At 30.3% G+C, this 57,671-nt stretch carries 57 protein-coding genes and 1 tRNA gene (2 of these 58 running past the window's edge); 22 read left to right on the top strand and 36 right to left on the bottom strand.

Annotation, left to right across the window (positions count from 1 at the left end; genetic code table 11):
• The 5 genes from LACAL_RS02140 to rlmB form a co-directional block, all read left to right on the top strand.
• A protein-coding gene (locus LACAL_RS02140; RefSeq protein ID WP_013869053.1) for a SusC/RagA family TonB-linked outer membrane protein crosses the window boundary here: on the top strand, positions 1-348 show its final stretch. It extends 2,661 nt beyond the left edge of the window; 348 of the gene's 3,009 nt are visible here — the last part of the coding sequence; its start codon lies off the left edge, out of view; it ends in the stop codon at positions 346-348.
• An 18-nt stretch (positions 349-366) separates the two neighbouring features.
• The gene (locus LACAL_RS02145; protein ID WP_013869054.1) at positions 367-1,869 is read left to right on the top strand and encodes a RagB/SusD family nutrient uptake outer membrane protein; all 1,503 of its coding nucleotides are present in this window, start codon (positions 367-369) and stop codon (positions 1,867-1,869) included.
• A gap of 26 nt (positions 1,870-1,895) precedes the next feature.
• Positions 1,896-2,714: a hypothetical protein gene (locus LACAL_RS02150; RefSeq protein ID WP_013869055.1), complete on the top strand. Its 819-nt coding sequence runs from the start codon at positions 1,896-1,898 to the stop codon at positions 2,712-2,714.
• 11 nt (positions 2,715-2,725) lie between these two features.
• A complete protein-coding gene (locus LACAL_RS02155) occupies positions 2,726-3,532 on the top strand; it encodes a hypothetical protein (protein WP_013869056.1) in 807 nt (268 codons plus the stop codon).
• Positions 3,533-3,620: 88 nt separating this feature from the next.
• Positions 3,621-4,355 carry a 23S rRNA (guanosine(2251)-2'-O)-methyltransferase RlmB gene (gene rlmB / locus LACAL_RS02160; protein ID WP_013869057.1) on the top strand — a complete coding sequence of 245 codons (735 nt, stop codon included), beginning with the start codon at positions 3,621-3,623 and terminating at the stop codon, positions 4,353-4,355.
• Here the strand turns inward: rlmB and LACAL_RS02165 are convergent.
• The gene (locus LACAL_RS02165) at positions 4,350-5,114 is read right to left on the bottom strand and encodes a rhomboid family intramembrane serine protease (protein ID WP_013869058.1); all 765 of its coding nucleotides are present in this window, start codon (positions 5,112-5,114) and stop codon (positions 4,350-4,352) included. The genes rlmB and LACAL_RS02165 overlap by 6 nt on opposite strands.
• A gap of 111 nt (positions 5,115-5,225) precedes the next feature.
• On the opposite strand from LACAL_RS02165, the gene LACAL_RS02170 reads away from it, so the two are divergent.
• The gene (locus LACAL_RS02170) at positions 5,226-6,503 is read left to right on the top strand and encodes a replication-associated recombination protein A (RefSeq protein ID WP_013869059.1); all 1,278 of its coding nucleotides are present in this window, start codon (positions 5,226-5,228) and stop codon (positions 6,501-6,503) included.
• Between the two features lie 50 nt (positions 6,504-6,553).
• Here the strand turns inward: LACAL_RS02170 and LACAL_RS14940 are convergent, their stop codons facing one another.
• The 5 genes from LACAL_RS14940 to radC all read right to left on the bottom strand — a co-directional run bounded on the left by LACAL_RS14940 (position 6,554) and on the right by radC (position 12,152).
• A complete protein-coding gene (locus tag LACAL_RS14940; RefSeq protein WP_013869060.1) occupies positions 6,554-8,530 on the bottom strand; it encodes a M43 family zinc metalloprotease in 1,977 nt (658 codons plus the stop codon).
• A 52-nt stretch (positions 8,531-8,582) separates the two neighbouring features.
• Positions 8,583-9,404: a hypothetical protein gene (locus LACAL_RS14945; RefSeq protein ID WP_013869061.1), complete on the bottom strand. Its 822-nt coding sequence runs from the start codon at positions 9,402-9,404 to the stop codon at positions 8,583-8,585.
• A complete protein-coding gene (locus LACAL_RS02185) occupies positions 9,401-10,087 on the bottom strand; it encodes a YjjG family noncanonical pyrimidine nucleotidase (RefSeq protein ID WP_013869062.1) in 687 nt (228 codons plus the stop codon). The genes LACAL_RS14945 and LACAL_RS02185 overlap by 4 nt, the downstream gene beginning before the upstream one ends.
• Entirely contained in the window at positions 10,077-11,378 is a 1,302-nt protein-coding gene (locus tag LACAL_RS02190; RefSeq protein WP_013869063.1) for a polysaccharide deacetylase family protein, read from the bottom strand. Before LACAL_RS02190 ends, LACAL_RS02185 begins: the two co-directional genes overlap by 11 nt.
• Positions 11,379-11,453: 75 nt before the next feature.
• A complete protein-coding gene (radC, locus tag LACAL_RS02195) occupies positions 11,454-12,152 on the bottom strand; it encodes a DNA repair protein RadC (protein ID WP_013869064.1) in 699 nt (232 codons plus the stop codon).
• Positions 12,153-12,266: 114 nt separating this feature from the next.
• Between radC and LACAL_RS02200 the strand changes: the two genes are divergently transcribed.
• Complete coding sequence (locus LACAL_RS02200) at positions 12,267-12,710, top strand: DUF1569 domain-containing protein (protein WP_013869065.1); 444 nt, start codon at positions 12,267-12,269, stop codon at positions 12,708-12,710.
• Positions 12,711-12,728: 18 nt separating this feature from the next.
• Positions 12,729-13,325, top strand: a complete 597-nt coding sequence (locus LACAL_RS02205; protein WP_013869066.1) for an FMN-binding negative transcriptional regulator — start codon at positions 12,729-12,731, stop codon at positions 13,323-13,325.
• Here the strand turns inward: LACAL_RS02205 and gldC are convergent, their stop codons facing one another.
• Together gldC and gldB are read right to left on the bottom strand one after the other, a co-directional pair.
• A complete protein-coding gene (gldC, locus tag LACAL_RS02210; protein ID WP_013869067.1) occupies positions 13,326-13,661 on the bottom strand; it encodes a gliding motility protein GldC in 336 nt (111 codons plus the stop codon).
• A complete protein-coding gene (gldB, locus tag LACAL_RS02215) occupies positions 13,661-14,623 on the bottom strand; it encodes a gliding motility lipoprotein GldB (protein ID WP_013869068.1) in 963 nt (320 codons plus the stop codon). The genes gldC and gldB overlap by 1 nt, the downstream gene beginning before the upstream one ends.
• A 91-nt stretch (positions 14,624-14,714) precedes the next feature.
• Between gldB and nadE the strand changes: the two genes are divergently transcribed.
• The gene (nadE, locus tag LACAL_RS02220) at positions 14,715-15,503 is read left to right on the top strand and encodes an NAD(+) synthase (RefSeq protein WP_013869069.1); all 789 of its coding nucleotides are present in this window, start codon (positions 14,715-14,717) and stop codon (positions 15,501-15,503) included.
• Positions 15,504-15,625: 122 nt separating this feature from the next.
• On the top strand, positions 15,626-16,252 hold the full coding sequence (locus LACAL_RS02225; RefSeq protein ID WP_013869070.1) for a response regulator transcription factor: 627 nt from the start codon (positions 15,626-15,628) through the stop codon (positions 16,250-16,252).
• On the opposite strand, the gene dnaG is transcribed toward LACAL_RS02225, so the two are convergent.
• Positions 16,247-18,205, bottom strand: coding sequence for a DNA primase (gene dnaG, locus LACAL_RS02230; protein ID WP_013869071.1), 1,959 nt, complete (start codon positions 18,203-18,205; stop codon positions 16,247-16,249). The two genes, LACAL_RS02225 and dnaG, sit on opposite strands and share 6 nt — an antisense overlap.
• 193 nt (positions 18,206-18,398) lie before the next feature.
• Here dnaG and LACAL_RS02235 point away from each other — a divergent pair, with 193 nt between their 5' ends.
• From LACAL_RS02235 to LACAL_RS02250, 4 genes are all read left to right on the top strand, one after another.
• Positions 18,399-19,031 (top strand): hypothetical protein, encoded by a 633-nt coding sequence (locus LACAL_RS02235; protein ID WP_013869072.1) that lies wholly within the window; start codon positions 18,399-18,401, stop codon positions 19,029-19,031.
• 650 nt (positions 19,032-19,681) lie between these two features.
• A complete protein-coding gene (locus LACAL_RS02240) occupies positions 19,682-20,245 on the top strand; it encodes a hypothetical protein (RefSeq protein ID WP_013869073.1) in 564 nt (187 codons plus the stop codon).
• 100 nt (positions 20,246-20,345) lie between these two features.
• Positions 20,346-20,669, top strand: coding sequence for a hypothetical protein (locus tag LACAL_RS02245; protein ID WP_013869074.1), 324 nt, complete (start codon positions 20,346-20,348; stop codon positions 20,667-20,669).
• A 113-nt stretch (positions 20,670-20,782) separates the two neighbouring features.
• Positions 20,783-21,430 carry a peroxiredoxin-like family protein gene (locus LACAL_RS02250; RefSeq protein WP_013869075.1) on the top strand — a complete coding sequence of 216 codons (648 nt, stop codon included), beginning with the start codon at positions 20,783-20,785 and terminating at the stop codon, positions 21,428-21,430.
• A 63-nt stretch (positions 21,431-21,493) separates the two neighbouring features.
• On the opposite strand, the gene LACAL_RS02255 is transcribed toward LACAL_RS02250, so the two are convergent.
• The 4 genes from LACAL_RS02255 to LACAL_RS02270 form a co-directional block, all read right to left on the bottom strand.
• Positions 21,494-22,570 carry a hypothetical protein gene (locus LACAL_RS02255; protein WP_013869076.1) on the bottom strand — a complete coding sequence of 359 codons (1,077 nt, stop codon included), beginning with the start codon at positions 22,568-22,570 and terminating at the stop codon, positions 21,494-21,496.
• 36 nt (positions 22,571-22,606) lie between these two features.
• Positions 22,607-23,386, bottom strand: a complete 780-nt coding sequence (locus tag LACAL_RS02260) for a hypothetical protein (RefSeq protein WP_013869077.1) — start codon at positions 23,384-23,386, stop codon at positions 22,607-22,609.
• Positions 23,373-23,936, bottom strand: coding sequence for an RNA polymerase sigma factor (locus LACAL_RS02265; RefSeq protein WP_013869078.1), 564 nt, complete (start codon positions 23,934-23,936; stop codon positions 23,373-23,375). The genes LACAL_RS02260 and LACAL_RS02265 overlap by 14 nt, the downstream gene beginning before the upstream one ends.
• Positions 23,937-24,065: 129 nt before the next feature.
• On the bottom strand, positions 24,066-25,043 hold the full coding sequence (locus LACAL_RS02270; RefSeq protein WP_013869079.1) for a polyprenyl synthetase family protein: 978 nt from the start codon (positions 25,041-25,043) through the stop codon (positions 24,066-24,068).
• Positions 25,044-25,226: 183 nt separating this feature from the next.
• Between LACAL_RS02270 and LACAL_RS02275 the strand changes: the two genes are divergently transcribed.
• Complete coding sequence (locus LACAL_RS02275) at positions 25,227-26,168, top strand: T9SS type A sorting domain-containing protein (protein ID WP_013869080.1); 942 nt, start codon at positions 25,227-25,229, stop codon at positions 26,166-26,168.
• A 44-nt stretch (positions 26,169-26,212) separates the two neighbouring features.
• On the opposite strand, the gene rlmN is transcribed toward LACAL_RS02275, so the two are convergent.
• From rlmN to LACAL_RS02325, 10 genes are all read right to left on the bottom strand, one after another.
• Positions 26,213-27,253: a 23S rRNA (adenine(2503)-C(2))-methyltransferase RlmN gene (rlmN, locus tag LACAL_RS02280; protein ID WP_013869081.1), complete on the bottom strand. Its 1,041-nt coding sequence runs from the start codon at positions 27,251-27,253 to the stop codon at positions 26,213-26,215.
• Between the two features lie 116 nt (positions 27,254-27,369).
• Complete coding sequence (gene queA / locus LACAL_RS02285) at positions 27,370-28,419, bottom strand: tRNA preQ1(34) S-adenosylmethionine ribosyltransferase-isomerase QueA (RefSeq protein WP_041301670.1); 1,050 nt, start codon at positions 28,417-28,419, stop codon at positions 27,370-27,372.
• 124 nt (positions 28,420-28,543) lie between these two features.
• Positions 28,544-29,776 carry a 3-phosphoshikimate 1-carboxyvinyltransferase gene (gene aroA, locus LACAL_RS02290; RefSeq protein ID WP_013869083.1) on the bottom strand — a complete coding sequence of 411 codons (1,233 nt, stop codon included), beginning with the start codon at positions 29,774-29,776 and terminating at the stop codon, positions 28,544-28,546.
• A 44-nt stretch (positions 29,777-29,820) separates the two neighbouring features.
• Complete coding sequence (locus LACAL_RS02295) at positions 29,821-30,147, bottom strand: nucleotide pyrophosphohydrolase (RefSeq protein ID WP_013869084.1); 327 nt, start codon at positions 30,145-30,147, stop codon at positions 29,821-29,823.
• A gap of 1 nt (position 30,148) precedes the next feature.
• Positions 30,149-30,601 (bottom strand): D-aminoacyl-tRNA deacylase, encoded by a 453-nt coding sequence (gene dtd / locus LACAL_RS02300; RefSeq protein WP_013869085.1) that lies wholly within the window; start codon positions 30,599-30,601, stop codon positions 30,149-30,151.
• Positions 30,602-30,627: 26 nt separating this feature from the next.
• Positions 30,628-31,578 carry a ribosome small subunit-dependent GTPase A gene (gene rsgA / locus LACAL_RS02305; protein ID WP_041301260.1) on the bottom strand — a complete coding sequence of 317 codons (951 nt, stop codon included), beginning with the start codon at positions 31,576-31,578 and terminating at the stop codon, positions 30,628-30,630.
• Positions 31,579-31,659: 81 nt separating this feature from the next.
• Entirely contained in the window at positions 31,660-32,742 is a 1,083-nt protein-coding gene (locus tag LACAL_RS02310) for a bifunctional 3-deoxy-7-phosphoheptulonate synthase/chorismate mutase type II (protein ID WP_013869087.1), read from the bottom strand.
• 58 nt (positions 32,743-32,800) lie between these two features.
• Positions 32,801-33,655 (bottom strand): prephenate dehydrogenase, encoded by an 855-nt coding sequence (locus LACAL_RS02315; RefSeq protein ID WP_013869088.1) that lies wholly within the window; start codon positions 33,653-33,655, stop codon positions 32,801-32,803.
• Positions 33,652-34,791: a pyridoxal phosphate-dependent aminotransferase gene (locus LACAL_RS02320; RefSeq protein ID WP_013869089.1), complete on the bottom strand. Its 1,140-nt coding sequence runs from the start codon at positions 34,789-34,791 to the stop codon at positions 33,652-33,654. The genes LACAL_RS02315 and LACAL_RS02320 overlap by 4 nt, the downstream gene beginning before the upstream one ends.
• Positions 34,791-35,615, bottom strand: a complete 825-nt coding sequence (locus tag LACAL_RS02325; RefSeq protein WP_013869090.1) for a prephenate dehydratase — start codon at positions 35,613-35,615, stop codon at positions 34,791-34,793. The genes LACAL_RS02320 and LACAL_RS02325 overlap by 1 nt, the downstream gene beginning before the upstream one ends.
• Positions 35,616-35,948: 333 nt before the next feature.
• Between LACAL_RS02325 and gldA the strand changes: the two genes are divergently transcribed.
• Positions 35,949-36,842, top strand: a complete 894-nt coding sequence (gene gldA / locus LACAL_RS02330; RefSeq protein ID WP_013869091.1) for a gliding motility-associated ABC transporter ATP-binding subunit GldA — start codon at positions 35,949-35,951, stop codon at positions 36,840-36,842.
• Between the two features lie 6 nt (positions 36,843-36,848).
• Here gldA and LACAL_RS02335 read toward each other — a convergent pair whose 3' ends face one another.
• The 7 genes from LACAL_RS02335 to LACAL_RS02365 form a co-directional block, all read right to left on the bottom strand.
• Positions 36,849-37,595, bottom strand: coding sequence for a head GIN domain-containing protein (locus tag LACAL_RS02335; RefSeq protein ID WP_013869092.1), 747 nt, complete (start codon positions 37,593-37,595; stop codon positions 36,849-36,851).
• Between the two features lie 31 nt (positions 37,596-37,626).
• The gene (locus LACAL_RS02340; RefSeq protein ID WP_013869093.1) at positions 37,627-38,721 is read right to left on the bottom strand and encodes an acyloxyacyl hydrolase; all 1,095 of its coding nucleotides are present in this window, start codon (positions 38,719-38,721) and stop codon (positions 37,627-37,629) included.
• 53 nt (positions 38,722-38,774) lie between these two features.
• Complete coding sequence (locus LACAL_RS02345; RefSeq protein ID WP_013869094.1) at positions 38,775-40,022, bottom strand: sulfate adenylyltransferase subunit 1; 1,248 nt, start codon at positions 40,020-40,022, stop codon at positions 38,775-38,777.
• Positions 40,023-40,099: 77 nt separating this feature from the next.
• On the bottom strand, positions 40,100-40,990 hold the full coding sequence (gene cysD / locus LACAL_RS02350; RefSeq protein ID WP_013869095.1) for a sulfate adenylyltransferase subunit CysD: 891 nt from the start codon (positions 40,988-40,990) through the stop codon (positions 40,100-40,102).
• 19 nt (positions 40,991-41,009) lie between these two features.
• Positions 41,010-41,633, bottom strand: coding sequence for a phosphoadenosine phosphosulfate reductase family protein (locus LACAL_RS02355; protein ID WP_013869096.1), 624 nt, complete (start codon positions 41,631-41,633; stop codon positions 41,010-41,012).
• Positions 41,621-41,875 carry a DUF2061 domain-containing protein gene (locus LACAL_RS02360; RefSeq protein ID WP_013869097.1) on the bottom strand — a complete coding sequence of 85 codons (255 nt, stop codon included), beginning with the start codon at positions 41,873-41,875 and terminating at the stop codon, positions 41,621-41,623. The genes LACAL_RS02355 and LACAL_RS02360 overlap by 13 nt, the downstream gene beginning before the upstream one ends.
• An 89-nt stretch (positions 41,876-41,964) precedes the next feature.
• Entirely contained in the window at positions 41,965-42,372 is a 408-nt protein-coding gene (locus tag LACAL_RS02365; protein WP_013869098.1) for an Rrf2 family transcriptional regulator, read from the bottom strand.
• Positions 42,373-42,672: 300 nt separating this feature from the next.
• Here LACAL_RS02365 and metK point away from each other — a divergent pair, with 300 nt between their 5' ends.
• Together metK and LACAL_RS02375 are read left to right on the top strand one after the other, a co-directional pair.
• On the top strand, positions 42,673-43,932 hold the full coding sequence (gene metK / locus LACAL_RS02370; RefSeq protein WP_013869099.1) for a methionine adenosyltransferase: 1,260 nt from the start codon (positions 42,673-42,675) through the stop codon (positions 43,930-43,932).
• Positions 43,933-43,992: 60 nt separating this feature from the next.
• Positions 43,993-44,074 (top strand) — tRNA-Tyr (locus LACAL_RS02375).
• Between the two features lie 96 nt (positions 44,075-44,170).
• Here the strand turns inward: LACAL_RS02375 and LACAL_RS02380 are convergent.
• The 5 genes from LACAL_RS02380 to LACAL_RS02400 all read right to left on the bottom strand — a co-directional run bounded on the left by LACAL_RS02380 (position 44,171) and on the right by LACAL_RS02400 (position 50,067).
• Positions 44,171-44,998: a hypothetical protein gene (locus LACAL_RS02380; RefSeq protein WP_013869100.1), complete on the bottom strand. Its 828-nt coding sequence runs from the start codon at positions 44,996-44,998 to the stop codon at positions 44,171-44,173.
• An 18-nt stretch (positions 44,999-45,016) separates the two neighbouring features.
• Complete coding sequence (locus LACAL_RS02385; protein ID WP_013869101.1) at positions 45,017-47,722, bottom strand: TonB-dependent receptor; 2,706 nt, start codon at positions 47,720-47,722, stop codon at positions 45,017-45,019.
• A 39-nt stretch (positions 47,723-47,761) separates the two neighbouring features.
• Entirely contained in the window at positions 47,762-48,757 is a 996-nt protein-coding gene (locus tag LACAL_RS02390) for a GLPGLI family protein (protein ID WP_013869102.1), read from the bottom strand.
• Positions 48,758-48,866: 109 nt separating this feature from the next.
• A complete protein-coding gene (locus LACAL_RS02395) occupies positions 48,867-49,676 on the bottom strand; it encodes a GLPGLI family protein (RefSeq protein ID WP_013869103.1) in 810 nt (269 codons plus the stop codon).
• Between the two features lie 16 nt (positions 49,677-49,692).
• Positions 49,693-50,067: a hypothetical protein gene (locus LACAL_RS02400; RefSeq protein WP_013869104.1), complete on the bottom strand. Its 375-nt coding sequence runs from the start codon at positions 50,065-50,067 to the stop codon at positions 49,693-49,695.
• Positions 50,068-50,187: 120 nt separating this feature from the next.
• Here LACAL_RS02400 and LACAL_RS02405 point away from each other — a divergent pair, with 120 nt between their 5' ends.
• From LACAL_RS02405 to LACAL_RS02420, 4 genes are all read left to right on the top strand, one after another.
• Entirely contained in the window at positions 50,188-51,732 is a 1,545-nt protein-coding gene (locus LACAL_RS02405) for a sensor histidine kinase KdpD (RefSeq protein ID WP_013869105.1), read from the top strand.
• Positions 51,722-52,405 (top strand): response regulator transcription factor, encoded by a 684-nt coding sequence (locus LACAL_RS02410; protein WP_013869106.1) that lies wholly within the window; start codon positions 51,722-51,724, stop codon positions 52,403-52,405. Before LACAL_RS02405 ends, LACAL_RS02410 begins: the two co-directional genes overlap by 11 nt.
• A 99-nt stretch (positions 52,406-52,504) precedes the next feature.
• Entirely contained in the window at positions 52,505-53,911 is a 1,407-nt protein-coding gene (locus LACAL_RS02415; protein WP_013869107.1) for a sensor histidine kinase KdpD, read from the top strand.
• A complete protein-coding gene (locus LACAL_RS02420; RefSeq protein ID WP_013869108.1) occupies positions 53,880-54,587 on the top strand; it encodes a response regulator transcription factor in 708 nt (235 codons plus the stop codon). Before LACAL_RS02415 ends, LACAL_RS02420 begins: the two co-directional genes overlap by 32 nt.
• A 51-nt stretch (positions 54,588-54,638) precedes the next feature.
• Here LACAL_RS02420 and LACAL_RS02425 read toward each other — a convergent pair whose 3' ends face one another.
• Positions 54,639-57,671 carry the 3' portion of a T9SS-dependent choice-of-anchor J family protein gene (locus tag LACAL_RS02425; RefSeq protein WP_013869109.1) on the bottom strand. Its footprint extends 183 nt past the window's final position, so only the last 3,033 of its 3,216 coding nucleotides appear in the window; its start codon lies off the right edge, out of view; it ends in the stop codon at positions 54,639-54,641.

The raw sequence follows: 57,671 nt of genomic DNA on the forward strand, positions 1-57,671 counted from the left end.
ACTAGTATAGGTAATTTCAGATCATCTAGAGATATTTTAAGAGCTTGGACTCCAGATAATAGAGTTACAGATATTCCATCATTAAATGCATCTAATTTAGATGTTGATAGTGATAGATTCATACAAAGCGCAGATTATTTAAGGTTAAGATTTGTTAGTTTTGGTTATAACTTCTCTAGAGAGACTTTAGAATCTCTTAAAATTAGTAAGTTACGTTTGTTTGCAAATGCAGAAAACATGGTAACATTTACTGGATGGAGAGGTAATGATGCTGAAGGTTTTGGTTCAACACAAAACAACTACCCAACACCAAGAATTGTTTCTGTTGGATTAGAATTAGGACTTTAATTAAAAAATAAAAATAAAATGAAAAAAATAAATAATATAGTTGCGATTTTATTGATGGCATTTGCAATCTCATCATGTAATGACGCAATAGACATAGAACAGCCAGGTTTACTATTAGCTGAAAATGCTTTTCAAAGTGTGGATGATGTAGAAGCTGGACTATATGGAGCTTACAATAGCTTTGATATAACAGACGAAATTAGATTTAACGCTAATTATACAGATGAATGGACACCTGGATTAGTAAATGGAGGTCAAAATAGAGCAGAATATTCACTTATTTTAACTCCAGCCAGTAATGGAGATCGTCCAGCATCTTTAATTATATGGCAAAAGTATTACTTAGCACTTGCTAACGTAAATAACTTAATTTCAGCAGCCAACACAATTACACCAGATCCTGATGTAGATAATGAAGTAGAAAATTATAATGATTTTGTTGGTCAAGCTTATGCTTTAAGAGCTTATGCTCATTTCCAGTTACAAACATATTACACTACAGATTATACAGATGATTCTGCTTTAGGTGCAATTGCTTTAGATTATGTTCCTGCAGTTGGAGAACAATTACCAAGAAATACTAATGGAGAAGTGTTTACTCTAATAGAAAATGATTTAACATTAGCTAACTCATTATTATCAGACTCTAACTCTAATCCAACATTAATTAACAAAGATTTTGTTAAAGCATTAAGAGCTAGAATGGCTGCTTATAGAGGTGATTATGCTACTGCTGGTCCATTAGCTAATCAATTATTAGCAGATTATCCAATTGCTTCTCAAGCAGATTTTTTCAATATTTGGGAAGATACTTCTAATGCAGAAATTATCTTTAAATTAGAACGTACTCAAAACGATAATTATGAAGCGCAAGCAACAGCTGGAGGAGGAACTGCAGGTAGTTTATTCGCATTTGGTAATAGTACAATAGACGGTACACCTTTCATGGAAATGGATAGAGAATTATTTAACTCTTTTGATGATGCTGATATTAGAAAAGAAAGATATATCGATCCTACTTCTATTATTTCACCAGATTATCAAAATGAAGCAAATTACAAAGAAGGTGATGTTTTAGTAGTTAGAAAATATCCTGGCTCTGAAACTGTTAACTTAATGAATGATTTAAAAGTATTTAGATCTGCTGAGATGTTATTTATTGCTGCTGAAGCAGCTGCTGACAATAATGATTTTGGTACAGTAGCACAATTAATTAAGCAATTAAGAGAAGCACGTTTAGGTTCTACACAACCTACTCCTTCTTACACATCTCAAACTGAAGCTTTCGGAGCAATTTTAGATGAAAGAAGATTAGAGTTAGCCTATGAAGGTCACCGTTGGGTAGATATTAAAAGATTAGGTGCAAAAGGAAACAGAACTTTAGATCGTGAGCCTTTAGACTGTGCTACAGCTAATGCAACTGCATGTACAATGCCAAATACAGATACTAGATTTACTATGCCTATTCCTTTAGATGAAATTGATGTTAATCCAGCATTATCTCAAAATCCAGGATACTAATAAAAAAATTGTAAAAAATTAAAATTATGAAAAAAATATTAACATTAATGATTGCAGTTATTGCAATTAGTTTCACTTCATGTGAAGAAAATGAAAATGAAGTTTTCGATAATGTAAATGGTCAAACATTGGCGTTCTTTGGAAACTCAGCATCTAGCTTACAAGTTGTTGTTGACGGAACTGGTACATTAGATGTACAAATTGGTGTAACAACAGTATCATCTTCAGAAAGAACTGTCGTTGTTTCTTTAGATGAAGAAGCATCAACAGCTAACACAGAAAATTATACAATATCTAATTATAATGTTACAATTCCAGCAAACGAATACTTTGGAACTCTAACTATTGAAGGTGTAGATAACAGTGTAGAAATAGCTGCAGAAACTATTGTTTTAAATTTAGAATCTGTAAGCGGAGGTATTGTTGATGAAGCTCAACATGTTGTAAGTGTATTTCAAATTTGTCCTGTTGAAGAAACTTTATTCACAGGTTCTTATTTAATTACTCAAACAACTCCTTTTGTTGACGGTCCTAGTTTATCTGATGGTACAGTTGTAGAATTAACTGCAGATGGTTTAAACAGAACATTTGATACATTTAATTATCCAAATTATTGTTCAACAACAAATTCTTTTACTTTTACTTTAGTATGTAATGAGATATTTGTGCCTACTCAAGATTCTAACTGTGTTTGTAATAGTGGTGCTGGATGGTTTTCTGCTGCAGCAACTCCAGGAACTTATGATATTTCAGATGATACTTCATTTGAGTTAACATTTACAGATGATACAGAAAGTGATTGTTCGTCTCCTGCACAAACGACTTATTTATTTACTAAACAATAAACTAATTAATTATGAAGAAAATAAATTTAATTTTAACGTCATTATTACTAAGCTTATTTTTAGTAGGATGTGACAGTAATGAGAATGGCTTAAACGGAGGAAATTCAGATTCTGGATGGATTCAGTTTGATGCTAGTGCGTCTAATGCTTTTTCAACAGATGCTAATGTAGCAATTCCGTTTTCTTTACCATACGGAACTAATGCTCAAGGACAAACAATAACATATTCAATTGATGCTGTATCTGGAAATGTTCCTAGTGATCAATTAGGGACTTTTACTACTATATTAGAAGCTACTGATCAAGATGGTACTATTAATTTTACACCTATAGCTACAGGTGAAAATTATACATTAAGATTTACGTTATTATCGACATCTAATACTGATTATCAAATTGGTTTATCTGATGGCAGTAAGCAAATCACTTATGACTTAACTGTATGTAATTTTGCAGTTTCAGCTTCATACACTGGAGATGCTTATTCAAATGATTTAGATATTGCACCTGGTACTTTTGGACCATACACATCTACATTTACACCTGTAGATGGAGAAGACAACACATGGACATTAGATACCACTTGGGGACCTGATTTTGTTTTTAATTTAACAGGTGGAGGAGTTCCTCAAGGATCTTTTCCTTACGAATCTACTGTTGTATTAAATAGTGACAACACGGTAACTGTAACTGCCGAAGCTCCTTACTCAGGAGGAACAGGAAGTTATGATCCATGTACAGATACCTTTACTTTAAATCTTGGTCAAGCTTTATTTACAGGTACTTTTACTGTAGATGTAGTGCTTACAGGAAACTAGTATAGTAAAATATATTATATTTTTAGAGTCTGAATAATAGTATTATTCAGACTCTTTTTTTATACCATTATTTTTATAACTTTGACACATGGAAAATAACACACAAGTATTTGGACTTAGAGCAATAATTGAAGCAATAAGTTCAAATAAATCTATTGATAAAGTTTTTTTACAAAAAGAACTCAAAGGCGAATTATTTAATGAACTAGTGCAGCTTATTAAAAAAAACAGCATAAATTCATCTTATGTTCCAGTAGAGAAACTTAATAGGTTAACTAAAGGAAATCACCAAGGCGCTGTTGCGCAAATATCACCTATAGCTTTTCATGATTTTGAAACACTAGTAGATAATACTATTGCTAGTGGTGTTACTCCCCTATTTTTATTACTTGACCAATTAAGTGATGTAAGAAATTTTGGTGCTATTATTAGAACTGCAGAATGTACAGGTGTACATGGTATAGTAATACAAAAAAAAGGAGGAGCTCCTGTTAATGGAGATACTATTAAAACTAGTGCTGGTGCTGTATTTAAGGTTCCTATTTGCAAAGTTGACCATATAAAAGATGCAATGTTTCATTTACAAGCTTCAGGAGTAAAGGTTATAGCCGCAACAGAAAAAACTAATGATACTGTTTTTGATGTTTCTTTTAAACAACCATGTGCAATTGTAATGGGTAGTGAAGGTCGAGGTATAAATCCATCTGTACTAAAATTAGCAGATGCAAGAGCAAAACTACCGTTATTAGGAGATATAGAATCTTTAAATGTATCTGTTGCTTGTGGTGCTTTTTTATATGAAGCTATAAGGCAAAGATTATAAATCGGTTTTACTTTTATAAATATAGTTCACTTCTTGTGGAGCATTAGATTCATCATTGTTATTAATAGAGTGTTCATCTATTGTATCTTCCTCTAAATTTTCAATAAAGTTTCCATTTTCGTCAAAATGACGTAAAAATTCATCATCCTCCTCATTATACGAAGGTTCTTCCCAAACATATTTTTTAGGTTTAGCTATATGTTTTCTAAACAATAAAGCAAATAGAAACCCTGTTAATAAACCAGCTGTATGTCCTTCCCATGAAATTTTCTCATCTATAGGAAAAGCATACATAAACATGCTACCATATATAAAAATAACAACAAGAGATAGAGCTATAAGTCTATAGTGTTTTGCAAAAATACCCTTAAAAAAATTAAAACTAAAAAGCACATATATTAAACCACTGGCACCAATATGATAGGATGGCCTCCCAATTAACCAAGTTATAAAACCAGACAATAAAATACCATAAAATATAATTTTAAAAGCTATTGGCCTATAAAAATAAAAAAGTGCTGATGACAAAATAAATAAAGGAATGGTATTTGAGTATAAATGCGAAATACCCGAATGTATAAACGGGCTAAAAATTATACCTTTTAAACCACTTAATTTTAGTGGGAAAATACCAAACTTATTAAACCTATACCCAAACCTGATTTCTATAGCAAATACTAACCATATTAGTAAAACAAATAATACAGGATAAAGTATAACATCTATTGAAAATTTGAACGAATCTGATGTGTCTTTCATTTTATAAGTATAACAAATAACTTTCCAAATAGTTATATTAGAAAGAATGTCAGTAAAAAAAATAAAAATTTTTCAACTGTAGTTTGAAATAAATTTAATTAATTTTATAATATGAATACACCTTTAGCTGAAAGATTAAGACCCAAAACACTTGAAGATTACGTTAGTCAATCGCAATTAGTAGGTAAACAAGGTGCACTTACAAAACAAATACAGCAAGGTCTTATTCCTTCTATAATACTTTGGGGACCACCAGGAATTGGTAAAACTACATTAGCCAATATTATTGCTAATGAATCTAAGCGACCTTTTTATACTTTAAGTGCAATTAGCTCTGGAGTAAAAGATGTTAGAGAAGTAATAGAAAAAGCAAAACAAAGCGGTGGACTATTTACTACTAAAAACCCTATTCTTTTTATAGACGAAATACATAGATTTAGCAAATCTCAACAGGATTCACTTTTGCAAGCAGTAGAAAAAGGTTGGGTAACTTTAATTGGTGCTACTACTGAAAATCCAAGCTTTGAAGTAATACCGGCATTATTGTCACGATGTCAGGTATATATACTAAATGCATTTGAAAAAAAAGATTTAGAGTTGCTTTTACAGCGTGCTATAGAAAAAGATGAGTATTTAGTCAACAAAAAAATAAACATTAAAGAAACTGAGGCTTTAATTAGAATTTCTGGCGGTGATGCCAGAAAGTTACTTAATATTTTTGAATTAGTTATTAATGCTCAAAACAGTGATAATATAACTATTACAAATAAAGATGTTCTAGACAAGGTTCAAAATAATACTGTTAGGTATGATAAAACTGGAGAACAGCATTATGATATAGTTTCGGCTTTTATAAAATCTATAAGAGGAAGTGATCCCAATGCTGCTGTTTATTATTTAGCAAGAATGGTTGAAGGTGGTGAAGATGTAAAATTTATTGCTCGTAGAATGCTTATTTTAGCTAGTGAAGATATTGGTAATGCAAATCCAACAGCCTTAGTTATGGCTAATACAACTTTTCAAGCAGTTTCTACTATTGGCTATCCAGAATCTCGTATAATATTAAGTCAATGTGCCACTTATTTAGCATGTTCTCCTAAAAGTAATGCAGCGTATATGGCTATTGGTAATGCTCAACAACTGGTTAAGCAAACAGGAGATTTATCTATACCATTAGCTATTAGAAATGCACCAACAAAACTAATGAAAGAGATTGGTTATGGTGAAGATTATAAATATTCTCACAATTATGAAAATAACTTTATTGCTCAAGAGTTTTTACCAAAAGAAATAAGTAATACTACATTATATAATCCTGGTAAAAACAGTAGAGAGCAAGCTCAACGTGATTTTTTAAAGGCACGATGGAAAGAAAAATATGGTTATTAAAAAAAGCCTAGATTTTAAAATCTAGGCTTTTTTTATTTATAGACGCTCTATTATTTTTTTATAAAAGATAATACTTTTACAGCATCGTCTTTGTAAATTTTTATAAAATGAACACCAGTACTAAACGCGCTTGTATTTATACGTAAATCAAAATCATTGTTTATATCTCTTTTTAATAAGTTTTGGCCAAGTACATTATAAATAATAAATGAATCTGGTAAATTGCTTGAATCTGAAACTGATATATTAAGCTCATTTTCAGTAGGATTAGGGTAAAGACTAAGTGAATTATTTAAAAAGAAATCTTTAGTAGATAATGTATTCTCTAATAAAATACTTGTTTTTTCTTGAGCACCATAACTAGCACCTTCTTTTATTGTTGTTCCTCCTGATGTTTCCAAAGTATAATATCCATTTCCAAAATCACAGCATATACCATCAGAATTACTATCAAAAATAGTAAATGAATAACAGCCACTGTTAGTTACATCAAATGTTTCTGTTATTATTGCTGCATTATTATCTGTATATGGACCTCCAGAGTATAATATATTATCATCCTCATCTTTAAATTCCCAAGTAATTTGACTTCCAAAACCATCTGGTTTTAAAGTAAACTCGATTGTCTCTTCATCATATGAATCTATATTAAAAATTTTAAATTCATTATCATTTCCTGTCTCTTCATCAATTCCCATATTTGGAGATTGTACTTCTACATTTATTGAATGAAAACCTCCTGATAATACTTCTTGAGGAATTAGTATTATTTCAGATTCATTAGTTAATAAATTTCCAGTCCAATTTATAGTTTCAACAGATGAAAAATCAATACTATATTCAATAGTAGCCTGACTTAAAGTAGATGTTCCTAAATTTGTCAACCTCAATATTGGTTCTACAGTTGTAGTACATTCTATCACATTAACATCTACTAACTCTAAACCTGCATCTAGATTATAAACTGGTGCTAAATTACATACATCTGAATTAACGACTAAAGACATTCTTCTTGGAGAAGAGTCTAAAACTGTATTCATTCTACTAGACTGATCTGCTGTAAATGTATCTTTGCAAGAATCAGATGTATAGTCCATGTAATTCTCTATCATATCCGGAGACCCACAAGAAAATACTCCTGCTGCAGGACAACCAAAATTTGAACTTTCGGATTCTGGAGTATCTGCACAAAAATCATCTGTTCCACAAGGTCCATCTCCCCAAGTATGCCTTAACCCTAAGTAGTGTCCAATCTCATGAGTTAAAGTTAATCCTGACCCATAAGTTCCGCTTGCTGGGTTTGGATTTGCTTTAGATCCAACAGTAAATGAAGTTATTACAACTCCATCTGTTGTTGCTCCTCCATTTCCAGTACCAATCCCATTTAAAGTTGGTGCTTCTGGAAATTGTGCATAACCAAGTAATGATCCTGATAAAGGCCCAACCCATATATTTAAATATTTTTCTGGATCCCATTGTGTTACTGGTTTAATAGAATTTTGAAATTCCGTCCTACCAAAAGGACCATCTCCATAATCTGAAATTCTATTTATACCATATTCAGCTAAATTTTGACCTATTGGACTTTGTCTTGCTGCACAAAATTGAATTTCTGTATCTGAAGCAACAGCAATTGAACTTCCTGATAAATTTGCAAAATCAAGATTTAACTGATCTATTTGAGCATTTACTAAAGCTTGACTAACATTATCTACACCTATTCCATCACTTAAAATATGGAATACTACAGGTATTGTTCTAACAACTTTAGATTGTTTATTGTCTTTTGATGCTTGTTTCTTTTTTTGAATTTCTTTTCCAATCCAATTTTCAAAATCTTCTTTAGTACCACGATCGGGAAATTTTATATTTAATTGCTCTTCCATCTCTGTAGTATAACATCTAATTACACCATCATATTCAATTGATTCTTTGTTAGCATCACTAAGGTTATTAGTTATCTCTTGAGAAAAACTAATATTTAAGGCGAAACCTAATAATACTATGCTTAGTAGTTTTTTTTTCATTACATCTTTTTTTCAAATATAGTAAAAAATGATATTAGAATTATTTTTTGATTTAAAACTTAATATTAATAACTTTTACTTGTGTTTTATTATTAATAAATTCAGCTAATACCCAATTTCCTTCTAATTTATAAATTATAGCATCATGGTTTTTTACTATATAGATATCTTCTTTTCCTGAATAGTAAATAGTATATACTAAATTAGGTGTGCTATCTACTAATTGAAACCCATTATTAATTGATTGAGCATATAAAGTATTGATTGCGGGTTTTGGACTAAGATCTTCATTTACATGTTCTGAAATATTGTCTTGAATTATAGATTTATCTTTTTTTAAATCTTTTATTTCTTTTTTTAGTTTTTCTATTTCTTTTTCTTTTTTGCTATTCTCCTGTACACTTAACTCAGTTAAAGTATTTGTTTCATTATATCTATAATTAATTTTATTTAATTCGCTAAGAGCATTACGTAGAGCTTCACTATAAGATGATTTATACTCTTTTCTTCTAGACTCTCCTTCTTGAGTGGTATAAACTACTTGTCCGTTACAATTAATTAGTTGTACTTTTAGTTTTGTTTTAAACATAGTTTTATTTTCAACAGTATTTACCATTAATGCCAAGCATCTATTTTCTAATAAATCTTCAGGTAATTCTTTATCTTCTAAAAATGCTGTAAACTTATATTTATTGAAGAGAAACTCTGTTAGTGAATTTAATTGATATTTATCTGCTTCTTCAAAAAATTCATATTGTAATGGGACCAAAATGTACTTGTAATTATTTAGTTTATTTTGAGCAAAACTTTGTGCTGTAAAACAAACTACTAGTATTACAATTATTTTTTTTAACATAATTCTATTTATTTTCATAAAAAGTTTTTTAATTCTAATAAGTGATTAACGTGCTTTATACTACTATCTAAAGCTTCTTTATGATAATTAAAACATATAGCATCTAAGCCTATATTTAAAGCTCCTAAAATATCTGCATCATAATTATCTCCTATCATAATTCCATTTTCAACTCTAACTTTTGCTTGCTTTAAAGCATAGTCAAATATTTTTCTGTTTGGTTTTTTTACTCCAACCATTTCAGAGTTTGTTACAGTTTCAAAGTAATGTGATATTTTAGACTTATTTAATTTATGTTGCTGCACTTCTTCAAAACCATTAGTTATAATGTGCAATTTATATTTTGTTTTTAAATAGTCTAAAATTTCTATTGTACCATCAAAAATATAATTATAGGTAGTAAGATACAAAATGTAATCGTTAGAAAGTGATTCTATCACACTGTCTTCCACTTTAACTTGTAATGCATCAAATGTATCTTTCAACCTTCCGTATCTTAATTTGTTTTTATCGACTTTTTCCTGCGTGTATAATTTCCAATAATTTAAATTAATTGGTAAATAATATTTTAAAAAATCATCTAAATCTACACTTAAATTATTTTTTTTAAATATTAAGGCAAATGTTAGTGCAGAATTTTTATCAAAATCCCAAAGTGTGTGATCTAAATCAAAAAAAATATCTGTTATTTTATTTTTCATTATCGATATTTAATATAGTATTAAAAAGTTCTTTATAATGTTTCCAGGTGCTTATTTTACTAAAAGTATAATTATGAAAAACTGGTACAAAAGTACCGTTAACCTTTTTTACTTCGGCAGTAATTTGTTGTAACATCATTTTTTTATCTAGTAGTGATTGGTGTTTTAATAGCGCATGATCTAATACATGATAACTATTAATTTTTAATGGTGTTTGTATTTCGTAATCTAAATCGTAGAAAAAAAATGGTGTACAGGTTCCTGCTCTAAATCCTATTTCGTTTATATAACCCATTGTATAGTCTTCTAATATTTCTAACTCTACTAGGTTTCTGTAAGATTCTGGTAAATTTAATTTGGAAAACGAATGTCTTGAAGCTAATAAAGAGGTATTAATTATACTTTCCATTCTATGCTTTTCTGTTTTTAAGATTTTATTATTCTCTAAAGCAAAGTATGATGTTTTTAACCCTATATCGCAATAGTCACTCACTCGTTTTATTAAAGATATAAAGGGTTGTTTTTGAAAATTTATATTCTTATCGTAAGTAGATAAATCTCCTACTAAAAAGAAAAATATAAACTTAAATTTTCGGTTTTTCTGTCTGTTTATTATGTATTTAAATGTATCGTATGGATCTTTTTTGAGCCCGAATATTACCGAGTATCTAACGTATAACTGTTTTAGTTTTAAACTAAATAAGTCTTTAAAAGTACCACCTACTGTTCGCATTAACCCTTTATATTTAAATAAATAGGCGCTTGGTACATCTATTATAGGTTTTACGCTGTATTTACGTTCATTAAAATTAAAGTCTGGATAGTGAGACACTAATAATCTTTTAAATTTATATGCCCAAATATCTACTACCGGTTGTTTTAAAAATTTATTTTTATAGGCTATACTTTCGGCAGCTGTAAATCGTCCAAAATCATCTTTTACATGTGGTAAGTATTCTTCATAACGACTTAATAAGTAAAAAGTAGCTGCAAAAATATCAAACGGTAATGCACTTTGTTCTCCATTTGCAAAAAAGCATTTGGTATCTTCCCAATCTGTTACATTTATATCTAGATCATTTATACCTTGTTCAAACAAAAGTTCTTGAGACCTAATAAATAACTCGTTACTAAGCGGTTGTCTTGTATAAGATATTTTTAAACTATCATGCGCAATAAAATCTTCTACTTTAGTTGTAAAATCTACAGGCACACCAATAATTCTCGTACAAATTTGTTTAAATGTATAACGTAGTCTTGGTGTGATTTTATGTGTGTAAACAAGTAACATATATTGTTGCAAAATACAAACTTTAAAAATAGAAATTACTATTGTAATAATAGTAAAGGCATAAAGTTTTCTTCTTTAAAGTATACTTTCATCTGCAAAACTAAAATAGGCTTTCTCTGTTATAATTAAATGGTCTAAAACTTTTATATCTAGACTTTGAGCTGCAGTTTTGAGTTTTTGTGTTAAATTTTTATCTGCAAGACTTGGGTTTAAAGTTCCCGATGGATGATTATGAGCTAGAATTATACCTACTGCTCCAACTTCTAATGCTATTTTTAATGCCAACCGTACATCTACCAATGTACCAGTAATTCCACCTTTACTTAATTGATTTTTTTGTATAACTTTATTAGAGTTATTTAAATAAATAATCCAAAATTCCTCGTGTGGCAACTCTCCTATTTCTGGTTGCATTAACTCAAAAACAGATTTACTTGAAGTAATTTTTTTACGTTCTAAAGCTTCACTTCCGCGACGCCTTCTACCTAGCTCTAGTGCAGCAATAATAGAAATTGCTTTAGCTTCACCAATACCTTTAAATGCTGTAAGTTGTTTTATTGTTAATTTACCTAATTCGCTTAAGTTATTATCTGTACTTGCTAAAATTCGTTTACATAATGCAACTGCGCTTTCCTCTCTGTTTCCAGAACCTATAAGTATGGCTACTAACTCTGCATCACTTAAAGCTGCTTTACCTTTATATAATAGTTTTTCTCTTGGCTGGTCGTCTTGCGACCAGTTTTTAATTGAAAAAGAAGTGGGTTTATTACTCATGTTATAAATCTACATCTTTTTTTTTGTTTCTACTTTTTTATACCAAAAGTCTCACATAAATCACACTTTAACTGTTAGAAAAATTGTAACTTTAAATTCAATTTTTTAACAACTATGGAATCTATTTTTAATACTCAAACTGTAAATTCAATTTTTGATAGAATTGAAAAATTAGACAAAAACACACCTGCTATTTGGGGTAAAATGGATGCAGCGCAAATGCTTAATCACTGTCAAGCTCCAATAAACGTCATGCTTCAAAAAAAAGATTATGGCCTTAAATCTAATTGGTTTATGAAGCTTTTAATAAAAAAATCACTGTATAGCGATAAACCATACCGAAAAAACCTACCAACGGTTCCTGCTTTTAAAGTTCAAACATCTAAAAGTTTTAAAACCGAAAAAAAAGAACTTATTGAGTTAATACAAGAACTTTACAGCCAAAAATCTAAAAACACATGGCAACCTCATCCCGTTTTTGGGCATTATACTAACGAGCAATGGGCAATGTTACAATACAAACATCTTGACCACCATTTAAAACAATTTGGAGTTTAAAAAAGAAGAAATAATTAAATGAATTATCCTCCACAAAAACATCAAGATAATAATATAAATAACCTAATTACGGTTATAAAAACCTATCCGTTAGCAACAGTAATTTCGGTTAAAGATAATACACCTTTAATTTCTCATTTACCATTAATTTATAATAGTAATGGTAAACTAGTTGGGCATATAGACATATACAATCCTCAAATAAATTTACTAAAAGACAATAACGAGGTTACTATTATTTTTTCTGGGCCAGAATGTTATATCTCACCAAGTATTTATACCACTACCCAATTACCAACCTGGAACTATATAAAAGTACATGTAAAAGGAAAAGTAAAAGCAATAGAGAGTAAAGCCCAGTTAAAAAACTCATTAATAGAAATGACTGCTTTTTTAGAGCAACCAGACCATAAATATGTTTTAGAGCCAGATAATCCTAGATTAGATAAAAACCTGGATTATATTAAAATGTTCGAAATTGAAATAACCAATTGGGAAGGAAAATTTAAGCTCTCGCAAGACAAAAAACCAAAAGATATTGCCAATGCAAGAGCTCAACTTATACAAGCTAACCAAGAAAGTATTAAAGTTTTTCTTGACAAGGTCTTTGCTTAATTATTTTTTATTTAACTCTAATTTTTCAGCAAAATAATCACAAAAATCCTTCATTGTAGCTGTCATTTTTTCGTCTTGAGTTGCACGGTTAAACGTATTACTCATTGCTACTAATGTTTGGTGAAAAAACACTTTCATTTCATCTACAGGCATATCTTTAGTCCATAAATCTATACGTAAAGATTCTTGTGCAGCGCTATCCCATACAGACAACATCATAGCTTTAGCTTCTGCATTTGTAATACCTCCATCTTGAGCCGTCCAGTTTAATTTTTCTGGTACACGGTTTTCATCTAATTCTACATTTAATTGTATTTGCGATTTTATATTAGCCATTATCTACGTGGTTTAAATTTTGCGTTATCAAATATTTCTTTTGTGCTTTTAGTAAGCATTTGTTTAAAGGTTACATTGTTATTTTCCATGTAAGCTCTTACAATTTGCCAACCTATATACTGCCCTATTCTTCCAGGCGATTCGTTATCTATTTCTTCTAAATAAAATTTAGAAAATGGCGCATCGTTAATAAAGCGTGATGGTAGTTTAGAATTGGTGCTAAATAGTAATTCTTTATCTACAAAATAGCGCCATATATTTTCTTCATTTGCTTTTGCCCAATCTATTTGTTCTTGAGAATAACCTATTTTTTCTGCATCTGTTTTAAAAGGAATAACCATATCTTTAAAATACAATTGCTTACCTGCATAAATAAGTTCGTCTAAAAGTGTTTTACGTTGCTGCTGGAACATAAAACCTTTAGCATAGCTTTCGGCGAGATCTACAACCATTTGCTCTGCTTTTAGGTTTTTTCTAATATAATCCTGTATGCCTTGATAAAAGTAATGCGTATCACCTAAATAATTAGCTAAAGGCAAAACCACAATAGTATCTGTAACTACAACTTTATTTCTATAATCCACATTAGATGCAACAGTTACTACTCTTGGTGTATTAAATTCTGGAAAATAATATTTTAAGTGTTTAAAGAGAGAAACAATGTCTTGAGTTTCATTTGTAAAACTTTTAAAAGCTTTTTGTGTTTCGGTTTGAATTTCCTGTTGTAAAGTATCTTGCATTTGTGCTACCCAAAAATCGTCTTCATATTTAGATGAAAACATAAACGGAAACGCTTGCTTTAATTTTGGTAAATCTTGCGGTGATGCATTAGCAAAAGCCAAATCAAAACGTTCTATAGAGACATCTAACGGCAGTTTTGCTATTTCAGATTCTACTTTATCATCATTTCCGCAGGAAAGCACAGTAAAAATTAACAAAAGGACAAAAAAACATTTATTCATATAATCTAAAGGCGTTTTATTTTTATTTAGAATACGTTTGGGTTATTTTTGTTTGCAAAGGTACTATTCTTTGACTTAAATCTCTTTAAAAATGCAAACAGAAAAAGTAGCAAAACATATAATTAATTGGTTAAAAGACTATGCTGTTAACGCAAAAGTTAATGGTTTTGTTGTAGGCATATCTGGCGGAATTGACTCTGCCGTTACGTCAACCTTATGTGCAGAAACAGGTTTAGATGTGCTTTGTATAGAAATGCCTATACATCAAGCTGCTAGTCATGTTTCTAGAGCTCAAGAGCATATTAAGCAATTAAAGGAAAGATATCCTAATGTAAAAGATACAAGAACAGATTTAACTCCTGTTTTTGAAGAATTTAAAACCGAAGTCTCTCTTGATGGCGAACAAGCCACTGTAGATATGGCTTTAGCTAACACGCGTGCACGTTTACGCATGACTACTTTATATTACCATGCCGGCCTTTTGGGCCTTTTAGTTGCTGGAACAGGAAATAAGGTTGAAGATTTTGGTGTTGGCTTTTATACTAAATATGGCGATGGTGGCGTTGACTTAAGTCCTATAGCAGATTTGCTTAAAAGCGAAGTATACAAAATAGGAGAATATTTAAAAGTTCCTGCATCTATTATGGCGGCAGCTCCTAGTGATGGATTATTTGGAGATAGCAGAAGTGATGAAGACCAAATTGGAGCCTCTTATCCAGAATTAGAATGGGCGATGGAAAAAAGTGAGAATGGTATGACAGAAAAAGACTTCAGCGGAAGAGAAAAAGAAGTTTTCAAAATCTACAAACGTTTCAATAACTCCAACAAACACAAGATGGTAGCAATACCAATTTGTGAAATTCCTAATAATTTAAAGTAATAGCTACTACTATTTTAAAAATTCTTACCTTTGTACTGCTATATAATTTTTCAAAAAAGATACTGCTAACTCGTTATAGGGAAACACGTTAGCTATATTTTAAAACAAACAAACAAAAAACAATGGTCAAGCTATTAGTAGTTGACCCATATCCTATTGTTAGTAAAGGTCTCGAACTTGTTTTTGAAACAACAAGAGATGTCTCCTTTATTGGTACACTTAGTGATGGTGAGGCAATTTTCGATTTTCTTAAGCACAACAAAGTAGACGTTATACTTTGTGAAATAGACCTGCCAAAACTTAATGGTATTACTGCACTTAGAAAAATTAGAAAAGAATATCCCGACGTTAGAGTTATTATTTTTAGTACACAACCTGAAGAAGTTTATGCATTAAATGCCATTAAGCTTGGTGCTGCAGGTTACCTTTCTAAAACCACAGATATTATTACCATAAAAGATGCTATTATAAAAGCATACATGGGAAATACATATTTAAGTGAAGCCATGACTAAGCGTTTAATGCAAAGTAAAAAAAGTAGCGAAGGACAATCGTTTTTTAAAAAATTATCAAATCGTGAAATTGAGGTTTTAAAACTATTAACCTCTGGTAAACGTAATAAAGAAATTGCGCAAGAGCTTGATATTAATGAGAAAACAGTAAGTACTTATAGAGCGCGATTAATGAAAAAACTAAACGTTACAAATCTTGTAGACTTAGTTAACCAAGCTAAGCAACTCGCTTTATAAAACACGGTTTAGCTTTCTGGATAAAAGCATTTTTAGTCCAGAATAATCTTTTACTTCTTCTAAAACAGAAATATTTACCTCGTTTATATTAGCCATGGTTTGCTGTTGAAACCCAATAACCTTTTGGTCTATTAAATGACATCTTAAACTTAAAATAGTTTCACTTACCAATTGCGATACACTATCTGTTTTATGCTTTGGAAAAATATTATTACGTTCCCAATCAGATAATTCGTAACGCTCATCTTCCATTAAAATAGTTGTAATCTGGTTACCTATTTCGGCATCTACAGTATTTATCATGTGCTCTGTAGCCACATCTGGATTTTGGTTTAAAGTTTCTATAATACGGTAGTATAAATCTTTAAACTGTGGGTTTGAAAACTCCATTTCATCTTCCTGCAAATCTAAAAACACCTTTTCAAAAACTTTAGATTGCTGTACTACTGGCTCTAAAACCAGCTCGCCTTCTTCGTTTTCTTTAAGTACTAAATCTTCAAAATCTTCGGTTCTATTACCATAAAGCAATAGTACTTCAATAATTTTTCGCTCTAAAACATACTGTACATCAACTTTTTTAACTGGTTGCTGGTGTTTTATAACATCAAACGCTTTTGGTGCGCTTGGTGCTTGTTTTGTAGCATTTTGATTGTCTTTTTTATCTATTTGTGCCAAAGTACTAAAAAGCACTTCTTCACTAATATCCATAATACGTGCACATTCTTGTATGTACACTTCCTTTTTAATACGGTCTGGAATTTTAGCAATACTATTCATTATATCTCTAATAGTATCGGCTTTTTTTATTGGGTCGTTTTTAGAGTCTTCGTATAAAACCGAAGCTTTAAACTGTATAAAATCTTTAGCATTTTCGTTTAAATAATGCTTTAACTCATCTAAAGTATTGGTTTTAGCAAAACTGTCTGGATCTTCACCTTCTGGAAAAGTACAAACCCTAACATTCATACCTTGCTCAAGTATTAAATCTATACCACGAAGCGAGGCACGCATACCAGCTGCATCACCATCAAAAAGTACCGTTATGTTTTTAGTTAAACGGTTTATAAGTCTAATTTGTTCGCTTGTTAAAGCCGTACCAGAAGACGATACAACATTTGTAACTCCCGTTTGGTGTAGTTGTATAACATCTGTATAACCTTCTACTAAATAACAGTTATCTTCTTTTGCTATACTTTGTTTTGCATGGTAAATACCGTAAAGCACTTTACTTTTATGGTAAATATCACTCTCTGGAGAGTTTAAATATTTTGCTGCTTTTTTATCGCTAGTTAAAATACGACCACCAAAACCCAAAACACGACCACTCATACTTTGTATAGGGAACATAACACGACCTTTAAACCTATCAAACTGTTTATCGCCTTTGTCTATAGTTAATCCCGTTTCTGCTAAAAACTCTAGCTTATAGCCTTTTTTAATGGCATGGTCTGTAAATGCGCTCCACTCGTCTGGCGAATACCCTAAATTAAAGTTTTTAATAGTTTCTTCTGTAAAACCACGTTCTTTAAAATAGCTTAAACCAATGGCTTTACCTTGGTTGGTTTTATGCAGGATATCTTGAAAATAATTATTTGCAAACTCACTTACCAAGTATAAACTTTCACGTTTGTTTTGCGCTTCTTTTTGTTCGTTAGATTGCTCTGTTTCTTCAATTTCTATATTGTATTTTTTAGCCAAATACTTTATAGCTTCTGGATAGGTAAAATGCTCATGCTCCATTAAAAAAGCGACCACATTACCACCTTTACCACTAGAAAAATCTTTCCAGATTTGTTTAACTGGAGATACCATAAAACTTGGCGAACGCTCGTCGCTAAATGGGCTTAAACCTTTAAAGCTACTACCAGATTTTTTTAATTGCACAAAATCGCCAATAACTTCTTCTAGTCTGGCGGTTTCGTATACTTGGTCTATGGTAGATTTAGATATCAATTATTAATAAGATTTTAGTGTAAAAATATGAGTTTGTAAAGGTACTATATTTACAAGCCTTTTAAAAACATCTATACTTACAAACTTGATTTTGTGAAATAAAAACGCTTACTTCGTTAGGCGTTTGATATAAAATATACCAATGTTAATATTAGAATGCATTGTACCCAATTAAAACCGAACTCAAATCTGAATGTATAGTGTCGAGGAAATAAGAGAAAACTACAAAAGATTTTCCGATTCACAAATCGAGAATATTTCCCGAAACGAATCAAAAGGTTTAAGAAAAGAAATACTCGGAATTTTAAAAGCGGAAATTGAAAAACGCAATTTGGACGAAAGACTCATTACTTGGGTCGATGCAGAAACCAATACTCTGACGGATTTTGAAAAGCAATCTCTGATAAGGAAAATCGAAAATCTGAATTGTCCAAACTGTGGACAAAAAAGGAGTAAGCTAATCGGACAAGAGTTCAATACGATTATTTCTGTAATTCTTTGGTGTAACGACATAACTGAAAACAGAATTCTCTGCTATTATTGTGGGAGAAATAAAAAATTCAAATCTTATCTGATTACTGGCTTTGCTGGCTGGTGGTCGAGACGTGGAATATTATTGACACCTTACACATTGATAAAAGACATAATTAACATCTTTTTCCAAAAGAAAATAAATGACAGAATAATCACAGAATTCATTGAACAAAATAATGGAATGTTTAGATTACACGGAACAGACGATAAAAACTTATATAATTTAATTTCGTGGCATAATAATGATTACGAAATTCAGGAAACGGATGAAGAATCAGAAACTGAAAAATAACTAGGTACAACAACCTATAAAATTAATTGCTTGGTACGAGCCTACTCACAAAAATCCAAACAGAATTTATTGTAAGCTTCTGTTGGTTATTTTAATTTAAAAATACTTATATAGCTTAATGTTTAATTAAAACCTCACTAACATTTAATGTTAAACAGATTGTAAACATTATGAAGCACCGGCTATTTAAATTATTTTATATTTTTTCTATTGTAGTGTCTTTAATAATTTTGATTTTTCCATCAAATTATAAAACAGCTGTTTATACACCAAATGTACTAGGATATATTTGGCTTCTATTTTTTCCGGTTATTATAACTTCTTATATTTATTTGATGATTAAGGATAAAAAAAGCCGAATGAAAAATAGCATAATTATATTGCTGTTTATACTTACAACTATATCTATCTGGCTCTATAAAAGTTATGCTAATGGAAACCTTTAATTGTAAACTATAATAAAAACTGCCTACAACACCGCATAAAATTAATTACTAGTAAAAGTCTACTCACAAAAATCTAAACAGAATTTATTTTAAGCTTCTGTTGGTTATTTTAATTTAAAAATACTTATTTAGCTTAATGTTTAATTAAAACCTCACTAACCTTTAATATCAATACGCATTAAAACCAAATCACTTCTAAAATTAATGGACAATATTCTATTCTTTAAATTAATTACTACAATTATCCCTCTAATTTTTATTATTGGTGGAATATATTTAGCAATAACTGAATGGAAAAATAAAATTTATGTAATAATATGTTGTATTGTAATTTTAATTGGTGGAATTAATTTAAAGGATTCTCTTTTTGATTCGCCTAACTTAACTGAATCTAAAATATATCATAATAAATTTAAAGAATTAATTGCTTCAGATATTGAAAAGATAATTGTGAAAAGTGAATTTATTTCTAGAGAATATGAAATAAAATCTAAAGAGATAACTGATAAAAATCATATTAAAAAAATATTGGAATTTATGAAGTTTAATCAATCAAAAACTTTTGAGTTTAAAGATTGGAGTCCTGAAAGTTGTTATAATTTGGAATGTATTACTTATAAAAATGAAATATTTAAATTTCATATTTGTGAATCTGAAGATAATAGAAGTTATATAGATATTCTTTATTCTAAAAATGAAAATTTTATAAAAATCGGACAATACAGAAATGACTTTATTAAGGAATTAAAAATATTGGATTTTAAATAACATGTTACAACACCGTTAAACAAACCTACCAATTCCTTATTCAATTTTTAATGAGGATTTTAATTTTATTAATACATTTAAATCACATTTATAATAACATATGGAAAACACATTTCAAGTAATCATTGTTTTTTTAGTCATTGCAACATTTGTTTTTTTCTTATGGGTTTTACCTATTTGGTTGGGTTTAAAATGGGCAAAAATTAAAAACGTCTCTAAATTATGGATGCTTTTTGGTTTTCATCCTGTTGCTGGTTGGATTACTTTTTTAATTATTAGGTATGGTATAGACCCTAAAAAGCAATGCGAACAATGCAAAGAGCATATTAAACTTGAAGCTAGAATTTGTCGTTATTGTGGTAACCAAATAAGCGAGCAAGACCTAAAATTAGCCATTACTGCTTACCAAAACAGAAAAAATTAAAGCAAACTTTAAGCTTAGCAATATTCTACTTTAAAATCATAAAAAAAAGCTAAAACACACAGGTTATAAACTAAAACCTTTATCTTAAATTCTTTAAAATATTAAAATATAGAATGGGAAAATTAAAAGATAAAACAGACGCTAAAATTGCAGCAGGTCGCGCGGCAAAACCTGAATTTATGCAAGGTGTTGATACAATTATAAATAAAGCAAAAGCTTTTGAAGAAGGTAAAAACGCTATTAAAGTTGGAGAAAAAGCACCAGATTTTGAGTTACCTAATGCTAATAATAATATAACATCTTTGGCTACTTTTTTAGAAAAAGGTCCTGTAGTTGTTACATTTTACAGAGGCAGTTGGTGCCCATATTGTAACTTACAACTTAGAGCTTTACAAGATAAACTAGAGGTTATAAATAATTTAGGCGCTACACTAATTGCCATAAGCCCAGAAGTTCCTGATGGATCTTTATCTAAAAATGAAATTAACGACATGGATTTTATTGTACTAAGCGATCAAGATGCTAAAGTAGCTTCGCAATATGGTGTTGCATGGCAAGTACCAGAATTTTTAATGGAACACATGAAAGTTGATAGAGGTCTAGATTTAAAGAAAATAAATAATGGTAATGCTAATGTATTACCAATTCCTGGCACATTTATTATAGGTAGTGATGGCATTGTAAAATGGAACTACGTTAATGTAGATTACAGAACACGATCTGAGCCCGACGAAATTATTGAGGTTTTAAAAAATATTTAAAACTAAAAAATCCTCTTCTTGAAACAGAAGAGGATTTTTTTAACTAATTCACTTAAAATTATTTTAATCTAAATCTACTCTTAATCCCAAAGAGATATTGTTTTGTTTTAAAGCATCGTTTTTAAAAGTTTCAGATAAATCGTACTTAGCATACAAACTTAAATCGCCAAAACCTACATACGCTCCAACACCATAAATAAATGGGTTAACATCAAAGTTTCCGTTTTGTTTTACTTTTACATTATCATCATCTTCTTCGTATTTTATTTTTTGTCTTGAGCCAATATTTACACCTGCATAACCACCAATTCCTATTTTAAATTTATCCCAAGTATGAAATCTCACGCGGTCTTTTTTCTCTACTTTAGTATATGGACCAAATTCAAAATAAATTGGCACTACTAGATTTGTTGTTCTAAATTTTATTTTTTTAGCATCTATACCAAAAGTATCTATTATTGTATTGCTACCTTCTTGTGTAAAGTACTGGTTGTCTTTTAAATTATATTTATTAAACTGAAAAGAGAAACCGTATTTAAGTCTTGCAAAATTAGAGTTTTTTGCTAATCGTGTTTTCCAGTTCCAGCCTAGCTCTACAAAGCCAGAACCTCCCAATTTGTATGGCGAATCGCTTAAGGATACTCCATCAATAATTGCATTATTAAACCCAATAGCAAATACCATATCGTTAGATGTGCGAATATCGTATTTTACTGGTTTACTCTCTGAATCTGAAATTTTTAATCCTGCAAGATTAGCATCGTTATCTCCAAAAGAGATGGAAACTTTGCGTTGATCTTTTACACGTTTACTATAAGGAAATGGTAAATTATTACGTTTATTAAAAGCGATACGCTTTTCTAGAATATCTATACGGTTTTCTATATTTAAAGCTCTTTTTTTAGCAACTTCCTGTTTTAAATTTTCGCCTTGCTCGTAAGTAATATCTTTACTACTAACGCGTTTGTTAATAGATTCTACTTCAATTTTAAGCGCTTCTTTCTCGTAAGCTCTAATGTTTTCTCTTAATGCTTCAATTTCTTCTGGAGTTGCTTCAAGCTCGTCGTTTTCTTGTGCAACTGCATTAGTTAAATACAAACTAAAGAGTAAAAAAATTGTAATTTTTGTAATTGTGTTCATGCTGTTCGTTTTTTAATTTGATTTTAATTGATGTTATTATTGTTCTTGTGTATTTGTTATGCGTTCTGCCATGACATCTTTTGCACTATAAAAGCCGTCTTTTACTACGGTAAGAAGTTTATCTCTAAAAGTACGTTCTAAATCGTCTTCTACTTCGTTTAAAATGCTATTATGGTCTAACACTACTGTTGTTTGTGTTGCTGTTTTAGAGACTTTGCTTTGTGCTGCTTTTAGCAATTGTTCTATTTCATCATCTAAAACTACTGGCTTTTCAACGGTTTGCGTTTGCGCTACAGTTTCTATATTTATTGTTGCTTTGTTAACCTTTAAACCAGAACCTGCAATACTTGTTACAGTTTTAATTTTATTGGTTTTTGTTTCAGTTTTAACTAATGTTGTATTGTATTTTTTAGCCTTTTCTTTACTGTTATTGTTTTGTGTTTGTACACTTTTTAATTGCTTTCCTGTTGTTACAGTTTGATTTTGTGTATTAACCTGGGCTGCACGTGGTTCAACTTTTGTAGCTTTTTCAATAGTATTATTAGCATTATTAATTTCTTTTAAATACTCTGTATTTATTTCTACAACATTTTGGTTTGGTATTGTTTGACTAGTGTTATTAAACATGATATTATAAACTAATAACATACCAATAAAACTTGCTGCAATTGTTAACCACCAAAATTTATTTTTAGATTGGGTTTGTGGTGTGTTCTCTAAATTTTTAGACAAGGTTTCCCAAGCATTAGCTGAAGGATTTATTGTTCTATTTTCGAGCTTTTCTTTTATGTTTTCTTCAAATTTAATTGGTGCCATAACTCGATGTATTAATGGTTTTTATTTGCTCTTGTAATAATTGTCTCGCTTTAAATAATTGCGATTTTGATGTGCCTTCGTTTATGCCTAACATATTTGCAATTTCTTTGTGCTTGTATCCTTCTATTGCATACATTACAAATACTATTTTATAACCTTCTGGCAATGCATCTATAAGTTTTTGAATGTGCTCTACATCTAAATCTGTTTGACTGGAATCGTAAGTTGTATTATGAGATTCTATAGTATCTGAACTAAATTCAATTTGCTTTTTTTTCCTTAAAAAAGAAATAGATTCTCTTACCATAATACGCCTAATCCAACCTTCAAAACTACCTTGAGATTTAAAGCTTTTTAAATTAGAAAATACTTTCAAAAAACCATTTAACATTGCTTCTTCAGCATGTTGCATATCTTTTATATAATAACGACATACACTTAGCATTTTTGGCGCATGCAACTCATACAACACACGTTGTGCTTCACGATTATTATCGATTGCCTTTTTTATAAGCTTTGCTTCGTTTTTGTAGAGTTGAATGACTTTCAAAAAACTGTTAGTTTAGTGGTTCTATTTATAAAGACGCAAATGGTTTACAAATGGTTGCCTCTTATTAAAAAATATTTTAATATTAATTTATAAAGCTAACAATTACAAGGCTTTATAGATTATAAAAAATTATTTTTTTCGTTCTATAACGTAATTTACCATGAGTTCTAATGATGCTCGATACTCAGATTCAGGAAAGTTTTTTAATATATCGAGTGCTTCATTTTGAAAAGCTTTCATTTTTTTTACAGCATAATCAAGTCCACCATTATCTTTAACAAAGGTAATAACTTGATCAACTCGCTTTTTATCTTTATTGTGGTTTTTAATTGAATTAATTAACCAGCGTTTATCTTGTTTTGAACTGTTGTTTAATACATATATTAAAGGTAAAGTCATTTTTTGTTCTTTAATATCTATACCTACAGGTTTACCAATACTTTTAGAACCATAATCAAACAAATCATCTTTAATTTGAAAAGCCATACCTATTAACTCACCAAACTTCCTCATAGTTTCAACCTCTAGAGTATTTGGTTTTACAGATGCCGCACCTAAACTACAACATGCTGCAATTAGTGTCGCTGTTTTTTGCCTAATAATTTCGTAATAAATAGTTTCTGTGATATCAAGTTTTCGGGCTTTTTCTATTTGAAGTAATTCGCCTTCACTCATTTCTCTAACTGCAACAGAAATTATTTTAAGCAAATCGAAATCTTCATTATCTATAGATAAAAGTAAACCTTTAGAAAGTAAATAATCACCTATAAGTACAGCGATTTTATTTTTCCAAAGTGCATTTATAGAAAAGAAACCACGACGTTTATTACTATCATCTACAACATCATCATGAACCAAAGTTGCTGTGTGAATAAGCTCTATAACTGATGCACCACGATATGTGCGCTCTTTAACCTCACCATTACTTACCATTTTTGCGACTAAAAACACAAACATTGGTCGCATTTGCTTTCCTTTTCTATTTACAATATAATGTGTAATACGGTTTAAAAGTGCCACTTTTGAAGACATCGCCAAACGGAACTTTTTTTCAAAAAGATCCATTTCGAAAGCTATAGGCTGTTTTATTTGTTCTGTTATCTTCAAGTCTAAAAATAATGGTTTGCTAAATTAATAATAAAGTTATTGTCTAGCTACTAATCTTAGCACATTCATTTAATTAACATTAAACATTTCGCTTTAACGGTAAAAAACGCATTTAGTCTATTAGAATTTGAATTTCCCTAAGAATTTTCTACTTTTATTAGTCAACTATTTAAATCTTTTTTTATGAAAAAAATTACTCTTTTATTTTTATTACTGCTAACGATTACGTTTAGTAACGCTCAAGAAACAATTTCGTTTGAAGCACCAACCTATTCTCTTGGAGATATATACGGCCAAAACGGCTGGGTCACTACTGGCGATGGTGCTGGTGGATTTATTACTAACCAAGTTGTTAGTGACGAGCAAGCATCAGACGGATCATACTCTGTTAAAATTGTACCTGAAGCTGCTTTTGGAGGTCAACAAAATCCAATTGTAGGTGCTTTTTATGATTATGCCACTCCGGTATCTTATGTTGATGCTGTTTTTTCTGCAGATTTATATTTAGATACATTTGATTCTTCTACAACTTCAGATTTTATTTTTGGATTTGTAAATTTAACTGATGGTGCATTTGTTACTTATGTAAGGTTTACTTACACTGGAGATATAAGTATTTTAGCAGATGATGGTACTGGTACAAGTACTATAATTCTAGACGATACTTTAGTAGATTGGACACCATTAACTTGGTTTAATTTACGTGTAGAATTCACTACTGGTGGAGGTATTGAAGTATTTATTGATGACACTTCAATATATACAGGATTGGTTGCTACACCAAATACAGATATTGAACAATTTAGATTTTCTCATGATAACTATGGTGGTTTTGCACACATGGATAATTTTAGAACTAATGATGAAGCACTATCGGTTGATGAATTTGCATTAAATTCTTTTTCTCATTTTTACGATAATGATACTAAAGAATTAAAATTAAATTCGCCACAAAACAACTTAAACAACTTAGAGATTTATGATGTTTTAGGAAAGCTTGTTGTAAACAATAAAATTAGTGGAAACGAAAACACTACAGAATTATCGACGTTAAATGATGGTGTATACTTAGCTAAAGTAATTACCGAAAAAGGTACTAAAACTTTTAAATTTATAAAAAGTTAAAAATTACCGATTATAAAAAAAAGCGACCAATTGGTCGCTTTTTTTTATGATTTATTTGCTAATTGCCCGCAAGCTGCATCGATATCTTTACCGCGACTGCGTCTAACATTAACTACAATATTATTACTTTCTAAAGCTTGTATATAGTTATCTATTGCTTTACTTGACGCTTGTTGAAATTGTCCATCGTCTATAGGGTTATATTCTATAATGTTTATTTTACATGGCACATACTTACAGAATTTCACCAAGGCATTAATATCTTCTCTTCTATCGTTTATACCATCCCAAACAACATATTCGTAAGTAATTTTACGTTGTGTTTTCTCATACCAATATTCTAACGCTTCTTTTAAATCGTTAAGCGGAAAGGTTTTATTGAAAGGCATAATTTCTGTTCTCACCTCATCTATTGCAGAATGTAATGATACTGCAAGATTAAATTTAACAGCATCATCTGCCATTTTTTTTATCATTTTTGGCACTCCAGATGTTGATACTACAATACGCTTTGGAGACATACCTAATCCTTCTGGAGAAGTAATTTTATCTATAGCTTTAATAACATTATTATAATTCATGAGTGGTTCTCCCATACCCATAAACACAATATTACTTAAAGGTCTATTAAAATATAATTTACTTTCTTTATCTATAGCAACTACTTGGTCGTATATTTCATCTGGATTTAAATTACGCATACGTTTTAAGCGTGATGTTGCACAAAACTTACAATCTAAACTACACCCAACTTGGCTAGATACGCATGCTGTGGTTCTAGTTTCGGTTGGTATTAATACCGACTCTACAATTAAACCATCGTGTAATTTTACAGCATTTTTTACTGTACCATCACTACTACGTTGCATGGTATCTACACTTATGTGGTTTATTACAAAGTTATCCTGAAGCATTTGGCGCGTTTCTTTAGAGATATTTGTCATATCTTCAAAAGTATGAGCGCCTTTTCCCCAAAGCCACTCGTACACTTGATTGCCTCTAAAGGCTTTATCTCCTTCTTTTACAAAAAATTCGCGCAGTTGCTCTTTTGATAATGCTCTTATGTCCTTTTTTTTATCTGCCATTATGTTACAAAAGTAGTGAAAGCATTGAGTATTTTCACTTTAAGTAATTATAAATAATATAAAAGGCCTTATCAAGATGTTCTTAATAAGGCCTAGGTTTGTTTAGTTTGGAAATGTTATATAATTAACATTGCATCTCCATAACTATAAAATTTGTATTTTTCTTTTACAGCCTCTTCGTATGCTCTTTTAATAAAATCATGACCTGCAAATGCAGAAGCCATCATTAACAACGTAGATTTTGGTGTATGAAAGTTAGTAATCATACAGTTTGCTATACTAAAATCGTATGGAGGGAAAATAAATTTATTTGTCCATCCATCAATTTCATTTAATGTATTGCTAGAAGATACTGCACTTTCTACTGCACGCATTGCTGTAGTTCCTACTGCACAAATACGCTTTTTATCTTTTAAAGCTCTATTAATACGCTCTACAGTTTTAGGTCCAATTGTTACCTCTTCACTATCCATTTTGTGCTTAGATAAATCTTCTACCTCAACTGGATTAAATGTACCTAAACCAACATGTAAGGTTACCTCTGCGAAATCAATACCTTTAATTTCTAAACGCTTTAATAAATGTTTAGAAAAGTGCATACCTGCTGTTGGTGCTGCTACTGCTCCTTCATTTTTAGCGAAAATTGTTTGGTAACGGTCTTCGTCTTCTGGCTCTACATCTCTTTTAATGTATTTTGGTAAAGGTGTTTCACCTAATTCTTTAAGTTTATTTCTAAACTCTTTATAAGAACCATCATATAAAAAACGTAATGTTCTACCTCTAGAGGTTGTATTATCTATAACTTCTGCTACTAAAGACTCATCGTCTCCAAAGTATAATTTATTTCCTATTCTAATTTTTCTTGCTGGATCTACTAATACATCCCAAAGACGTTGCTCCTCGTTTAATTCACGTAATAAAAACACTTCGATTCTTGCTCCTGTTTTTTCTTTGTTTCCAAATAAACGTGCAGGAAAAACCTTAGTATTGTTTAAGATCATTACATCTTCTTCATCAAAATAATCAATAAGATCTTTAAACTGCTTGTGTTCTATTGTTTGTTCTTTTCTGTTAAGTACCATTAAACGAGACTCGTCTCTGTTTTCTGATGGGTATTCAGCTAAAAGCTCTTCAGGTAAATCGAAGTTGAAGTGTGATAATTTCATTTTTACGTCAATCATATTTATTTTTTAGAATGTTGCAAATATACAATCTCAACATAGGCGTTGTCAAGTAAATAGCCAATTATTATTTAGTATTGGCAATAATCTTTTAACCTATTGATTGTTTTTATGCTTTATTTTGAAAACCTAAGCTTTTTAAGTCTTCCCAAAACGTAGGATAAGATTTAGAAACTACCATATAGTCTTCTATTTCTATTGGTACTTTTAATGCCAAAGGTGCAAATGCCATTGCCATTCTATGGTCGTTATATGTACTAATAGAAATGTCGTTTTTTATGCTTGTTGCAGCTGTAAGATGTAAACTATTGTTTGTAACATTTACTGTACCTCCAAGTTTTTCTATTTCTGTTTTTAATGCTTCTAACCTATCTGTTTCTTTAATTTTTAATGTGTGTAATCCTGTTAAATCACATTTTAAACCTAATGCAAAAGCTGAAACTGCAATGGTTTGAGCTATATCTGGTGCATTTGCTAAATCGAAATTTATTATGGCATTTTTTGATATAACTTTGGTTTTTTCTAAAATTATAGTTGTGTTTTTAAATGTTGTTGTCACTCCAAAACTTTCATATAATTTTGCTAATGCCGAATCGCCTTGTAGACTATTTTCTTTATACGAAGCTAGCTCTATTATTGTACCAACGTTAGATAATGCTACTATACTATAAAAATAGGATGCTGATGACCAGTCTGACTCTACAGTTAAACTCTTTTTAACAGTTTGTGTTTCGTTTTTTGGTTTAACTGTTATTTTGTTATTTTCAAACTGTGTTTCAATGCCTATTTGGTTTAATAAGCTTAAAGTCATCTTTATATATGGCACCGAAGTTATTTTCCCTTTTAAGGCTAACTCTATACCATTTTCTAATTTTGATGCTATTAACAGTAATGCCGAAATATATTGACTACTAACGTCTGCACTTAAAGCAACTTGATGTTTTGTTAGTTTTTTTCCTTTTATTAAAATGGGTGGATAGCCTTCGTTTTCTTGGTATGTTATTTTAGCTCCTAATTGATTTAAGGCATCAACTAAAATTTTAATTGGCCTTTCTTTCATACGTTTAGAACCGGTTAAAATGGTTTCTCTATCTTGTTTTAAAGCAAAGAAAGCGGTTAGAAATCGCATTGCGGTTCCTGCATGATGAATATCGACAACCTTATTTTTTGAAGCTAATGCTTTGGTCATTAATTGCGAGTCGTCACTATTTGAAATATTTTTAATTTCAATGTTAGGATATAATGCCTGTAAAAGTAATAAACGATTAGTCTCACTTTTAGATCCAGTGACTTGGATAGCTGTTTGCTTTTTTATGCTTGATTTTTCAAGTTGTAAATTCATGGAATGTAGTAATGTATTTCTTCCGTATTAAAATAACAAAATTGCTATTTAAGTTTTTTGTTATTATGGTGCCTATCGTGGTCTCGTTTTGTTTTTATATCTAGTTTTTTATCGAAAGCTTCCTGCAAGTTTATTCCGGTTTGGTTTGCTAAACATAACACTACAAACATAACATCTGCTAATTCTTCGCCTAAATCTTTATTTTTATCGCTTTCTTTTTCACTTTGCTCTCCATAACGTCTAGCAATTATTCTTGCTACTTCTCCAACTTCTTCTGTTAATTGAGCCATGTTTGTAAGCTCATTAAAATAGCGAACGCCATGATTTTTAATCCAATTATCTACTTCTATTTGTGCGTTTTTAATATCCATTTTACTCTCTATTTTTAGAATCTATTATTATTGTAACAGGTCCATCATTTAGTAATTCTACTTTCATATCTGCTCCAAACTCGCCTGTTTGAACAGGTTTGTTTAATGTGGTTTCTAAAGTTTTATTAAATGCTTGGTATAAAGGTATCGCTACTTCTGGCTTGGCTGCTTTTATATAACTTGGCCTGTTGCCTTTTTTTGTACTAGCAAAAAGAGTAAACTGACTAACAACAATTACTTCGCCATTACTGTTTAGTAGTGATTTGTTCATCACTCCATTTTCATCATTAAAAATACGAAGATTTGCTATTTTATTTGTTAGCCAATTAATATCATCCTGAGTATCTTCTGGTATAATACCTAATAAAATTAAAAGTCCGTTTTCAATATTGGCAACTTTATTACCACTAATAGTAACACTAGCTTGTGAAACTCTTTGTATAACAATTTTCATAATGTAGTTTTATAAAAAAGAATATTTTATTCCTGGTTCCAGATATCTGTTCTATAATGCTGCTCATCTCCTTCTATTATTTGAAGATAACTTGTATAGCGTGAAGCTGCTATTTCATCTCGTTCTAATGCATCTTTTACAGCGCATTTAGGCTCTTCGATATGCATGCAGTTATTAAATTTGCAATCTTGTTTTAAGGCAAAAAATTCTGGAAAATAATCTCCAATTTCTTCTTTTTCCATATCTACAACACCAAAGCCTTTAATGCCTGGTGTATCTATTATTTTAGCATCAAAACTTAAGTCAAACATTTCTGCAAATGTTGTGGTATGTTGGCCTTGCATGTGTTGTGTAGAAATTGCTTTTGTTTTAAGATCTAAGCTTGGTTCTATTGCATTTACCAAAGTTGATTTACCAACACCTGAATGTCCTGTAAACATACTAACCTTACCTTGCATTAAAGCTTTTACCTTATCTATATTTTTACCTGTTTTTGCAGATATTTCAACACTTTCGTAACCTATTTGCTTGTAAATATGTGCTAAGTATTTTACATCTAAAATAGTATCTTCATTATAAGTATCTATTTTATTAAACAGTAAAATGGTTTTAATATCATAAGCTTCTGCTGTAACTAAAAAACGATCTATAAAGCTGGTAAATGTTGGTGGGTTATTAATAGTTACTAATAAAAATACCTGATCGATATTTGAAGCTATTATATGTGTTTGTTTAGAAAGATTAACAGATTTTCTAACAATATAATTTTCACGATCGTGAATGTTTTTAATCACTCCTGTTTCCTGATCACTTTTGGTATCTAAATCAAAATCTACATAATCTCCAACCGCTATTGGGTTGGTACTTTTTATACCTTTTAATCTAAATTTACCTTTTATACGGCATTCGTATGTATCACCGTTTTGGGTTTTTACGGTATACCAACTTCCTGTAGATTTATAAACTAGTCCTGTCATGTAATACAAAGATGCCATTATTAATTAAATTTTGAAAGTATTAACTAATAATGGCTCAATTAATAAGCTAATATTAATGTTTTATCCTTTAATAATTTTCTCTTGGTGATTTATAGACTCTTGGTGAACGGCTTTAAAAACTTTTAAAATAAATTCTTCACTAAGGTTCTTTTCATCTCCTTGAAGTATCATTTTACCTAAAATCTCATTCCAGCGTTTGCTTTGTAAAACTGCAACATTTTTTTGTTTTTTAAGCTTACCAATACTATCTGCCACTTCCATTCTTTTTCCCATTAAATCTATAAGTTGATTATCTACAACATCTATTTGGGCTCTTAAATTTGCTAATTCTTGATTGTACTCTGCTTCTGGATCTGTTTCTTTTCTAATTTTTAAATCCTGCATCATTTGTATTAATGCTTTTGGTGTTACTTGTTGTGCAGCATCACTCCAAGCATTGTCTGGATCAAAATGAGTTTCAATCATTAAACCATCGAAATTTAAATCTAGTGCGGTTTGAGACACATCAAAAACCATATCTCTTTTTCCTGTAATGTGAGATGGATCGTTTATTAATGGTAAATCTGGAAATCTATTTTGAAACTCGATTGCTAGTTGCCATTCTGGGATATTTCTATATTTTGTTTTTTCGTATGTTGAAAAACCTCTATGTATTGCACCTAAATTTTTAATTCCTGCAGTGTATAATCGCTCTATACCGCCTAACCATAGAGCTAAATCTGGATTAACTGGGTTTTTTACTAAAACAATTTTATCTGTTCCTGCTAAAGCATCTGCCAATTCCTGCATTATAAATGGACTTACTGTAGATCGTGCACCAATCCATAATAAATCTACATCGTTTTCTAAAGCTAGTTTTACATGCGTTGCATTAGCAACTTCTGTACAGGTTTTCATACCTGTTTCTTCTTTTACTTTTTTAAGCCATTTTAAACCTAAAGCTCCAACACCTTCAAAATTTCCTGGACGCGTTCTTGGCTTCCAAATTCCAGCTCTATAGTAACTAACATCTGTATCTTTAAGCTCATGAGCTATTTTTAAAACTTGCTCTTCAGTCTCTGCACTACAAGGTCCAGCAATTACTAATGGATGATCTAACTGCATGTCATTCAACCAATTTCTCATTTCTTTTTTATTTTCCATAATTCTTTAATTGTCTCGTTTTTATTCTATTTTCAGGTCTTATTAAATAGCGTATATTTTACTGTATTCCGTTTAATATTTGTTTAATATAATTGGTGTCTTGCATTTCGTTATAAACACCATCATAATTATCGTCTTCTATTAATTTTTTAAATTGTGAAAGGTTTGCGATATAGTCGTTTAATGTTTCTATTACATTACTTTTATTATGTTTAAAAATTGGTGCCCACATAGCTGGACTACTTTTTGCTAACCGCACTGTGCTTTCAAAGCCAGAGCCAGCCATATCGAATATATCTCTTTCATTTTTTTCTTTTTCAATTACTGTTTTTCCCAACATAAATGCACTAATATGTGATAAATGAGACATGTATGCTATATGTTTATCATGAGATTCGGGATTCATATAACGCATGCGCATTCCAATATCTGTAAATAAATTAAGCGCTTTTTCTTGGAGCTTAAATGCTGTTTTTTCTACTTCACAAACAATATTTGTTTTGTGCTGAAATAGGTTTTTTATTGCTGCTTTTGGTCCAGAAAATTCTGTTCCTGCAATTGGATGCATGGCTAAAAAATTTCTTCTCTTATTATGATTTTTAATAGCTTCACATATTGTTAGTTTAGTAGAACCTACATCTACTACTAACCCAAAATCTGAAACTTTATCTAATACCTCTGGTAAAATGGCAATAGTTGCATCTACAGGAATTGCTATAATTACTAAGTCTGCTTTATCTAAATCTGTAAGTGTTGCTTTTTTATTTATTATATTTAATTCTAAAGCTAAATCTAAATTTTCTGGTTTTGTATCTATACCAAAAATTGTAGCATTTGGTCTAGCTTCTTTAATATCTAAAGCCAAACTACCACCTATTAAACCAATACCAATTATATATATATTATTTATCATACTCTTGCAATCGCTTCTTCTATATCTTCACTATTTGCACATAAAGAAAAACGCACATATCCTTCTCCAGCAGAACCAAAAACAGTTCCTGGTGCAATAAAAATAAAATGATTATTTAATAAAGTATCTGTAAATTCTTCTGCTTTAATTCCTGAAGGTAATTTAGCCCAAACAAACAGTCCTATATTTTCTTTTTTAAATGTACAGTTTAGTTTTGTTGCTAATTCCCAAACTAATTTTCGTCTTTGTCTGTATACATTATTTAAACTTTGATACCACAATTCTGAACAATTTAAAGCTTCTATTGCACCTTTTTGAATACCGAAAAACATACCAGAATCCATATTGCTTTTCACTTTTAACACTGCATTTATAAATGTTTGGTTACCAACCAGCATACCTACACGCCAACCAGCCATATTAAAGGTTTTACTTAAGGAGTTTAACTCTAAACATACATCTTTTGCTCCTTTTATGCTTAATATACTTAATGGCTTATCATTTAAAATAAAGCTGTATGGATTATCGTTAACTAATAAAATATTATGCCTTTTTGCAAAGGCTACTAATTTTTTAAACTGCTCTTCGTTTCCTTTTGCTCCCGTTGGCATATGGGGATAATTTATCCACATAATTTTAACTTGAGATAGGTTTGTAGTTTCTAAAAGTTCTAAATCTGGAAACCAGTTATTATCATCTTTTAAATCGTAAAAAACAGGTTCTGCTTCTAGTAATTTAGTTACAGAAGCATACGTTGGATAGCCTGGGTTTGGAATTAAAACTTTATCTCTTGGATTTAAAAACGCCATAGAAATATGCATAATACCTTCTTTACTTCCCATTAACGGTAAAACTTCTGTATTTGTATCTAAGAAAACATTAAAATGTTCACGGTAAAAACCTGTAATTGCACTTCTTAATTCTGGTAAGCCTTGATAACTTTGGTATTTATGTGCATTAGCATCTTTTAAACTATTAACTATAGCTTTTACTACCTGACTTGGTGGCTGCAAATCTGGACTACCAATACCTAAATTAATTATTGGCTTACCTGTATCTTTAAGAAGTCTTACTTCTTTTAGTTTTTTTGAAAAGTAGTACTCTTCAACAGTTTGTAATCTTTTAGCTAATTCCATTACACTTTAGCGTTTTTATATTCTCCTAATATTTTAAAATGTGTGGCCATTATTTTTATTATTGCTTTCGCTTTTTCAAAATCTTTATAGTCTTGAAAAGTCACATCTACAAAAAATGAATAGAGCCATGGTGTTTCAACAACAGGTAATGACTGGATTTTTGTTAAACTTAGTTTACAATCACTCATTACATTTAATAAAGCAGCTAAACTTCCTCGTTTATGGTCTAATTGAAATTTAATTGAAGCTTTATTTATGTTTTTTAAATGACGCTCTGCTTTTAATTTTACTATTACAAAACGTGTTTCATTATGTTTTATACTCTGAATGCTTTTGGCTATAATATCTAGTTTAAAAATTTTAGCTGCCAATGTACTTGCTATTGCTGCTGTCTCTTTTGTATTATTTGTGGCTATTCGCTTTGCTACATCTGCAGTATCCTTATCTTCTATTAGTTTTATATGCGGATAATTTTTAAAAAAAGCTTTACACTGCAACAATGCCATTGGGTGCGAGTAAACCTCTTTTATATCTTTAATGGTTTGACCAGGCAATACCATTAATTGGTGTTGAATATCTAAATAATACTCTCCAACTATTTGCAAGTTGTGATTATCTATTAAAGCATAATTTGGAATTATAGAACCTGCTATTGAATTCTCGAGCGCCATAATTGCGGCATCGGTTTTACCACTTAATAAGGCGTTTACCGTTTCATCAAAAGACAAACACTCTTCAACAACTGTTGCTTCACCAAAATATTCTTGTGATACTATATGATGAAAAGACCCTTGTATTCCTTGTATTGCTACTGCTTTATTCAACTTGCCATGTTTTAATTATATTCCAAAAAAAAAGTCCCGATAAAAAATCGAGACTTAAGTTTAAATATATGTTTTTAATCAAAAATTACACATACAGCGTCTCGTTCTTTTTGCTAAAAAAGAAGTAAAACCAGCTATAATATGTATTTTGTATTGTTCTCATCTATAATTTTCGCGTGAGCGATAATTTATTTATAGTGCTAAAGTAAATAATTATTTCACAAATCAAAATACTAATTGGTGAATTTTAGTGTTTTACTGAAAGAATTAAAGATTTACAAACAAACCTTTGTTTAATTTACAGAATGTTTATTTTTGAGAAAAGAAATTTAGATGTCTATAAAAGTTGAAAATATATCGAAAGTTTACGGTGAGCAAAAAGCCTTAAACAATGTTAGTTTTGAAATTCAAAAACCTGAAATTGTTGGGTTTCTTGGACCTAATGGCGCTGGAAAATCTACAATGATGAAGATTTTAACCACTTTTATAAACCCTACACAAGGCGAAGCTACTGTAAATAACCATTCTATTTTAACAAATTCGAAATTAGTACAGCAAAGTGTTGGTTACCTACCAGAACATAATCCCTTATATCTTGAATTATATGTTAGAGAATATTTAGCTTTTAATGCTAACGTACATAAAGTGAGTAAAAATAGAATTGAAGAAGTTATAGCGTTAACAGGTTTGCAACCAGAATCTCATAAAAAAATACAGCAACTCTCTAAAGGCTACAGGCAACGTGTTGGTCTTGCCAATGCTTTATTACATAATCCAGATGTTTTAATTTTAGATGAACCTACAACTGGTTTAGACCCTAATCAACTAGTTGATATTAGAAACTTAATTAAATCTATTGGAAAAGAAAAAACAGTGTTTTTATCTACACATATTATGCAAGAAGTTGAAGCTATGTGTGATCGTGTTATTATTATAAATAAAGGTGAAATAGTAGCCAATAAAAAATTAAGTGAACTTAGAGAAGGACAAGAACAAGTTGTGATTGTTGAATTTGACTACCGTGTTGAAGAACCTTTTTTATTAAGATTACCTAATGTAAAAAGCGTAAAAAACACACATGACTTTATTTATGAGATCACTTTTTCTACTAAAGAAGACATGCGTTCTCATGTGTTCGATTTTGCTCACGATAATGAGTTAAAAATCTTACAACTTAACCAAAAGAATGCAAGTTTAGAAAGCATGTTTAGAGATTTAACAGCCTAAAACCTATTACTCGAATATTACACGACCGTTATATTGCTCTTGAATATCTAGATTTGGTGGTGTGTTTGTTGCAATAACATCACCTGTACTTACTAGATTTGCTGTTAAAGATACTTGAGGGTTTACAATAATATCATTACTACCGCGATGATAAATTGTTACGTTTTGAGCAATAAGATTTCTAGCTTCAAAACGGGCGTCTCCTGCTGCAAAATTTATATTAAGGTTATTAACTGTACCTTCAATAAATGTAGTTGACAAATTATTTATTACAAATTGTAAATTGTTACAATTTACTTGCAAATTAAACAAGCCGTCTGAACGTAATGTGCTATCTGAATCGTCTTCGGAAATGAGTTTTAAAGTATCATAATTTAAAACGCCATCACTACGTGTTGGCATACCGGTTGCCGAACGTATTTCGGTTAAATTTGGTGCAGACACATAAACTTTTGTAATACCATATTCACGTGTAATATTACAAGAATTATTGTTTTTTAATAACAACCTTCCGTCTTGTACGCTTACCTCAATATCATCTATTAAATATTCTCCAGATTCTACTACAACTTTATATTCTGCTGCTTGTTTTATAATTAACTCGGTACGTTCAAACACTGTTATCTTCGTAAATTCTTCTACAAAATATTCTTCTTGTATAATATCTCCAGAATTTTGAAAACAATCTGGTGCACTATCATTGTTACAGCTACTAACTAGTATTAATGCGATTATATATATAATTTTTTTCATTTTAATTTTACTTAAATCTAGCTTTATACTTTTATAATCTTACTCCAATTCCAAACTCAACAGCTTCTGCTTTTGCACCGTGAGACTTTAATGTAATTGCGCCAAATAACTTATCGCCAAAATAGCGTTTTAAACCAATTCTATTATATACACGACCTTCAAAATCATATGGATAATAAACATAATAGCCTAACTGTGTTATAAATGACATTTTATTAATAAATAACTCATGGCCTACAAATACACCAACACGCTTATAATCTTCATCTCCTGTTACATTATTTAATGGGTAAGCTATTGAATAGAATTCTATAAGTTCTTTTAAAAATGTTGAAAAGAAAACATCTGTTCCTACTTGTATCGAAGATTTTCGGTTTAAACGTTTATCTGCATAAAAGGATAAAATATAAAAAGGAAATTGGCCAGTATCATTAATATCACTTTCATTAACTCCACCTCTAAATGCAATGTTATATTTAATTTTTTCGGTGAATTTTTTATCTTCAGTAGACGCTATATAATCTGGTTGATTATCATAATCTAAGGTATAATTTGCTCCTATATTAAAGGCAAATGTATTTGTTGAATTATTAGGTGCTTTAAAGTTTGCATTAGAATAATGTATAATTGAAATCCCTGCTTGTAAACCAAATCCTTTAAAAATATTTTGTTTATCGTAATTCAACATAACGTATGTTGAACTTAATAAATCTGAACCATATGCATTATTTCTAAAGTTCTCTACCTTATCGTAAGGATTTGTAGCATAAGCAATACCTTGACCAATTCTAAATTTTAAATTTCGGTTTAAAAAGTAAAAATTAAAGTGAGCATATAAACCATAATTTTCTCCCAGATGATAGTTTTTCATATCCTGGTAAATAAAAGATGCGCCGTAATCTGGATAATTATACCTGCTTTCCCAAGCCTTATTACCAAATGTTTTTTGGTTAAAACCCAATATAACTCCTGTAGGATGATCTGTAATTAAATGTGCGATATCTGGATTATGCTCTAAAACAGTACCATAAAAATAATTAGCATCTAAAGTAAAAGGATTTTTTTTATCCTGAGCATTGGTAAAAAAAGTACATAAAGCTAATATACAACCTAAGTAATATTTCATTAATTCAAATAGTTAGGCAGCAAAAGTATGTAATTTATTTTAAGGATGTATTGCTATTGAATAAATCCTGCACCAACCGTATTTTTCGAATATGTATCTATTAAAATAAACGACCCGTTTGTTCTATGCGCTTTAAAAGCATCAAAAAATATTGGTTTATTAGTTTTAAAAGAAACTTGTGCAATATCATTTATACCTAAAACTTCGACTGTAGTATCATGACCAGAATAATCTGGATTAATTTTATGTTCTATGGTAGCTACTTTTGCTAAAACCTTATTAATTCCATGCTGTAAAATATATTTATTTCCAGGTTTTAACTGGTTAGTATCCATCCAAGAAACTGTAGCTGTAAATGCTTTATCTATGGTAGGCAAATCGTTTGCTTTTACAATCATATCTCCACGAGAAATGTTTACATCATCTTCAAGTGTAATGGTAACAGATGTTCGTCTTTGGGCTGTTTGTAGTTTTTTATCGTAAAATAAAATGTCTTTAATTTTTGATTTGGTTTGAGATGGTAAAATTACGACTTCATCACCTACATTAAATTCTCCACCATAAACTTTTCCTGCATAACCTCTAAAATCATGAAACTCATCGGTTTTTGGCCTAATTACATATTGTACAGGAAATCGAGGTGTTCCTGAGTTATAAATTGCAGATTGATCTAAATTCTCTAAATGGTTTAGTACTGTTTCTCCTGTATACCAACTCATATTTTTAGATTTTTCAACAACATTATCTCCTTTTAAAGCTGAAACAGGAATAAAAGTAATTCTTTGATCTTGATAATCGCGTTTAGCCATTAATTCTTGAAATTCTGCTTTTATGTTATTGTAAACGTCTTCAGAAAAATCTACCAAATCCATTTTATTTATTGCTACAACAACATCTTTAATACGCAATAAATTATTTATAAAAAAATGTCTGTTAGTTTGCTCTATAACTCCTTTTCTTGCATCAATTAAAATTATAGAAGCTTGAGAGGTTGATGCTCCTGTAACCATGTTTCGTGTATATTCTACATGACCTGGAGTATCTGCAATAATATAGCTTCGTTTTTGTGTAGAAAAATAAATATGTGCAACATCTATAGTTATGCCTTGTTCTCTTTCTGCAACTAAACCATCTGTTGCTAAAGAAAAGTCTAAATAATCGTAACCTAAAGCTTTACTTTTGGTTTCAATTGCTTCTAATTTATCTGTAGTTAAAGATTTTGTATCGTATAATAATCTTCCAATTAAAGTACTTTTACCATCGTCTACACTTCCTGCTGTTGCTATTTTTAATACGTCCATTTTTTATGACTATTAGCTAAAATTTTAGCTTTTTTTTTGAAATTCGATAATTAAATTAATCTAAAGGTTTTTCGGTTTTAAAAGTAACCTACTTGCTTTCGTTTTTCCATTGCGGCTTCACTTCGCTTATCGTCGATTCTCGCACCACGCTCAGATATTGTTGAATTTCTAATTTCTTCTACAACCTTACTTATTGTTGAAGCTTGAGATAGAACAGCTGCTGTACAAGACATATCTCCAACGGTTCTAAATCTTACCATACGGTTTTCTACAATTTCATCTTCTTCTCTAAATACGACCTCATCGTCTGCAGACCAGATTAATCCATCTCTTAAAAATGTGGCTCTAGTATGTGCAAAATAAATTGAAGGGATTTCTATGTTTTCTCTTTCTATATAAGACCAAACATCTAATTCTGTCCAATTAGAAATAGGAAAAACACGTACATTTTGACCTAATTCTATTTCACCGTTAAGCATATCGAATAATTCTGGACGTTGGTTTTTTTCATCCCATTGCCCAAAGTCATCACGAACAGAAAATATACGTTCTTTAGCTCTTGCCTTTTCCTCATCTCGTCTAGCGCCACCAATGCAGGCATCAAACTTAAATTCTTCAATAGCATCTAAAAGTGTGGTTGTTTGCAAGCTATTTCTACTAGCATAACGGCCTTCTTCTTCTTTTACCTTACCTTGATCTATAGCATCTTGAACATGCCTAACAATAAGTTCTAACCCAAGTTCTTTTACTAAACGGTCTCTAAACTCTATTGTTTCTGGAAAATTATGTCCCGTATCAATATGCATTAATGGAAAAGGAATTTTTGCAGGATAAAAGGCTTTTTGCGCTAACCTAACTAAAGTAATAGAGTCTTTTCCTCCTGAAAAAAGTAACACAGGTTTTTCAAACTGAGCAGCTACTTCTCTAAATATGTATATTGATTCGCTTTCTAAGGGATTAATTGTCATTGTTTTTATTTTAAATTAATTACGAATGAAGTCCACATTCTCTGTTTCCTAATACTTTAGTAGGATCAAAGTATTTATGTTCGTTTGGTAAATTATATTTTGATAAATAAACATCTAACTCTGCATCTGAAAAATTATAAAATGGGCTAACTTTAATTACACCATTTTTATCTTTTGAAACCACGTCTATACTATCTCTAAAAATGGTTTGTCCTTTACGTAAATTAGTAAACCAAACATCTGGGTTTTGTGCTTTAAAAGCGCGTTTAAAAGGCTCAAGTTTTACTTGCTCTGTAAAGATTTTGTGATCTGGATGATTTACATCTGGTATGCCTAAAACGACATCGCGATGCGCAGTAGATTGTTTAGGCACATATAAATCTATTTTTAAATTTAAAGTTTCTATTAATTCTTGAGCGTGTTTGTATGTGTTTGGTGTATTATACCCTGTATCACACCATATTACATTAATATTTTTGTTTTGACTAGAAACTAAATGTAAAATTGCTGCTTCGTAAGGTCTAAAATTTGTTGTTACAACAGGTTTTGTAGCAATACCTAATGCCCATTTCACAATAGCTTCGGGACTTTTATTTTTTAAATTATTATTTATTTCTTCTATATTCATTTTTACTTTCCCCATTTAATTTTACTCCAAGCACGTTCATGAAAGAAGTACAATATCATTTTGGTAAATAATTCTACCATACCAATACTAAATGCCATTTTTAAAGTTCCTGTTATTAGATAAGAAATCACTATTGTATCTAAAGTTCCAATAAGTCTCCAACTAATGGTTTTTATTAAACTCCTACTTACTTTTTCGCCATTCTTACTAGAAGTTTGTTTTTGCTTTTCGGCTTTGTAAAAAAGATCTAATATCATAATAAAAGTTTAATTACTACTTAATCCCTATCGGAATAGTAGACTAAAGTGCAAATGTATTATTTGATATTAGTAAATACAAGTGATTGTTAAATAAAATCTGCTAAAGTTTTGTTATTAAAAATTTTAAGAGAGCTATCTCGTACTTCTTCCATAAGGTTATGTACTGCGCAAACCGTTTCATCTGGGCAATCATCACAAGGCTCGTAAAAGTTAAGACTAACACAAGGTACCATTGCAATTGGTCCTTCGAGTACACGCATAACTTCTGCCATAGCAACAGTTTCTGGTTCTTTTACTAAGTAATAACCACCTAACTTTCCTTTTTTAGAACCTAAAATTCCTTTTTTCTTTAAAGTAAGTAAAATGCTTTCTAAAAATTTTTGCGAGATATTTTCGGCTTTAGAAATTGTAGCAATTTGAACTGGCACACGTACTTCTTGCTTGGCTAAATATACCAAAGCTTTAATTCCGTATTTTGTTTTTTTAGATAACATGCCACAAATGTAATTATTTTTAATTATCTAAAAATGGCTAATATTAATGCTTAAGATTTTGTTTTAAAAGCAGATACCATTAATTATGAATTTATTAAAAAAGTATAGCTAACTAAGTCAAAACCTAAGTTTATCTTAAAAAAAACAAAAAAAATACTCTATCCATATAATTTTTATATTTTTGCAGAAATTATTTAGAGGACGGATTTGACTGATTGCAACCTCAATAAAAAATGCTAAAGGCAGTGTAAACTTCCTTCGACGCTCTCGTCAAATCCATTAAACATTTTAAAATAAACTATGGCGTATTTATTTACATCAGAAAGTGTGTCTGAAGGACACCCAGATAAAGTTGCAGACCAAATAAGTGATGCATTAATTGATAATTTTTTAGCATTCGATACCGACTCTAAAGTTGCTTGCGAAACGCTTGTAACCACTGGTCAAGTAGTACTAGCAGGTGAAGTAAAATCTAACACATATTTAGATGTACAAAAAATTGCAAGAGAGACTATAAACAAAATTGGCTATACTAAAAGCGAATATATGTTTGATGGGAATTCTTGTGGCGTGTTTAGTGCAATACATGAGCAAAGTGACGATATTAATCGTGGTGTTGACCGTGATAGTAAAGAAGAGCAAGGTGCTGGAGATCAAGGTATGATGTTTGGTTATGCTACTCGCGAAACAGAAAACTATATGCCTTTAGCATTAGATTTATCTCACAAAATATTAATTGAATTAGCAGAATTACGTCGTGAAAATAATGACATTACTTATTTAAGACCAGATTCTAAAAGTCAAGTAACTATTGAATATAGTGATAATAATGTACCACAACGTATTGAAGCAATTGTAGTATCTACACAACATGATGATTTTGACTCTAGTGATGCTGTAATGCTTGAAAAAATTAGAAAGGATATTGTTGAAATTTTAATTCCAAGAGTTATAGCTAAACTTCCAGAGCATTTACAAGCTTTATTTAATGATGATATAAAATATCACATTAATCCTACAGGAAAATTTGTTATTGGTGGACCACATGGTGATACAGGATTAACAGGTAGAAAAATTATTGTAGATACCTATGGTGGTAAAGGTGCTCATGGTGGTGGTGCTTTTTCTGGTAAAGACCCAAGTAAAGTTGATAGAAGTGCTGCTTATGCTACAAGACATATTGCAAAAAACTTAGTAGCAGCTGGTGTTTGTGAAGAAATTTTAGTACAAGTATCTTACGCTATTGGTGTTGTAGAACCTATGGGAATTTTTGTAGATACTTACGGTACTTGCCCTTTTAATATGACTGATGGAGAAATTGCCGAAAAGATTTCTAAAGTTTTTGACATGCGTCCTGCAGCAATAGAATCTCGCTTAAAATTACGTAACCCAATGTATAGCGAAACTGCTGCTTATGGGCATATGGGTAGAAAAAATGAAACTGTAACTAAAACTTTTTCTAGACCTAATGGAAATGATATCACCCTAGATGTTGAGCTATTTACCTGGGAGAAATTAGATTACGTAGATAAAGTTAAAGCAGAATTTGATTTAACATAAAAATACTTTAAAAATCGTTTGTGAGTATGAGAAACAATATTATATTTGCAAACGCTTTTTGGGGAGATACTCAAGCGGCCAACGAGGGCAGACTGTAAATCTGCTGACTACGTCTTCGCAGGTTCGAATCCTGCTCTCCCCACTAAAACAAAAAAGTCTATACGAAAGTATAGACTTTTTTTATTGTCTTTTTTTATAATAAAACATAAAAAAAGCGACCAGTTGGTCGCTTTAAAGTTTATTTATTTGGATTTTCAATTACCTGAGAAATTGAAGACTTTTTAAACACATCATCTTTTACTGTAATAAACTCAATATTCTCAATTGTCGCTTCTCCAATTTGGTCTGTGTAACCGTCTTTTTCATTCCAGTTATGAAATGTCCATTTTGTTGCAAAAGGTACACCGTTAACCTCTACAAAATTTGAATATTTAATAGCGTGAGGATCACTTTCTGCCTTTTCTAAATCTTTACCAAAGCTCACAATATATGCTGCACCTTCTAAAACATTTGTTTCTGGATTTTTATACACTACATACCAATCGTCTGGCGTATCACCTATTCCAGAATCAAAACTTAATTTAGCACTATCAAATTGTGCGTCTCCCCATTTATTTTTCTTTTCATTACTCCATTGTGTACCATTATCGTTTAATTTATATGGTAAACTTATAAAGTAAGGCCATGTAAATATATCAAAACGTGCTCCTTTATAATCGTCGTTTCTAGAATTTACAAACACTTCGTTACCATCGTAAATAATGCTAGTCCAAGTTTTTTTGTCTATTCTAATTTTAGAAAAATCTGTAAGCTGTGTAATTTTTGCAGTCAACCTATTATTGCCTCCAAAACTCACGCTAAAATCATAACTTATAGCTTGAGCATTATTAAACGCTTCTTTATTATGAGCTTTTTCTATAGAAGCTGTAAAAGGATTTACTTCTTTAATTTCTACTATTTGCTCTTCAATTGTTTCTTCTATTTCAACTTTAGTTTCTTTTGTGTTTTCTTTACAAGAAATTGTAATTAAAACTAGTGATGCAATTGCTAAAAATTTAAATTTCATAATATTATTTTGATGGTTTTATAAACTATATATTACCCTAAAGGTTACAAACCTAGGTTGTATAAAATACTCTGTTGCGCTTACTGAAAAATTTCCGACGTTAGTATTATTTTGTGATCTTGTATCCAGTAAATTTGTTGCTTTTACTTCGTATTCAAATTTACTATCTTCATTTTTTCTATAGGCTAATGATGCATTCCAGAACTGATAAGAGTTGATTGATTTTTCTGTATCACGATAATCATTATAACTATAATCTGTTCTAAAAGTAAAGCTTTTTCCTATTAAGGCATCAAAATCTACTGAAGGTGCATGGGTAAAAAACTTAGAATTGGTTGCTGGTTGATCGTTTATAGAATATGCATAACTTACAGTAAAGTTTGGTGCTTTTCTATAATTGGATCTTAATTCTACGTTGTAAGACTGAATGTAACTTTCGTTAACATTTGCTACACCATTAAAAACCTGATTAAATTTCGAATAATTAAAGCTTCCGCGAAGCGCTGTGCTTAGCTTACCAAATCGTCTTTGAAACCTGCCAAAAACATTTACACTCTCGTCTGCAAATGGTGAATTAAACGATGAGCTAATATCTACAACACTTTGGTTTGCAAAGTTAGTTGTATTTCTAATACCATCTATATTTTTTGTATAATTAATGTTAGCTGTTACATTAGTATAATTAAACATATTAAAACTAAAATAGCCTAAATTTAAGTTATGAGATGTCGCATTTTCTAATTCTGGATTACCCGAGTAAATAGAATTATAGTTGTTAATTACTAAACCTCGTGCAAGATTTGTAACATCTGTAAACTGCGTTTGCATTTTATAATTTAATATAATGTTTTCGCTTTTTTTAAGTTGCATACGCATAGTAAAATCTGGTAATAGCCTAAAAAAGTCTTCTTTTACTTCTGTATTAAATTGGCTATTTTTAGAACTATATGCGTGTGCTGAAACTCCTGGTGTAAATGTAAATATACCTGTAATAAACCTATAATGTAAACCTAGATATACATCGTTGAATGTATATGCAGTATCATTTGTATCTTCTCCATTATTTACAATTGGTGTAGGATTAAAAGTACTACCATTATCTAAGTTTTGAAAAATATTACTATCAAAATCTTGCCTACTGTAAATTGTACCTAATGTTAAATTAATATTGCTTTTTGCATTAAGCACATTCCAGTAATCTACTTTGGCATCTAATTGGTTTGATTTTACACGTTTTTGTTGTGCTATATCGTAGTTTACCTGAGCATCGTCTAAGCCTAAAGCAGATGCTGTACCCATATAATTTGTTTTATCTTCTAAAACGGCATTATAAAATGGATCTTCGTCTTGAATAAGGTGTTGCCCTTCGAAAGCAAAAATATTATTCTCGTTTAAAGTATAGTAGTAGTTTAAAGATTGTTTTATACTGTAAGGTTTTGTTTCTTCAACTTGGTCTATATTACCTATAACTGAAGAAAACACGTTTTGATATTGTGTTTCTTTAGAGGTTCTTCCTAAAATATTATAATCTAATTGATTGTTTGCGTTTGGCTTGTATGTTGTATTTAATTTCAACATACCTAAATCACTTTTTTGTTCTGTATTACTTACTGTGTTTTCATCTGGTCTATCAAAACCGGCATCTATATATTCTACACTACGGTTTTCTTGAAGGTCTGTTCTATTTCCAGAAAATATAGCAAAACCACCAATTGTTAATGCTTTGTTTGGAGACACACTAAAGTTGGCCGCACCAAACTTATTATTAATATCTTTTGCTCTATTATTTTGAAGTTGTAAAAATCCAAGACCGTTATCTCCTAGATTTATATTTGTACCACTTTGTGTACTAGGCGCACGAAAACCACCTGAGAAATTAAAATAGTCTCGTCTTGAAAAGGCAGATTCTCCAATGTTATTTAAATCTCCAATAAAGTTTATACTCTTTTTAGGGCTATAATAAAACAGTTTAGGCTGTACCAAATAGAGGTCGCTATTATCTGCAACGCCAACACCACCTGTAATTGTACCAAACCAAAAATTCTTTTTACCTTCTTTTAGCTTAATATTTATTGCAATATTATCTTGATTATTTGTTACTCCACCAAGTTGCCCAACTTCTGAGTAGTTTTTAAGTACCTGTACTTTATCAACCGCATCTGCAGGAATATTTTTGGTTGCTAGTTTAGAATCTCCATCAAAAAACTCTTTTCCTTCTACCATAACTTTCCCTACTTGCTTGCCTTCTACCTCTATTTGACCTTCGTCATTAATTTCTACTCCTGGTAATTTTTTAAGTACGTCTTCCAGCTTTCGCTCTGTACCACTTTTAAAAGAATCTGCATTATAAACCAAAGTATCGCCGCTTATGGTAACTGGCATTTCGTAAGTAAGTTCTACAGCTTCAAGTGCATTATCTATACTTAAACTAAAGTCTCTTAAAACAGCATCTTCTTTAGTTTCTACAACAACTTCTGCTGTTTTAAAACCAATATAACTTACCTGTACATTATAGGATGTATTTTTTTCTAAAGAAAGCTTAAATTTACCTTGCTCATTAGTAATGCCGTAAGCATCCATTATTTTGGTTTCTTGATTGATTGCTACAACATTAGCTAGTTCTAAAGGTTCACCAATACTATCTTTTACAACGCCTTCAAATTTAATTTGGGCAATAGTTGTGCTTGTTACTAGTAATAGTAACACAGTTAAAATGTTTTTCATGTTTTGTGGTTGGTTTTTTATTTAAAGCTTTATGAAAAATTAAAATCTGCCGCCACGACCACCACGGTTTCTACCACCGTACATTTCGCGCATTTCTTCCATTTTGTTTTTCACAATCTCGTTGTATTCTTCTTTAGTAACTTCTTTACCTTTAGTAGGTTTTTTAATCTCTTGTTTATCTTGTGGATTCATTACAATTTTAGAGCATAAAATTGTTGTTTTTCCAGAGCTAACTTCTAAAATTAAACCTGGTAATCCCCAATATTCTCCAGGACCTTGGTTTACTGGAATTTGCATGGTGTACCAAGCTACTACTTCTACTTCTTTAGGTGTTTCAATTAAATCTAAAGGATTTGTATTTAAGTCTACGGTATCAGACTTTTCTTTCGCTTCTGCTTCTGTTGTTACTGCATCATTAGACTTGTCTACTTTTACATCTTTATCTGTTTTTGCTGCAACACTTCTGTTTCCTTTACTTTTTTCTTCACCTTCTTTTTTATCATCACCACGTCTTCCTCTTCTACGCATGTTTGTAAAATCCATCTCATCTACAGGTTTCATTGCAACAGCTTTCATGCACATGTATTGACCAATTTGCTTGGTTTCACCTGTCATTTTCCATTCTAATTTATTTAGTTCATCTTTTATTAGAAATTGTTTACCAAAAAATTCTTGATCTTGCAAAAGCACTTCTTCTTTTACATTTTTATATTGAGCACCTGCTGTAAAACTACTCATGAAGCCTCTAAATCTGCCGCCACCAGCACCTGGAGCAGATAGTTTTTGTTCTTCGGCATAAGTAGACTCTTCTCTATTGAATGTTAGCGTGAACGTTTTCTCGAACATGCTTTTCATTCTTTCCATTATCATTTTTTTACGCTCTGGACTAAGTTCTCTTCCTCCCCATTGGTCTAGATCCATAGTTGTTTTAGACTCGTAAGTGGCTACACCTTGGAAATCTGACTGTGCAGACAATCCTGTTGCCAAAAATAGTGCAGAAAGTGTAAATGTAATTTTAAGTAGTAATGCTCTCATTATGTTGTTTCTTAATTATTTAGATAAAAATACAGTTATTAACATCTTTTAGACTTAGAAACATGAGAAAAGTTAAATTAGCATACGTTAAAACTTTCTTAAAATTTTATTAACCACCAACGCTTATCATTACTTCTCTGCCTCCTTTTCTACGGCCTTTAAATTGCTCCATCATTTCTTCAGATTTTTTTTGCAAAATAGCATCAAAGGCTTCTTGAGTTACTTCTTTTCCTTTTTTAGGTTCTTCTATTTTTTCTTTTTCTTCTGCATTTAACACTATTTTCGTGCATACTAGCGTTAGTTTTCCGTCATTAATTTCTAATATTAATCCTGGTAAACCTTGAAATTGTTGCGGCCCATTATTTACGGGTATTTGCATTGTGTACCAAGCGGTTGTAATGCGCTCTTTTGTAACGGTTTCTAATGTGCCTTCATTTGTAAGCGTTTTAGTTTCGTAGGTGTCTTTAAATATGGCTTTATTACAAATGTATTCTCCTATACTTTTGGTTTCTGCCTGCAATTCCCATTGTATTGGTTTTATAGTGTCTTTTATTAAAAAACGTTTTCCATAAACCTCTGTATCTACAGTATATCTATTTTCTTTTATGTTTTTATAAGTAACATCTTCATTACTTGAAACACTAATAGATATACCATTTGATGATTTTGGAGATGGTGCTGCTAAACTTTTGTTTTGTTTATAAATTGATTCTTCTTTAGAAAAGGTTAAAGTAAATTCTTTTTGAAATTGCTTTTTAAGTTGTTCTCTTAATTGTTTTTGTAGCTCGGAATTTTCATTTTCTCTATCCATTTTAAAATCCATTTTTCTATGAGACTTATAGGTTGCTACACCTTGAAAATCTTGAGAAAATACTGTTGTAACAAAGGCTAATATTATAATAGTTGCTAAAGTTTTCATATTATTTTATGGGTTTTTATTCGTTTAAATAGTAGTTTTTAGCTCCATTATAAATGCGCTCTGCCATTTTAATAAATTGGGTTGTTTCTAAATTTTCACTTTTAATATTATAAGATATTTTTCTTTTAACACCATTAGGTTTAACTGCTGGTTTATTACAAGTAATTTTAAATTCTACTTCACCTTTATTAGCTGTTTCTTCAAGCATTTTTTCAAGCTTTTCAATATTAAAAGCATTTTCTAACTCTTTTAAAGAATCTACATCTAATTCAATTTTTAAATTAGAAACATGAGTTTCTGTAAAATTAACATTTTGTAATTTACTTGTTTGTGTTTGTGCACTAACTATTACTGTAAATAAAATAATGTAAGTTGTAATTAAAGTTTTCATTTTTTATTGGTTTTAAAGTTCCCAACAAATATCTACAGTATTAATAAACTTTATAGTTAACTAACGTTAACGAGTGTTAACCAATTGGTTTTGTATACATAATAACTTTACTTTTGAAATATGAATACAACTAAACTTCGAGGCATTCTTTACTTTATTGTTTTTGTTATTGCAAGTACAATTGCAATACAAGTGTATTGGAATTATAAAAACTACCAGATTAACAAACAACAATTAATTAACGATGTACAGGTAAGTTTAGATAATTCTGTTGCCTTGTATTACGAAAACTTGACTAAGCAAAATACCTTAGGTTTAGTTTTTAACGACAAGGAAGAAGATTCTTTTTTTGAGACAGATGGCAAATTTAGTTCTATTATAAAGAATATAAATATTGATAAAGACGGCGTTATGCAGTTGGACTCTATTAATAAGGATCATGTTAAAAACATATCGGTTTTTAGAGGTGAAAAAGCAGATTCTTTAAAAGAAAAAACCATAAAGCAAGAGAATCATTTTAACTTAAGTGATGCTCAAGGAAAAGAAAAATTTCGCCGTTTTAAAGATAGTCTTCAAAAAATAAAAAAGGACAGTACACCTAAAATTTTAAACAGGCTAAACGACTTAGAGTTTTTAACCTCACAAGTAATTATTTCTGTTTCTAGCGATAGCGTTAATTTACAAACTATAGACTCTTTACTTCATTTAGAATTACAGCGCAAAGCACTAAACGTAGATTTTGGTTTAACTCTGGATTTACCAGATAATGAAAGCCAATCATTTAATTTTTTAGAAGAAAAAAATAGTATTTCTACAGTTTCTAAATCTTCATTTTTACCAGAAAATAGTATACTTAAAATTCATTTTAAAAATGAAACAAAAATTATTTTAAAACGTATTTTAAGCGGCATTTTAATTTCTACATTGTTAGTAATTGCTGTAATTGCTTGCCTGTTTTATTTACTAAAAATAATTAATAAACAAAAAGAATTAGCCGAGGTTAAAAACGACTTAATTAGTAACATAACTCACGAATTTAAAACACCAATAGCAACTATTGGTGTAGCCTTAGAGAGCATAAAAGATTTTAATGTAATAGATGATAAAGAAAAAACAAAAAACTATATAAACCTTTCTAGCACACAACTATCAAAACTTAATGTAATGGTAGAAAAGTTGCTTGAAACCGCAACACTAGATAGTGAGAATTTAAATTTAAACAAAGCGCCTGTAAATATTGTTGCATTAACTCAAACCATAGTAGAGAAACATAAAATGCAGGACAAAAGCAAAACTTTAGTTTTTAATGCTTCTGCTGAAGAATTAATTGCTAACATTGATGTTTTTCATTTTGAAAATGCAATTAATAATATTGTTGACAATGCTATAAAATATGGTGGAGATACTATTGAAATTTTTGTAAACCGAGATATAAAAAACACCATACTAGAAATTAAAGACAACGGAAACACATTAACAAAACAACAAGCCACACAAATATTCGATAAATTTTACCGTGTACCAAAAGGCAATACTCATGATGTAAAAGGTTTTGGTATTGGCTTATACTACACAAAAAAAATTATTGAAAAGCATAATGCAACGGTTAATGTTATTATTAATAATAGTACAACATTTAAAATAATTATTCCAAATGAGCAATAAAACAACAATACTTTTAGCAGAAGACGAACCTGCACTTGGACAAATTATTAAAGAAAGTTTAGAAACTAGAAACTTTAATGTTTTGCTTTGCGAAAATGGCGAAATTGCTCTAGAAACATACAATTTACAAAAACCAGAATTATTGGTTTTAGATGTTATGATGCCTAAAAAAGATGGCTTTACTTTAGCAAAAGAAATTAGAGAAACAGATAATGAAATTCCTATTATATTTTTAACTGCAAAATCTCAAACTCAAGATGTTGTTGAAGGTTTTCATATTGGAGGAAACGATTATTTAAAAAAACCATTTAGCATAGAAGAGCTTATTGTACGCATAAATAACCTGCTAAAACGTACAAAAACACAAAAAGCAAGTGAGATTATTAATTTAGCCAATTATAGTTTTAATTTCCCAAAACAACTACTTCAATTTAAAGATCAAGAACCTCAACAATTAACCCATAGAGAAGCTCATTTATTATTTCATTTAGCAAAAAACAGAAATAAAGTTTTAGATCGTTCATTAATTTTAAATAAACTCTGGGGAAGCGACGACTTTTTTAATGGCAGAAGTATGGATGTTTTTATTACCAAACTTAGAAAAAAACTAAAGCAAGATGAAACCATACAAATAATTAATGTTCGTGGTTTTGGGTATAAACTTATTTGTTAGATAGATTTTTATATTTTTGATAATATTTTTTTGGGTTAATAATAAGTTAACAAAGAATAAAAAAATACAGTCTAACTCATTTTGTGGTAATTTAACTTTATGCAAATAAAATCAAAAGTACTTATTGCTGGAGCTATATTATCGTTACTAGCCTTAACAACCATGCAAGGCTATTTAACCTTTAATACTTACGACCTAAGAAAAAAAAGTTTTGCGGTTGAGTCTAGACAAAAAATAGGCCGCATTGTTAAAACAAGCTATGTAGACTCCTTATCCTGGTATTATAGAATGGATTTTGTAAAAAAAATTCCAGAATATAAAAACGGAAACATTACTAAACAGCAATTGCTTTTAGAATTAGAAAATGCTGCAAAAGCAAGAAATGACCAATTTTTAGAATACTATAAACAAGGTGCTAAACATTTTAACCTAGACGACAGAGTTTTATTTAAAAAAGTAGCTTCTACAATCCAACTTATTGATAAAAAAGGAAACGTAGAGAACCTTATAGTTGAAAATAAAAATGAACCTGTTTTTTTATTAGGAAACAATTTTCCGTTAAATGAAGGCTTGCTAATCAACAATTGGAACTGGTCTTTTAATGAAGAATTTGATAATAGCAATCAAGAAAATGATACTGTTATAATTAAATATAGAGCTAGCCTTTATATGAAAATTGTAGACTGGGATAAAATTATTCTTAAACAATTATTGCTTCTATTTTTTATCGCTTTTTTGTTACTTATATTCTTAATAACATTAACAACATATTCTATTAGAAACTTACTTAAACTAAAACGAGTATCTGATATTAAAACAGATTTTATAAACAACATTACTCACGAACTAAAAACACCTTTAGCCACATTATCTATTGCCACAAAAACCTTAACTAATAAGTTTGCAAAAGATAATAAAGACATTGCAGAAGACTCTATAAACACTATAAACAGGCAAAATAAAAGACTGCAAAACTTAATAGACCAAGTAGTAGATAATAGTTTAGGTTATAACGATATAATGCTAAATCTCGAGCAGGTTAATCTTTCGGCTTTTATAAATGAAGTATGCGATGATTTTTCTTTAACAATATCTAAAAACATTCAATTTATTAGAGATATCGATGATACTGATAAAGAAATTTTAATAGACAAATTTTACTTTAGTACTACAATTATTAATATTTTAAATAATGCTGTAAAGTTTGATGGCACTGTATTAAAGGTTAAATACTTTATAGAAAATAACACTCATATTATTGCGATTTCAGATAATGGTATAGGAATTTCTAAAAAAAATAAAAAACTTATATTTGGTAAGTTCTATCGTGTGAGCGAAAAAAATATACACAATTATAAAGGCTTAGGATTAGGGCTTTATTATTGTAACCAAATAATAAAAGCACATCATGGAACTATAGATGTTGAAAGCAAAGAAAAAGAAGGCTCAACATTTTATATTAAAATTCCATTAGATGGCAGAAAAGAGCATTTTATTAGCAGATGATGATATTGACTTTGGTACAACACTAAAGCAGTACTTGGAGCTTAATAAATTTGAAGTTTTTTGGGCAAAAGATGGAGCCGAAGCTTTAGATTTATTTAAAATGCACACTTTCGACATTTGTATTATAGATGTTATGATGCCTAAACTAGACGGTTTTAAACTCTCTAAAAAAATCTCCAAAAAAAATGCCGAAACACCTTTTTTATTTTTAACCGCCAGAAAAACCAAAGAAGACCGCATAAAAGGTTTAAGCCTAGGTGCAGATGATTATATAACAAAACCTTTTGAAGTTGAAGAGCTTATTTTACGTATTAACAATATAATAAAGCGAACTAAACAACACAAGACCATAGCTTTAGACTCTAAAAAAAAGGACCCCATACAAATTGGAAATTATACTTTTGACATAGAAAATCTAACTTTAAGTATTAATAACAAAAGCTTTAAAATAACCGAAAAAGAAGCACAACTTATCTACTACTTGTATAGTAATAAAGATAGACTAATACCTAGAGAAGATATTCTTGCAAATGTTTGGGGACATAGTAATTTCTTTTCTGGCAGAAGTATGGATGTATTTATTACCAGAGTACGAAAACATCTTAAAGAGGACAATTCTATTAGCATAAAAAGTGTACGCGGTGTTGGTTTAGAATTTAAAATAACTAAAAAATAAAAAAGCAGCTAAATTTAGCTGCTTTTTAAAATCAAAATAATTGCTAATAAATCAATATTTAATAAACTTTTCAACCTTTACTTCGCCTTGATTTCCTTTTATATTTATAAAATACAATCCACTTTTTAAAACCGAAACATCTATAGCATTGCCATTTAAGGTTTTTGCTAAAACTTTTTTTCCGTTTACACTATATATTTCTACAGACGTTATATTATTTCCATTAATATTTAAAGTGTTTTTAACTGGATTAGGATAAATAGATATACTTTCATTAAAATCATAGGTATTTATACCAAGTGAAGGATTGTTTTCATAATTAAAGCTATCAATATATAAATAATCAAAAGTTGAAGCAGGAATATACTTAAATGCTATATAATTATCTGTACCAGAATACATGTCAAAAGTAATTGTTTTTTCGTCCCAAGCATCATCTGTCATATCTGCATCAAAATAGGTTTGGTATGCCGTAAATGTTGAAGCATCTGTTGGGTCGGACATTGTACCAACTTCTAAACCTCCATTATAATCATCGTAAACTTGAAAAGTAATTTGCTTAGTATTATCAAAATCTGCTAACATTGGAGAAATTAAAAATATTCCAGCTGATGCATTATTACCACTATAAAACCTAACACTCATAGTTCCTTCTTGAGATTGGACAGCGCTATATCTAACATATGGACTTGTAGAAACTGGATCTATTAAACTAGACCAACATGGTTGTATTTCTTCGTTACTAGAAAAACCTTCAAAACTAGTAGAAAAGTCTCCAGACTCAGGAACACATGCAGTTATAAAGTTTACAGGCCCAACCCAATTGCTAAACCCGTCTAAATCACAATCTGCTCTTACATAAATTTCGTAAAGTGTATTAGCCGATAAACTATTAAAATCATTATTTAATGTATTTGTAGTTGTTGAAGTTCCAGAAACTGGTTCTCCTGTTCCAGCCGCTTGAACAATATACTCCCAAGCTGTTTGACCTGGAATAAAATCCCAACTTACCTCGACAGAAGATGCAGTAATATTCTCTGCAGAAACACTAAAAACTTCAGGACATGCTGGTTGATCTGTAATTTCTACATCATCAATATAAAAAGCTATACTTGCTGCCGCTCCTGCTGCATGTTTTAGTACCACATACTCATTAGAACTGGCTGGTAAATTAACATAATATTGAATTATCTCTCCTGTAGAACCTCCCGAAGTGATTGGTACTTCAGTTATTTCGCTAAATGTTGTCGCGTCTAAAGGATCACTCATGCTACCTACAATAATACTTGCCGCTGTGTTAGCATTAGATTTTCTAGCATAAAACTCTAACCTATGTGCGCCATCATTAGCAATTGTATTTTGTGGTAATATTAATAAAACATTTGCATTAGCATCGTTTCCTGTATTCATTAATATACTACTAGAGCCCGATACTGCATAAGATGCAAAAGTACTTACTTGTAATGTTGGTGAACCTGTTGAAGTTATATTTTTACTCCAGCAAAATGGAAAGTCGCCATTTGAATACGAATCAAAATTCTCTAAAAAATTTGCCGACAAAGGCGCACAAGCTGTTCTAGTATCATAAGGTCCAAACCAACTGCTATAACCAGTACCGTCACTACCTGCTGCATCACAATTTGCTCTTACAAAAACTCTATAAGGACTATCTGGTATTATTGCTGCACCATCAGAATCTGTTGTAATATTTGTTGTTAGAGCATTAACTACTATTGGCGTCTCTAATGCAGGATTAAAATTTAAATCAGTTTGCACCACAACTAATTCCCACTCTGTTTGTGTTTGAATGTCTGGCGTAATATTTAGGTTAAAAGAAACATCGGTTATACTAGTAGCTTCAACATCTAAAACTTCAAAACAAGATGGTTGCGTTGTAACAACAACATCATCTAGATAAACTATTTTATTAGACGAAGAATTAGTTTCTGGTTTAAATACTAAATGATTAGCAGATGCATTTAAAGGTATATTTACATAATGAAAAGAGTAATTATTTGTATTACTTGAAGAATTTGATAAAGTAATTGAAGATAACTCCACATATGTATTTTCATCAGTAGGATCAGACATTAAACCAATGTTCATAGTTGTTTCAGAACCTGTAACGGAGTTTACTTTAGCAGCAAACTCTATTCTATGCATACCATCTGCAATAATTAAACTTTCTGGAGAAATTAAATACACAGAATCGTCATTATTTAATTGCATTTCATAGTAATTATCTGGAGAATACGCTTGAGAAGCACTTGTGTTAACTTTAATATTAGGCGCTGTTCCTGTTGAAGTTGCAATTGTTGTCCAGCAATAAGGTGTTTCTAATTCATCTGGCATACTGTCAAAATTCTCAGAAAAATCATTTACAACGCCACAAGCGGTTCTAAAAACTATTGGTCCAATCCAATCGCTAACGCCATCGGTATCACAATTTGACCTTAAATATAATTCATACTCTGTATTATTAGTTAAATTATTAACTGTTATACTACTTGAAGATACATTCTCTGGAGTTGCGGCATCTGGATTACCTGTTCCAGAAACTTGTACTACATAATCCCACTGTGTAGCTGTAGACGCCCAGTTTACATCTACAGTGTTTTCACTAAAATTAGAAAGCACAATATTTGATGGCGGATAACAAGTTATAGGTGTAAAGTCTATTTCTATATTTGGTCTGTAGTAATCTAAAATTCCGGTTGGCGGTGATGCAGGATCTGGATTTGTAAAATTGTTTCCGTAGTGTATTACTCTACCGTTTGCATTACTATACCCTAAATTATGAGTAATAAAATCGTTAGAATCACTATCATCTTGATTTTCATCTACAACAATTACAAGATTATTGGTATTAGAATAATTAAATGGTGTATCTAAAATTATAGAAACCTCATTATTATAAACCGTGTAAACTCCAGCATAAACCTGAGTTAAATTAGTTGAAGCAATCCAACCACTTGAAGAAGCAAAAACATCATCTGGTGTTTCTGCCATATATATTACAACATCATTTGAGTTTTCTAGTACTCCATTTGTGTAATATGTAATTTTAGAAATGTTTCCTGCTTG

The organism is Lacinutrix sp. 5H-3-7-4, from assembly GCF_000211855.2.
In the GTDB taxonomy this organism is placed as follows: domain Bacteria; phylum Bacteroidota; class Bacteroidia; order Flavobacteriales; family Flavobacteriaceae; genus Lacinutrix.

Bases quoted from the DNA above. Each gene is read 5' to 3' on its own strand.
- LACAL_RS02145 (WP_013869054.1), top strand. From the start codon at position 367: ATGAAAAAAATAAATAATATAGTTGCGATTTTATTGATGGCATTTGCA.
- LACAL_RS02150 (WP_013869055.1), top strand. From the start codon at position 1,896: ATGAAAAAAATATTAACATTAATGATTGCAGTTATTGCAATTAGTTTC.
- LACAL_RS02155 (WP_013869056.1), top strand. From the start codon at position 2,726: ATGAAGAAAATAAATTTAATTTTAACGTCATTATTACTAAGCTTATTT.
- rlmB (WP_013869057.1), top strand. From the start codon at position 3,621: ATGGAAAATAACACACAAGTATTTGGACTTAGAGCAATAATTGAAGCA.
- LACAL_RS02165 (WP_013869058.1), bottom strand. From the start codon at position 5,114: ATGAAAGACACATCAGATTCGTTCAAATTTTCAATAGATGTTATACTT.
- LACAL_RS02170 (WP_013869059.1), top strand. From the start codon at position 5,226: ATGAATACACCTTTAGCTGAAAGATTAAGACCCAAAACACTTGAAGAT.
- LACAL_RS14940 (WP_013869060.1), bottom strand. From the start codon at position 8,530: ATGAAAAAAAAACTACTAAGCATAGTATTATTAGGTTTCGCCTTAAAT.
- LACAL_RS14945 (WP_013869061.1), bottom strand. From the start codon at position 9,404: ATGAAAATAAATAGAATTATGTTAAAAAAAATAATTGTAATACTAGTA.
- LACAL_RS02185 (WP_013869062.1), bottom strand. From the start codon at position 10,087: ATGAAAAATAAAATAACAGATATTTTTTTTGATTTAGATCACACACTT.
- LACAL_RS02190 (WP_013869063.1), bottom strand. From the start codon at position 11,378: ATGTTACTTGTTTACACACATAAAATCACACCAAGACTACGTTATACA.
- radC (WP_013869064.1), bottom strand. From the start codon at position 12,152: ATGAGTAATAAACCCACTTCTTTTTCAATTAAAAACTGGTCGCAAGAC.
- LACAL_RS02200 (WP_013869065.1), top strand. From the start codon at position 12,267: ATGGAATCTATTTTTAATACTCAAACTGTAAATTCAATTTTTGATAGA.
- LACAL_RS02205 (WP_013869066.1), top strand. From the start codon at position 12,729: ATGAATTATCCTCCACAAAAACATCAAGATAATAATATAAATAACCTA.
- gldC (WP_013869067.1), bottom strand. From the start codon at position 13,661: ATGGCTAATATAAAATCGCAAATACAATTAAATGTAGAATTAGATGAA.
- gldB (WP_013869068.1), bottom strand. From the start codon at position 14,623: ATGAATAAATGTTTTTTTGTCCTTTTGTTAATTTTTACTGTGCTTTCC.
- nadE (WP_013869069.1), top strand. From the start codon at position 14,715: ATGCAAACAGAAAAAGTAGCAAAACATATAATTAATTGGTTAAAAGAC.
- LACAL_RS02225 (WP_013869070.1), top strand. From the start codon at position 15,626: ATGGTCAAGCTATTAGTAGTTGACCCATATCCTATTGTTAGTAAAGGT.
- LACAL_RS02235 (WP_013869072.1), top strand. From the start codon at position 18,399: ATGTATAGTGTCGAGGAAATAAGAGAAAACTACAAAAGATTTTCCGAT.
- LACAL_RS02240 (WP_013869073.1), top strand. From the start codon at position 19,682: ATGGACAATATTCTATTCTTTAAATTAATTACTACAATTATCCCTCTA.
- LACAL_RS02245 (WP_013869074.1), top strand. From the start codon at position 20,346: ATGGAAAACACATTTCAAGTAATCATTGTTTTTTTAGTCATTGCAACA.
- LACAL_RS02250 (WP_013869075.1), top strand. From the start codon at position 20,783: ATGGGAAAATTAAAAGATAAAACAGACGCTAAAATTGCAGCAGGTCGC.
- LACAL_RS02255 (WP_013869076.1), bottom strand. From the start codon at position 22,570: ATGAACACAATTACAAAAATTACAATTTTTTTACTCTTTAGTTTGTAT.
- LACAL_RS02260 (WP_013869077.1), bottom strand. From the start codon at position 23,386: ATGGCACCAATTAAATTTGAAGAAAACATAAAAGAAAAGCTCGAAAAT.
- LACAL_RS02275 (WP_013869080.1), top strand. From the start codon at position 25,227: ATGAAAAAAATTACTCTTTTATTTTTATTACTGCTAACGATTACGTTT.
- rlmN (WP_013869081.1), bottom strand. From the start codon at position 27,253: ATGGCAGATAAAAAAAAGGACATAAGAGCATTATCAAAAGAGCAACTG.
- queA (WP_041301670.1), bottom strand. From the start codon at position 28,419: ATGAAATTATCACACTTCAACTTCGATTTACCTGAAGAGCTTTTAGCT.
- aroA (WP_013869083.1), bottom strand. From the start codon at position 29,776: ATGAATTTACAACTTGAAAAATCAAGCATAAAAAAGCAAACAGCTATC.
- LACAL_RS02295 (WP_013869084.1), bottom strand. From the start codon at position 30,147: ATGGATATTAAAAACGCACAAATAGAAGTAGATAATTGGATTAAAAAT.
- dtd (WP_013869085.1), bottom strand. From the start codon at position 30,601: ATGAAAATTGTTATACAAAGAGTTTCACAAGCTAGTGTTACTATTAGT.
- rsgA (WP_041301260.1), bottom strand. From the start codon at position 31,578: ATGACAGGACTAGTTTATAAATCTACAGGAAGTTGGTATACCGTAAAA.
- LACAL_RS02310 (WP_013869087.1), bottom strand. From the start codon at position 32,742: ATGGAAAATAAAAAAGAAATGAGAAATTGGTTGAATGACATGCAGTTA.
- LACAL_RS02315 (WP_013869088.1), bottom strand. From the start codon at position 33,655: ATGATAAATAATATATATATAATTGGTATTGGTTTAATAGGTGGTAGT.
- LACAL_RS02320 (WP_013869089.1), bottom strand. From the start codon at position 34,791: ATGGAATTAGCTAAAAGATTACAAACTGTTGAAGAGTACTACTTTTCA.
- gldA (WP_013869091.1), top strand. From the start codon at position 35,949: ATGTCTATAAAAGTTGAAAATATATCGAAAGTTTACGGTGAGCAAAAA.
- LACAL_RS02335 (WP_013869092.1), bottom strand. From the start codon at position 37,595: ATGAAAAAAATTATATATATAATCGCATTAATACTAGTTAGTAGCTGT.
- LACAL_RS02340 (WP_013869093.1), bottom strand. From the start codon at position 38,721: ATGAAATATTACTTAGGTTGTATATTAGCTTTATGTACTTTTTTTACC.
- LACAL_RS02345 (WP_013869094.1), bottom strand. From the start codon at position 40,022: ATGGACGTATTAAAAATAGCAACAGCAGGAAGTGTAGACGATGGTAAA.
- cysD (WP_013869095.1), bottom strand. From the start codon at position 40,990: ATGACAATTAATCCCTTAGAAAGCGAATCAATATACATATTTAGAGAA.
- LACAL_RS02355 (WP_013869096.1), bottom strand. From the start codon at position 41,633: ATGGGGAAAGTAAAAATGAATATAGAAGAAATAAATAATAATTTAAAA.
- LACAL_RS02360 (WP_013869097.1), bottom strand. From the start codon at position 41,875: ATGATATTAGATCTTTTTTACAAAGCCGAAAAGCAAAAACAAACTTCT.
- LACAL_RS02365 (WP_013869098.1), bottom strand. From the start codon at position 42,372: ATGTTATCTAAAAAAACAAAATACGGAATTAAAGCTTTGGTATATTTA.
- metK (WP_013869099.1), top strand. From the start codon at position 42,673: ATGGCGTATTTATTTACATCAGAAAGTGTGTCTGAAGGACACCCAGAT.
- LACAL_RS02380 (WP_013869100.1), bottom strand. From the start codon at position 44,998: ATGAAATTTAAATTTTTAGCAATTGCATCACTAGTTTTAATTACAATT.
- LACAL_RS02385 (WP_013869101.1), bottom strand. From the start codon at position 47,722: ATGAAAAACATTTTAACTGTGTTACTATTACTAGTAACAAGCACAACT.
- LACAL_RS02390 (WP_013869102.1), bottom strand. From the start codon at position 48,757: ATGAGAGCATTACTACTTAAAATTACATTTACACTTTCTGCACTATTT.
- LACAL_RS02395 (WP_013869103.1), bottom strand. From the start codon at position 49,676: ATGAAAACTTTAGCAACTATTATAATATTAGCCTTTGTTACAACAGTA.
- LACAL_RS02400 (WP_013869104.1), bottom strand. From the start codon at position 50,067: ATGAAAACTTTAATTACAACTTACATTATTTTATTTACAGTAATAGTT.
- LACAL_RS02405 (WP_013869105.1), top strand. From the start codon at position 50,188: ATGAATACAACTAAACTTCGAGGCATTCTTTACTTTATTGTTTTTGTT.
- LACAL_RS02410 (WP_013869106.1), top strand. From the start codon at position 51,722: ATGAGCAATAAAACAACAATACTTTTAGCAGAAGACGAACCTGCACTT.
- LACAL_RS02415 (WP_013869107.1), top strand. From the start codon at position 52,505: ATGCAAATAAAATCAAAAGTACTTATTGCTGGAGCTATATTATCGTTA.
- LACAL_RS02420 (WP_013869108.1), top strand. From the start codon at position 53,880: ATGGCAGAAAAGAGCATTTTATTAGCAGATGATGATATTGACTTTGGT.